General features: G+C 53.7%; 62 protein-coding genes (2 of these 62 cut by a window edge). 2 read left to right on the top strand and 60 right to left on the bottom strand.

Annotated elements, in window-relative coordinates; genetic code table 11:
* Positions 1-579, bottom strand: partial view of a lysylphosphatidylglycerol synthase domain-containing protein gene (locus VMF88_02355; GenBank protein ID HTY09891.1) — the 5' portion only. It extends 480 nt beyond the left edge of the window; the window shows 579 of its 1,059 coding nt (coding positions 1-579); it begins with the start codon at positions 577-579; the stop codon falls past the left edge of the window.
* A 225-nt stretch (positions 580-804) separates the two neighbouring features.
* Between VMF88_02355 and VMF88_02350 the strand changes: the two genes are divergently transcribed.
* Positions 805-1,581 carry a GNAT family N-acyltransferase gene (locus VMF88_02350; GenBank protein ID HTY09890.1) on the top strand — a complete coding sequence of 259 codons (777 nt, stop codon included), beginning with the start codon at positions 805-807 and terminating at the stop codon, positions 1,579-1,581.
* On the top strand, positions 1,578-2,354 hold the full coding sequence (locus tag VMF88_02345; GenBank protein ID HTY09889.1) for a lysophospholipid acyltransferase family protein: 777 nt from the start codon (positions 1,578-1,580) through the stop codon (positions 2,352-2,354). Before VMF88_02350 ends, VMF88_02345 begins: the two co-directional genes overlap by 4 nt.
* On the opposite strand, the gene VMF88_02340 is transcribed toward VMF88_02345, so the two are convergent.
* The 59 genes from VMF88_02340 to VMF88_02050 all read right to left on the bottom strand — a co-directional run.
* Positions 2,344-4,740, bottom strand: coding sequence for a TIM-barrel domain-containing protein (locus VMF88_02340; protein HTY09888.1), 2,397 nt, complete (start codon positions 4,738-4,740; stop codon positions 2,344-2,346). The genes VMF88_02345 and VMF88_02340 overlap by 11 nt on opposite strands.
* An 81-nt stretch (positions 4,741-4,821) precedes the next feature.
* Positions 4,822-8,577 (bottom strand): DUF3857 domain-containing protein, encoded by a 3,756-nt coding sequence (locus VMF88_02335; protein HTY09887.1) that lies wholly within the window; start codon positions 8,575-8,577, stop codon positions 4,822-4,824.
* 182 nt (positions 8,578-8,759) lie between these two features.
* Positions 8,760-9,962 (bottom strand): HD domain-containing phosphohydrolase, encoded by a 1,203-nt coding sequence (locus VMF88_02330; protein ID HTY09886.1) that lies wholly within the window; start codon positions 9,960-9,962, stop codon positions 8,760-8,762.
* Positions 9,949-10,731 (bottom strand): flagellar motor protein MotB, encoded by a 783-nt coding sequence (locus tag VMF88_02325; protein HTY09885.1) that lies wholly within the window; start codon positions 10,729-10,731, stop codon positions 9,949-9,951. The genes VMF88_02330 and VMF88_02325 overlap by 14 nt, the downstream gene beginning before the upstream one ends.
* Positions 10,728-11,618: a flagellar motor stator protein MotA gene (gene motA / locus VMF88_02320; protein ID HTY09884.1), complete on the bottom strand. Its 891-nt coding sequence runs from the start codon at positions 11,616-11,618 to the stop codon at positions 10,728-10,730. Before motA ends, VMF88_02325 begins: the two co-directional genes overlap by 4 nt.
* A gap of 69 nt (positions 11,619-11,687) precedes the next feature.
* Positions 11,688-11,942, bottom strand: a complete 255-nt coding sequence (csrA, locus tag VMF88_02315; protein HTY09883.1) for a carbon storage regulator CsrA — start codon at positions 11,940-11,942, stop codon at positions 11,688-11,690.
* 4 nt (positions 11,943-11,946) lie between these two features.
* Positions 11,947-12,363, bottom strand: a complete 417-nt coding sequence (gene fliW / locus VMF88_02310) for a flagellar assembly protein FliW (GenBank protein ID HTY09882.1) — start codon at positions 12,361-12,363, stop codon at positions 11,947-11,949.
* Entirely contained in the window at positions 12,360-13,115 is a 756-nt protein-coding gene (locus tag VMF88_02305) for a flagellar motor protein MotB (protein ID HTY09881.1), read from the bottom strand. The genes fliW and VMF88_02305 overlap by 4 nt, the downstream gene beginning before the upstream one ends.
* Before the next feature lies 1 nt (position 13,116).
* Positions 13,117-13,893 carry a flagellar motor protein gene (locus VMF88_02300; protein ID HTY09880.1) on the bottom strand — a complete coding sequence of 259 codons (777 nt, stop codon included), beginning with the start codon at positions 13,891-13,893 and terminating at the stop codon, positions 13,117-13,119.
* A 1-nt stretch (position 13,894) separates the two neighbouring features.
* Complete coding sequence (gene flgL / locus VMF88_02295) at positions 13,895-14,785, bottom strand: flagellar hook-associated protein FlgL (GenBank protein HTY09879.1); 891 nt, start codon at positions 14,783-14,785, stop codon at positions 13,895-13,897.
* Positions 14,785-16,155, bottom strand: coding sequence for a flagellar hook-associated protein FlgK (gene flgK, locus VMF88_02290; protein ID HTY09878.1), 1,371 nt, complete (start codon positions 16,153-16,155; stop codon positions 14,785-14,787). Before flgK ends, flgL begins: the two co-directional genes overlap by 1 nt.
* Positions 16,156-16,165: 10 nt before the next feature.
* Entirely contained in the window at positions 16,166-16,615 is a 450-nt protein-coding gene (gene flgN, locus VMF88_02285; protein HTY09877.1) for a flagellar export chaperone FlgN, read from the bottom strand.
* Positions 16,602-17,429 (bottom strand): transglycosylase SLT domain-containing protein, encoded by an 828-nt coding sequence (locus VMF88_02280; protein HTY09876.1) that lies wholly within the window; start codon positions 17,427-17,429, stop codon positions 16,602-16,604. The genes flgN and VMF88_02280 overlap by 14 nt, the downstream gene beginning before the upstream one ends.
* Entirely contained in the window at positions 17,430-18,536 is a 1,107-nt protein-coding gene (locus VMF88_02275) for a flagellar basal body P-ring protein FlgI (protein ID HTY09875.1), read from the bottom strand. It abuts the gene before it with no gap.
* Positions 18,537-18,546: 10 nt separating this feature from the next.
* On the bottom strand, positions 18,547-19,140 hold the full coding sequence (locus tag VMF88_02270) for a flagellar basal body L-ring protein FlgH (GenBank protein HTY09874.1): 594 nt from the start codon (positions 19,138-19,140) through the stop codon (positions 18,547-18,549).
* A 4-nt stretch (positions 19,141-19,144) separates the two neighbouring features.
* On the bottom strand, positions 19,145-19,837 hold the full coding sequence (gene flgA, locus VMF88_02265; protein ID HTY09873.1) for a flagellar basal body P-ring formation chaperone FlgA: 693 nt from the start codon (positions 19,835-19,837) through the stop codon (positions 19,145-19,147).
* Between the two features lie 14 nt (positions 19,838-19,851).
* Positions 19,852-20,640, bottom strand: a complete 789-nt coding sequence (gene flgG / locus VMF88_02260; GenBank protein ID HTY09872.1) for a flagellar basal-body rod protein FlgG — start codon at positions 20,638-20,640, stop codon at positions 19,852-19,854.
* A 65-nt stretch (positions 20,641-20,705) separates the two neighbouring features.
* Positions 20,706-21,449 (bottom strand): flagellar basal-body rod protein FlgF, encoded by a 744-nt coding sequence (gene flgF, locus VMF88_02255; GenBank protein ID HTY09871.1) that lies wholly within the window; start codon positions 21,447-21,449, stop codon positions 20,706-20,708.
* Entirely contained in the window at positions 21,446-22,324 is an 879-nt protein-coding gene (locus tag VMF88_02250) for a hypothetical protein (protein ID HTY09870.1), read from the bottom strand. Before VMF88_02250 ends, flgF begins: the two co-directional genes overlap by 4 nt.
* Positions 22,321-23,670, bottom strand: coding sequence for an ATP-binding protein (locus VMF88_02245; GenBank protein HTY09869.1), 1,350 nt, complete (start codon positions 23,668-23,670; stop codon positions 22,321-22,323). The genes VMF88_02250 and VMF88_02245 overlap by 4 nt, the downstream gene beginning before the upstream one ends.
* Before the next feature lie 24 nt (positions 23,671-23,694).
* Complete coding sequence (locus tag VMF88_02240) at positions 23,695-24,573, bottom strand: HDOD domain-containing protein (GenBank protein HTY09868.1); 879 nt, start codon at positions 24,571-24,573, stop codon at positions 23,695-23,697.
* Positions 24,570-25,643, bottom strand: a complete 1,074-nt coding sequence (locus VMF88_02235) for an HDOD domain-containing protein (protein ID HTY09867.1) — start codon at positions 25,641-25,643, stop codon at positions 24,570-24,572. Before VMF88_02235 ends, VMF88_02240 begins: the two co-directional genes overlap by 4 nt.
* A 17-nt stretch (positions 25,644-25,660) precedes the next feature.
* Entirely contained in the window at positions 25,661-26,404 is a 744-nt protein-coding gene (locus VMF88_02230; GenBank protein ID HTY09866.1) for a FliA/WhiG family RNA polymerase sigma factor, read from the bottom strand.
* Between the two features lie 54 nt (positions 26,405-26,458).
* Entirely contained in the window at positions 26,459-26,713 is a 255-nt protein-coding gene (locus VMF88_02225; GenBank protein HTY09865.1) for a hypothetical protein, read from the bottom strand.
* On the bottom strand, positions 26,710-27,561 hold the full coding sequence (locus tag VMF88_02220) for a MinD/ParA family protein (protein HTY09864.1): 852 nt from the start codon (positions 27,559-27,561) through the stop codon (positions 26,710-26,712). Before VMF88_02220 ends, VMF88_02225 begins: the two co-directional genes overlap by 4 nt.
* Positions 27,554-28,816 (bottom strand): flagellar biosynthesis protein FlhF, encoded by a 1,263-nt coding sequence (flhF, locus tag VMF88_02215; protein HTY09863.1) that lies wholly within the window; start codon positions 28,814-28,816, stop codon positions 27,554-27,556. Before flhF ends, VMF88_02220 begins: the two co-directional genes overlap by 8 nt.
* A complete protein-coding gene (gene flhA, locus VMF88_02210; GenBank protein ID HTY09862.1) occupies positions 28,806-30,899 on the bottom strand; it encodes a flagellar biosynthesis protein FlhA in 2,094 nt (697 codons plus the stop codon). Before flhA ends, flhF begins: the two co-directional genes overlap by 11 nt.
* A 6-nt stretch (positions 30,900-30,905) precedes the next feature.
* The gene (gene flhB, locus VMF88_02205; GenBank protein HTY09861.1) at positions 30,906-31,997 is read right to left on the bottom strand and encodes a flagellar biosynthesis protein FlhB; all 1,092 of its coding nucleotides are present in this window, start codon (positions 31,995-31,997) and stop codon (positions 30,906-30,908) included.
* A 2-nt stretch (positions 31,998-31,999) separates the two neighbouring features.
* On the bottom strand, positions 32,000-32,767 hold the full coding sequence (gene fliR, locus VMF88_02200) for a flagellar biosynthetic protein FliR (protein ID HTY09860.1): 768 nt from the start codon (positions 32,765-32,767) through the stop codon (positions 32,000-32,002).
* 2 nt (positions 32,768-32,769) lie between these two features.
* The gene (gene fliQ, locus VMF88_02195; protein HTY09859.1) at positions 32,770-33,039 is read right to left on the bottom strand and encodes a flagellar biosynthesis protein FliQ; all 270 of its coding nucleotides are present in this window, start codon (positions 33,037-33,039) and stop codon (positions 32,770-32,772) included.
* 10 nt (positions 33,040-33,049) lie between these two features.
* Positions 33,050-33,811, bottom strand: coding sequence for a flagellar type III secretion system pore protein FliP (gene fliP / locus VMF88_02190; GenBank protein HTY09858.1), 762 nt, complete (start codon positions 33,809-33,811; stop codon positions 33,050-33,052).
* A gap of 6 nt (positions 33,812-33,817) precedes the next feature.
* Entirely contained in the window at positions 33,818-34,258 is a 441-nt protein-coding gene (locus VMF88_02185) for a flagellar biosynthetic protein FliO (protein HTY09857.1), read from the bottom strand.
* Between the two features lie 3 nt (positions 34,259-34,261).
* The gene (gene fliN / locus VMF88_02180) at positions 34,262-34,651 is read right to left on the bottom strand and encodes a flagellar motor switch protein FliN (protein HTY09856.1); all 390 of its coding nucleotides are present in this window, start codon (positions 34,649-34,651) and stop codon (positions 34,262-34,264) included.
* A 6-nt stretch (positions 34,652-34,657) separates the two neighbouring features.
* Positions 34,658-35,656: a flagellar motor switch protein FliM gene (gene fliM, locus VMF88_02175; GenBank protein HTY09855.1), complete on the bottom strand. Its 999-nt coding sequence runs from the start codon at positions 35,654-35,656 to the stop codon at positions 34,658-34,660.
* A gap of 11 nt (positions 35,657-35,667) precedes the next feature.
* Positions 35,668-36,201: a flagellar basal body-associated FliL family protein gene (locus VMF88_02170; protein ID HTY09854.1), complete on the bottom strand. Its 534-nt coding sequence runs from the start codon at positions 36,199-36,201 to the stop codon at positions 35,668-35,670.
* Between the two features lie 176 nt (positions 36,202-36,377).
* Complete coding sequence (locus VMF88_02165; protein ID HTY09853.1) at positions 36,378-36,584, bottom strand: flagellar FlbD family protein; 207 nt, start codon at positions 36,582-36,584, stop codon at positions 36,378-36,380.
* A gap of 68 nt (positions 36,585-36,652) precedes the next feature.
* A complete protein-coding gene (locus tag VMF88_02160) occupies positions 36,653-38,272 on the bottom strand; it encodes a flagellar hook protein FlgE (protein ID HTY09852.1) in 1,620 nt (539 codons plus the stop codon).
* Positions 38,273-38,419: 147 nt separating this feature from the next.
* Positions 38,420-38,755: a TIGR02530 family flagellar biosynthesis protein gene (locus VMF88_02155; GenBank protein HTY09851.1), complete on the bottom strand. Its 336-nt coding sequence runs from the start codon at positions 38,753-38,755 to the stop codon at positions 38,420-38,422.
* Between the two features lie 55 nt (positions 38,756-38,810).
* The gene (locus VMF88_02150; GenBank protein HTY09850.1) at positions 38,811-39,503 is read right to left on the bottom strand and encodes a FlgD immunoglobulin-like domain containing protein; all 693 of its coding nucleotides are present in this window, start codon (positions 39,501-39,503) and stop codon (positions 38,811-38,813) included.
* Positions 39,504-39,514: 11 nt separating this feature from the next.
* Entirely contained in the window at positions 39,515-42,247 is a 2,733-nt protein-coding gene (locus VMF88_02145) for a flagellar hook-length control protein FliK (protein HTY09849.1), read from the bottom strand.
* Between the two features lie 1,062 nt (positions 42,248-43,309).
* Entirely contained in the window at positions 43,310-43,846 is a 537-nt protein-coding gene (locus tag VMF88_02140; GenBank protein ID HTY09848.1) for a hypothetical protein, read from the bottom strand.
* Positions 43,847-43,849: 3 nt separating this feature from the next.
* The gene (gene fliJ / locus VMF88_02135; protein HTY09847.1) at positions 43,850-44,284 is read right to left on the bottom strand and encodes a flagellar export protein FliJ; all 435 of its coding nucleotides are present in this window, start codon (positions 44,282-44,284) and stop codon (positions 43,850-43,852) included.
* A gap of 46 nt (positions 44,285-44,330) precedes the next feature.
* Positions 44,331-44,492 carry a hypothetical protein gene (locus tag VMF88_02130; GenBank protein ID HTY09846.1) on the bottom strand — a complete coding sequence of 54 codons (162 nt, stop codon included), beginning with the start codon at positions 44,490-44,492 and terminating at the stop codon, positions 44,331-44,333.
* Positions 44,493-44,519: 27 nt separating this feature from the next.
* Positions 44,520-45,887, bottom strand: coding sequence for a flagellar protein export ATPase FliI (fliI, locus tag VMF88_02125; protein HTY09845.1), 1,368 nt, complete (start codon positions 45,885-45,887; stop codon positions 44,520-44,522).
* 53 nt (positions 45,888-45,940) lie between these two features.
* Entirely contained in the window at positions 45,941-46,678 is a 738-nt protein-coding gene (locus VMF88_02120) for a flagellar assembly protein FliH (protein HTY09844.1), read from the bottom strand.
* Between the two features lies 1 nt (position 46,679).
* Positions 46,680-47,690, bottom strand: coding sequence for a flagellar motor switch protein FliG (gene fliG, locus VMF88_02115; protein ID HTY09843.1), 1,011 nt, complete (start codon positions 47,688-47,690; stop codon positions 46,680-46,682).
* 15 nt (positions 47,691-47,705) lie between these two features.
* Positions 47,706-49,244: a flagellar basal-body MS-ring/collar protein FliF gene (gene fliF / locus VMF88_02110; protein ID HTY09842.1), complete on the bottom strand. Its 1,539-nt coding sequence runs from the start codon at positions 49,242-49,244 to the stop codon at positions 47,706-47,708.
* 3 nt (positions 49,245-49,247) lie between these two features.
* Entirely contained in the window at positions 49,248-49,556 is a 309-nt protein-coding gene (gene fliE / locus VMF88_02105; protein ID HTY09841.1) for a flagellar hook-basal body complex protein FliE, read from the bottom strand.
* 4 nt (positions 49,557-49,560) lie between these two features.
* Positions 49,561-49,848, bottom strand: coding sequence for a hypothetical protein (locus VMF88_02100; protein HTY09840.1), 288 nt, complete (start codon positions 49,846-49,848; stop codon positions 49,561-49,563).
* 2 nt (positions 49,849-49,850) lie between these two features.
* A complete protein-coding gene (gene flgC / locus VMF88_02095; protein ID HTY09839.1) occupies positions 49,851-50,348 on the bottom strand; it encodes a flagellar basal body rod protein FlgC in 498 nt (165 codons plus the stop codon).
* Positions 50,345-50,773: a flagellar basal body rod protein FlgB gene (gene flgB / locus VMF88_02090; GenBank protein HTY09838.1), complete on the bottom strand. Its 429-nt coding sequence runs from the start codon at positions 50,771-50,773 to the stop codon at positions 50,345-50,347. The genes flgC and flgB overlap by 4 nt, the downstream gene beginning before the upstream one ends.
* A 47-nt stretch (positions 50,774-50,820) precedes the next feature.
* Positions 50,821-50,976 carry a hypothetical protein gene (locus tag VMF88_02085; protein ID HTY09837.1) on the bottom strand — a complete coding sequence of 52 codons (156 nt, stop codon included), beginning with the start codon at positions 50,974-50,976 and terminating at the stop codon, positions 50,821-50,823.
* A gap of 158 nt (positions 50,977-51,134) precedes the next feature.
* The gene (locus VMF88_02080) at positions 51,135-51,404 is read right to left on the bottom strand and encodes a hypothetical protein (GenBank protein ID HTY09836.1); all 270 of its coding nucleotides are present in this window, start codon (positions 51,402-51,404) and stop codon (positions 51,135-51,137) included.
* Positions 51,404-52,498 (bottom strand): chemotaxis response regulator protein-glutamate methylesterase, encoded by a 1,095-nt coding sequence (locus VMF88_02075; GenBank protein HTY09835.1) that lies wholly within the window; start codon positions 52,496-52,498, stop codon positions 51,404-51,406. The genes VMF88_02080 and VMF88_02075 overlap by 1 nt, the downstream gene beginning before the upstream one ends.
* On the bottom strand, positions 52,495-54,330 hold the full coding sequence (locus tag VMF88_02070) for a chemotaxis protein CheA (GenBank protein ID HTY09834.1): 1,836 nt from the start codon (positions 54,328-54,330) through the stop codon (positions 52,495-52,497). The genes VMF88_02075 and VMF88_02070 overlap by 4 nt, the downstream gene beginning before the upstream one ends.
* A gap of 73 nt (positions 54,331-54,403) precedes the next feature.
* Positions 54,404-55,147 carry a protein phosphatase CheZ gene (locus VMF88_02065; protein HTY09833.1) on the bottom strand — a complete coding sequence of 248 codons (744 nt, stop codon included), beginning with the start codon at positions 55,145-55,147 and terminating at the stop codon, positions 54,404-54,406.
* Positions 55,148-55,214: 67 nt separating this feature from the next.
* Positions 55,215-55,601, bottom strand: coding sequence for a response regulator (locus VMF88_02060; protein HTY09832.1), 387 nt, complete (start codon positions 55,599-55,601; stop codon positions 55,215-55,217).
* 66 nt (positions 55,602-55,667) lie between these two features.
* The gene (locus VMF88_02055) at positions 55,668-56,042 is read right to left on the bottom strand and encodes a response regulator (GenBank protein HTY09831.1); all 375 of its coding nucleotides are present in this window, start codon (positions 56,040-56,042) and stop codon (positions 55,668-55,670) included.
* 7 nt (positions 56,043-56,049) lie between these two features.
* A protein-coding gene (locus tag VMF88_02050; GenBank protein HTY09830.1) for a protein-glutamate O-methyltransferase CheR crosses the window boundary here: on the bottom strand, positions 56,050-56,131 show its 3' portion. It continues 800 nt past the right edge of the window; the window shows 82 of its 882 coding nt (coding positions 801-882); its start codon lies off the right edge, out of view; its stop codon occupies positions 56,050-56,052.

Below are 56,131 nucleotides of genomic sequence, written 5' to 3'. Positions count from 1 at the left end.
CCGCAGCAGGCGGAAGAGCCAGATAAAAAGCGTTCCTCGGGAGAGTTTCACTCCCATTGCGGCAAACACAAGGAGGACCGATATCGATATGCCGACGGACAGTAATCGAATCATCCCGAAATGCTGAGAAAAAATAATCCCGAGGAAAACGCCGATCGCAATATATATCCCCTGGCTCAACCCCATGAGAAGTTTCCGGAGAACCAGGCTTGAAACAATTTCAGCGCCGTCAAAGCGGCTTTGTTTGTTCAGCAAATAGACCTTTGTGGCTTCCCCCACCACGACTCCCGCCGGAATGAACCGGTACATCGACTCGCCTGCGATGTGAACCTGCAGAAGTCTGAAAAACGAGATCGATTTGGCAGGCGTATCAAGGATGAGTTTCCATGCCGCGGTATCGAAGAGGCAGCCGATTGCATAGATCGCATAGACGGGAATGAGAAGGAGTCCGACATTCATCAGAAGGGAATACATCAAGGAAAGATCGGCATCCCGGAAGAGAAGAATCAAAAGCGCTCCTCCTGCCAGAGCTGAAACGATCCGGAGCAGTATATGCAGTCGCCTTTTATTCTTTTTCACGCCACAAAGGTAATTGTTCTCTTTTACCGCAGGATAACGGAAGGGTTAACAAATCTTTACTGAGCCCCCTCCCGTTAAAATATTATCTGAGAATGATGTAGCGAAAACGACCGTTCCGGTACTTGCACGCAACGATTGATAACACGACCGTTAAACGAGGATAATAATAATGAAACACATCGAGAGTACTTTGGTCAAGAACATTCACTCAACGGGACAATTCGCATGTACCAACACCTTCTGGCATCGACTCCCTTCTTCGAAGTAAAAATCGCCGAGTATTTATACGAGGTTGAAGCAGCCCTCCGGCTCCGTTTCAAGGTCTTCAACTTGGAACTCCACGAAGGGCTCGAATCTTCCTATGAAACCGGGCTAGACTCGGATGTCTACGACACCTTCTGCGACCATTTGATCGTCAAGGATAGAGAAACGGATAATGTTGTCGGTACGTATCGGTTGCTGCGGCAGGAAAAAGCGGAGAAAAGTTTCGGCTTCTACTCGGAGAATGAATTCGAACTCGGGCGCATTAAACAATTGCCGGGGCAGTCGCTGGAGTTGGGACGGTCCTGTGTGGCGAAGGAGTATCGCTCACTTGCTGTCGTTAATTTATTGTGGGCTGGAATCGCCCGGTATATCGAGATCCATAACATCAACGCGATGTTTGGATGCGCAAGCTTTCACAGCATCGAGGAAGGTGAGGTCGCCGGCGCATTTGCCTACCTGAGGGAGCATCATTTCGCGCCAGATCATTACCGGGTGTTTCCAACCCGGCGGTGCGCCATGAGCCTTACTCCCGGACTCGATAGCGGCCGCGAAGTGAATCACATTATCCAAAACTTTTCTCCGCTATTAAAGGGATATCTACGCGCTGGCGCGCTGATCTGTGGGGAACCGGCGCTCGACAGACAATTCGGGACGGTCGATTTCTTCGCCCTGCTGGAAACTGACAAGATCACGGAAAAATACAAAAATCACTATTGGAAAATGGCCGGAGCAACGTGAAACGGCTATGGAAGTTTTGCGCTCTATGCGTCATCTCTTTGTTCTTTAGCCTCATTGCTTTGTTTGGGCGGGCAGCGCTCTTTTTCAGCCCCGCGAGGAAAAATGGGTTCTTAGGAAACGCCTCTCACTGGTGGACAAGATCAGCTGCGGCGGTTCTCGGACTTAGCGTTGTCCGAGATGTCCTTGGAGAGGAGTTGTCGAGGGAGAATTTTCTGCTCGTGGCAAATCATCAGAGTTACCTTGACATGGTCGTCATCGGTTGTGCTTTCGCGGCGATCTTTGTCGCAAAGAAAGATGTCAAACAATGGCCTATTTTAGGGGGTTTCGTGAGCCTTGGCGGGACTTTGTTTGTGGACCGGGATGCTTTCCGCGGGACCGTTGAGTCGGTGAAAGAAATTGAAGAGGCGTTGGTCCAAGGAGTGAATGTACAGATATTTCCGGAAGGGACATCGACAAACGGCGACCAGGTGCTCCCTTTCAAGAGTTCGCTCTTCAACGCCGCCGTGCATGCAAACGCAAAGATCCTCCCGATCACAATCGCTTATCTTGAAATAGACGAAGCTCCGTTCAGTCCGTTAAACAGAGACAGCGTATGCTGGTACGGATCGATGAATTTTGCGGAACACTTTTGGAAACTGCTCGCTCATCGATCGATCGTTGCCTCTCTTACGGTGCATCCTCCGATCCCCCCGGATTATTACCCGGGCGTCAAGCAGCTCGCAGAGCTTGCACACTATCGCATCAGCCGGAACAATCAATCCATCAAAGCTTGACGTCGAGTCTTGTTCCGTTGTAGTCGACGTGCTTGTCGATGTGCTGAGAGATTTCTACGCCTGTTCCATGATCCGGTTGAACGAGCACAACGTCGAACGAGCGTTTGGCCAACATCCCCGGATAACTCCCCTTCTGCCCCTCAATAGTCAGCATCCGGGCAGCGTCATTCCACGTAAATTCGATCGTGGCATATTCCCCTTTCTCGTACTCATAACCGTCGTTAGCATCTTCATACATCACGAATTTTCCGTTCGCCCCGGGATAGATCCTGAGTTCGATCTGATCGGCCTTCTTCTCCGTAGCGTATTCCATGTACGGCCCCATCGGGATGATCGAACCGGCTCTCACATACAAAGGAAGGGTCTCGATCGGAGCCGGCGCATCGATCGTTTCTTTTCCCGAATAGGATCTGCCTGTCCAGAAATCAACCCAAAGAGCTGCTTCCGGAAGATATACTTTTCTCGTTTGACCTGAAAACACAGCGGATACGTCGGGGCGCATCGGTTCCGTCACAGGGCTTACAAGAAATGCGGGGCCGAACATGTATTGATCCTGAATATTGTCAACAGCTCTGTCCCCCCTGAAATCAAAGGCGAGCGAGCGCATCGGTGTGTAACCTTCGCTTGTCACTTTCCACGACAACGAATAGATATACGGGAGCAATCGATACCGCAGGTTGTCGTACTTCAACAAAATTTTCTTTGTCTCGGCATCCCAATTGTTCGAGAAAAGCGCGCGTTCCCCTTTGCCGTGGATCCTGAAGACGGGACAGAAGGAACCGAACTGGAACCATCGCGTGAATAATTCTCTGTTCGCAGCCGCCGACCAATCCGGCGACATCCACCCGAGGTGGTACCCGCCGATGTCCGAAGTCCAGTACGGAATGCCGGAGACGCATGCGTTGATCGCCTGGGGGACCTGATCCTTGTAATCATGGAATGTGCAAGTGATGTCGGATGACCAGAGCGTCGCGGAGTTCCTCTGCTGCCCTGCGAACGCCTGCCGCACGAGAAAGAAGGCGCGTTTCCCGGGGATGTCATGCCTCCAGTTCTTGTATAAGCCTGTCGTGTGAGCCAGAGAAAATGTGTTGAAATAGTCTATTCCTTTGCCGATGGAAAACATCGCCTGCCGCCGGGCATCGAGGAGGTCGCCGTTATCCGGTTCGCACTGGTCAACCCACCATGCGTCCCATCCGTCGCGTCCGATGAGGCTGTCTTTTGCCTCTCTCCAATAGATATCCCGCGCCGACGAATCATGGGCGTCATAATAACTGTCGAACGTATGGGTCATTACGTTGTCCCACGTGATCTCCGTCATCCCTCCTGCTTTCTTCAGTTCATCAAAATTCTGAGTACCCTTTGCAAAGACCGGCCAAATGGAGATCATAGCATGGATATTCGCCTGATGCAGCTCGTCGACCATCGCTTTCGGATCGGGATACCGTGTCGGAGCCATGACATGCGAGCCGATGACGTTCGGCTCCCAGTAGAACCAATCCTGCACGATGCAATCGACCGGGATATGATCATTCCGGTAATGATCCTTCACCGCGAGAACTTCCTTCTGGCTCTGGTATCGATCCTGCGACTGAAAAAGTCCGAATGCCCATTTGGGGAACATCGGCGCTTCGCCGGTTGTCGCTCGGTACGATGCGATGATATGGTCGAATTCCGGTCCATAAAAGAAATAATAGTCGACCATGACACCGCTCTCCGATACGTATTCAAATTTGGAATCCCCTTCCTCGGCGCCGTAAAACTTTGATGCAGAGTAATTGTCCCACATAAGACCGTAACCCCGCGTCGACAGGAGGACGGGGATGGCCCCGGTCATATATTTTATTGCGAGGTCCTGGTCGCGTCCTTTATAGTTCATCGATAATGAATCCTTCGGATGACATCCGAGACCGTACAATGCTTCATCCATGGGAGAGAGAAATCTCGTTGAGCACGCATAGGTGTGGATGCCCGCGACGGTATCGGGCATCATTCTTTTCCCATCCGCACGATCTTCGGCCAGAATCACCGCACCAGTCGGCTCTCTGTAAGTTATGGCATCGGTGCGTTTGCTGATCTCGATCTGCAAAGAAGAGGTAGAGACGACGACCGCTTCAGGATTCTCTGAAACGGAAAACTCCGCAGTCCCTTTCCATGAATCAGGGACAACCAATGATCGTCTGGAGGGAAACGGAACAAGTATGCTGTATTGTATTTCGACGATGTCGCTGCGGCAGATCTTGATCTTCATCGCTCCTTTATCCAGGATGCAAGTAATCCCGTCGGCGTTTTTCGTAAAGGAGGCAACCGATGCCGCCGCAGGATTCATTGCCATCACGGAAATCATGCATGCAAAGAGAATTTTCGTCTTGGTTATTGCTATTTTCATAGATGCGCCTGCGATGGATTCGAGGATTTCAAATGAAGAGGGCTTTCAATAATGTGAAGTAAATCAAAATACTGCTGAAGTCTATTCTGTTTTGGCGAGAAGAAGCTGCCGATTGTCCTCCTTTAAGGCCTGATTATAGAATTTTTTGTATTCCTGATATTCATCCGGGTTGACGATCGACTTGGCGGTTACAAATGTCCTTTTTGCAGCGATGACGCCGTCGGCGTATTTATACTCGACGCTGTACGTTCCCGCCGGACACGACAAAGAAATCGACTTGGGGATCTCCTGGAGCGCGTATCCGGAGGGGAGCTGAACCTCCAGGGTTTCAACCAGCGAATCCATCGGATTTCTCAGCACGTAAGGATACTTTCGCGTTTCGTACGACAGCGCCTCCGATAGAGAGAGTTTATCGGTCCACGGAAGATGAATAAGCTTGAACGAGCCGACATCGGAGATAAATTGGGGGACGGTGAACTCCTGCCTGTCTTCAAGCACCGTATCGAGCCTGTCGAGGTCTTTGATGCTGATATCTTTCACCGCGATATTCGGGTAATCTGTGCTAATGATCTCGGTCAGTTTTTTGATTTGTTCATCCTTGCTCTTCCCTCTGTAGTGATAACGCATGATGGCACTCGGCGTCCCGGTTCGCCGGGTTGTGCACACAAACAGCATGCTGTTATCGTTGTGAAGCACCGCGGTACTCGTTCGCATAATAGTACTCGGATCGAATTGTTTGAGCGCAAGATGCATCGGAGCCCGCGTTGTATCCTCGATGGCAAGGGCGAATGCTCCGTTGACGGCGGGGGGAACGCTGCCGACGGAAAAATAGGCGCCGGTGAGATCGATATATTTCACCCCCCCTTTCAACTCTACGCCGACGATGCAATGGTTGAACTCAACGCCGGGGAGAATATTTCCGATGAATCCGTTATCCCAGGTATTGACGAGGACGAAGTGAGCTTTGACGCCGGCTTCGTTCAACATCGAGATGCAAAGCGTTGCCATGTCCTTGCAGTCGCCGAGGCGCTGAACCAACACATCGCGCGCCCGCTGCGGAACATACGCAGACTGCCTGAATGAGACGCTGCTGTAACGAATGTTCTCCGTAATATAATCGTAGATCGTCTTGACCTTTTCTGCCTCCGATAAGTTCTTTTTCCCGTCGAACAGCGCTGCGACCTGGTCCTGCACCTCGGCCGCCGACCGGGTCTTGGTGCGCGCGAGATCGGAGTACCAGTTGGAGATATAATCCCACGAAGGGACGCTCGAGACGAACAGCATTTTCCCCACATCGCGCAGGACCGGCATTCCGCTTTCATACCGAATGGAAGGTTCATTTTTCGCCTCCCATTCGTAAATGACCGCTTCGTCCGTATGCCGTACGGTGGGGCTGTCGTCGATGAATTGCGTTCGATGGTTGAACTGCGCCTCGTTCGGCACCATGAGCGAATACCGGCTTACGCGGAACGGGAAGAATCCATTGAACGAATGAGTATCCCAGAAATGCTTCGCAAGCATGCCGCTGTAGTAATTTTTTATCTTCCATTTCAGGTACAGACAGTCATTCGGCTCGAGCGACTTGAACACGACGTCCCCGTTGCTGACATCTGCCTTCACTTCCGTCCCGTCCTTTTTAACCGTTACCGCTTTCTCGATCGCTAACGCCTCGTTATAGCTGTTGTAGCTGATGGAGTACTGCTTCCAGGCATCGATCCCTCTCGAATCAAATACTTTTACCAGCATTTCATTCGCCACCATCGACGCTCCGTGTTCGAACACTACCCGCTTCGCGTCGTCCAGAAGGATAACGGCATCGTCGTTTTCGTATTCTTTCTTATCGGGGGCCGCATTGACAAGACTGTCGATATTGAGTGAGGTAAATGCCGCAAAGATCGGCTTCTTTCCTTCCAGCTCCCGCAGCGCTTCGCGGGCATCGAAGTCGCGTGAATCATATTTCAGTGCCGTCCGGTAGGCAGTTCTTGCCTCATCGATCCGGCCGGTGGACTTATAGACCTCCGCAAGTTTTGACCAATAAACACCGCTATTGGGACACAGCGCGAGCGCATGATGGAATGCCTCCTCTGCTTTTGAAAAATTCTTGGAGAGTTGATACTCGAGCCCCATCGAATACACGTATCCCGTTGAGGTCGGAGCAAACTCGAGCGCGTCGTTCATAGCGGACTCCCATTCGTCCAGCTTGCCCGCCTTCAGATAATAATTTGCCATCGTGTATACCTGGGTGAGTCCATAGCTCCTCGAAAGATAATCACCGACCACTTCGGCTGCCTTTCCCGGGTCATGACGGATTTCGGATTCGATCAAGGCCTGCAGGTTCGCGAATTCCCAATTCAGCGGATACTTGGCGCACGCTTCTGCTGCCAGTGAGACGAGCTTGTCGACCTCCTTCTCTTTTCCCAAAAGGCCCATTTCGACCTGGTAGACAAATTCAGGGTCGTAATGATGACTCCTGAGCTGGGCGAGCAGATCTTCCACTTTCTGATACTCCTCGTTGTTGAGCGCTTCCCCGATCTTGAAATTCAGCACTTGAGGAAGCTCGCCGTCGATCGATGAAAGCTTTCCGACCAATTCTTCAACTTCGTCGGTCTTCTTTCCCCGTTGGTATGCTTCCATCAGGAGCGTGTAAAAAAGAGGACAACGGGGCCACCGCGAAAGCGCCGTTCGAAGAACGCGCTCCGCCTGCGGTGCTTTATCATCGCGAAGATAGAGCTGGGCGAGGAGCGCATAATTTTCGCCGCGGTCCGGGTAGAGATCCAACTGCTGCTTAAAATAAGCCTCGAATGGATTCTCCAGGAGAGTCACCGGAGCTGACGGCTTAGGAGTGTAGCTTTTTGCATCGGCCGAGACCCGGAGCCCGCCGATGTTCCCTCCATGTTCATCGGTAATGCGGACAAGGAAGTTACATTTGTCGATTTCAGAGTATCCGCATTTGATGAGTACCCGGTTCCATCCTTCCTGCAGGTCCGTCACGGCAACATACGTGTCAAGGTCGTTATTGTTCTCATCGAAATACTCCAGAATTTTTTCATCGTTGAGGAAGGCCTGAAAAGATCCGGACGTTCCGACGCGGAAGTACACGCTTCTTTTCGTTGGCGAATAGACGAAGGTGTTCGCGTAGAAGATCGAATTTTTGAAACCGAAATGTTTGGTAAAATCAACCCACGTGCTTGGAACGGGAGAGGCGATGGGGAACCATGCCGCGGGAACTCCCCCCTTCCCCTCGTAGACGGTGTCGCGGTTGAAGGCGAGCTCGGGGGGATAGACCTTGTCGTACCCCGAGGCGGAGAGGTTTTCAAACGGACCGAGCAGCAACCAATCGCTGATCGCATGGATCTTATCGTGATATTTATTCGCTGTAGAGAGATCGTGTTTCTCACGGTAAAAATCCTCGAGCGCTTCGTCCGCCTGTGCCCGAAGAGTGCCCCGGTCATCGCCGCCGTCTGAAAGCTTGGCCAGGTATTCGAGGAGATCCGTGTTTCGGAGCTGCCTGTACAGCCTAAACCGGAGAGTCTGCCAGAACGAAAAAATGTACGGGTAGATGTTCGGCTCCTTGCCCGAAAATTTCTCGAGAGCTTCCCAGCATTCCGGATATTGTTCCTGAAAATTTTTGAGGAGCGCAAGCCCCGCATACCCCCTCGAGTTCGCCGGATCAGCCTCGACCGATCCGCGAAATTGCTTCTCGGCAAGCGCATAATCAGGTAGTTGCCATGCTTTCCAGCCTGCGTCTGCAAGGCTATCGGAAGGGGCATTCGCTAATCCGGTCTGAATTCCGAAGGAAAAGATAAGGGGAATGTAAAAGAATTTGCAGGAGGCCATAATCAACCCGATACGATGTGCATGTGGGAATTCACAATCTCTTTGATCGTCATCCGCAGACAACCCTAGGCGCGCAGAAATGTAAAAAAAACAATCACGAATCACAACTGAGCGTCGAGTGCGAACCGATTGGAAGGATGATACGGAAAATGAAATGTGACGAAGATCGCAGGTGAGAAGATCTACTCTGCTTTGTAGACGTAGATGTTGTTGATGATGGGGTCAAAATGATGCTGGGCCAAGATGCGCTCGATGAACGGCCGCGTTATTTTTGTCTCCCTGGGAAGGAGCTTCGTCCCATTCCCGGTGCAAATGTCCGAGGCGATGACCATTCCCTCACGGAGGTCGAGAATTGAAATTTCTTCTTTTCCTTCCAGCCACGATGGCTCGCGCGTCACCTGCAGATACTCGCGGAGAAGCTGAGCAATGTGCGGGTCAAGGCTGGTCCCTTTCGCCTTGGATAAATGGTCAAACTGGTTTTCTGCACTCGTTACGTCGGCGCGGGTTGCATGCTCGAGGTAGTTCACCGCGCGCAAAATTCTGCATGAGAGATGGATCTCATTCCCCATGAGCTTATCCGGAAACCCCGACCCGTCATAATTTTCAAGCTGATGCCTGACGAGCTTCGCGATCTCTTCCATTTCCGGAATTCCATGAAGCAATGTCTCTCCCAGCAGCGGAAACTCGAGGAAACGCCGCCACTCTTCATCCGTCAGCTGGTCGGGATGGCGCTTGAAGAGGGGGTCCGGAATCGTGATCTTGCCGATCTCGTGCAACCGTGCAGCGAGTTCAAGCTCATGCAGATCCCGCTCCTCAAGATGGAGCCGCTCCCCCATCCACCTGGCCATTCGCGCTCCTTTTTCTGCGTTGAGCGACGCATTTGGCACGCGCAGCGTGATGAACTTCGCGAGGAGATCGACGATTCCCGCAAAATGACCCTGGAGGGTCTTGTTCGCTTCCTGCAGCTGATCGCGGTCCTGCTGGAGCTCGTCCTGCAGTTTTTTGATGCGAAGCAGAACCTGCACCCTCGATAGAAATTCACTTTCGTTATACGGCTTGGAAATAAAGTCATCGGCCCCGGTTTCGAGCGCCTTAATCTTCTGATCGAGGTCCGATTGGGCCGTGAGGAGCATGAACATGGTGCTTCTCAACTGCTGGTCCCCTTTGATCTTTTGACACAAGCTGAGCCCGTCGCCGCCGGGGAGGTAAAAATCGCTGATCACAAGTGCGGGCTTTCTTTCTTTGGCTGCCGCGAACGCTTCTGCGGCGTCCCCCGCCGTGATCACATCATACAATCCCTTCTTGCCGAGAAGATGCGACGCGATCTTGAGTTGGATCGGATCGTCTTCGACGAGCAGGACCCTGACCTTCTCACTTAATTCCATGCTGCTTCCCATCCTGCCATGCGATGATGATGCTGATTCTCCGGTTCGTGACATCGTAAGGATCTTTTGCATTTCTCAGCCGTGAATCGGCATAACCGCGCACCTCGTCGATCTGATGCTCTTTGACTCCGTTGACCACGAGAACCCTCCGTGCGCTGTTTGCGCGGTCTGCGCTCAATTCAAAATTCGTATAGCCGTCTGCCCGTGAGTACGGCCGGCTGTCCGTATGCCCTTCTACGATCACCTTATTGGGCAGCTTGCCGACCTCATGCGCGATGATCGTAAGAATCCGGTTGGCCTCCGGCTTGAGGGTTGCCGTTCCCACGTCGAAAAAATACCCTTTTGTCGCGTCAAGGAGTTCGATGCGCATCCCCTCTTCAACCGTATCGATCTTGATCTGGTCGATAAGGTGCGACAGCGATTCGTCTTTCCCGAGATTTTTGAGAATGCTCTCGCCCATCTCCTTCAGTTTTTCCTGATCGCGCTTGAGGTACTCGTCGATCAGTTGTTCCTTACCGACAAGATTTGTCCCCTGGAACATCCCTCCCCCTTTGGTGCTCTCAAAAAAGGCTCCCGGATCTTTGAAGTAGTTCGCAACGTATTGTTTCACTTGCTTGCTCTGTCCAACGATCCAGAGGACGATGAACAGCGACATCATCGCCGTCACAAAGTCCGCGTAGGCGACCTTCCACGCTCCCCCGTGATGGCCTGCGTGTCCTTTTTTCTTCTTGATGATCCTGACAGGAACGTCGGTCACTGAATGGTTCATGCTGCCGCCGCCTGTGCTGGTTGCGATCCTGAGGACCGGACTTCTTTGATCGCGGCCTCAAGTTCGGTGAAGGTGGGGCGGACTTCGCTGAAAATGACCCGCCGGGAAAATTCGACGACGACTGTCGGGGCATTCCCTTTGGCGAATGCCACCACGCCGGTCTTAATGCACTCAAAGTACCGCTCTTCTGACTGATTAAGAATTTCCATGTGCGTCGCCAGAGGCTGGACAAATCCGTACGACATGAGGATTCCGAGGAACGTTCCGACAAGCGCTGCAGCGACTTTTTCTCCGATCTCCGCCGGCGGACCGTCGATGGCCTGCATGGTGATCACAATCCCGAGAACCGCGGCGACAATGCCGAGACCCGGGAGCGCATCCCCCAATTTTTGAATGAGGCTCGGCCCCACGGCGCTCTCTTCATGGTGCGTCTCAAGGTCGGCATCGAGCAGCGACTCGAGGTCGTGCGGTGCGATGCCTCCTCCCAGCATCAGCTTCATCGAATCGCAAAAAAACGAGACCGCATGGTGATTGTGAAGAAAAAATGGATTCTTCGTGAAGATCGAGCTCTCCTCCGGCTTTTCGATATGCGCTTCGATATTGATCAACCCGTCTCTCTGGGCGATGCTGAAAAGTTCAAACTGTGATTTGAGCAGGTTGAGATATTCGGCCTTGGTATACTGATTCCCTTTCAGGAGGGAGACGACATTTCCGAAAACGCGGATGAGAATGGAGAGCGGCGTTCCGACAAGGAGCGATCCGGCCGCAGCTCCGCCGATGATCAAGAATTCGCTCCATTGCAGAAGGACTCCGGGGGGACCTCCGTGCAACATGAATCCTCCGAGCACTCCTGCGATGACGACGGCTATCCCGATAAAAATAAACATGGCTTTCTTTGCTGTCTAAGTGTTGGTGCCTGCATACATGTTTTGTATGCCCACGGCATGGGAAGAAAATTATCTCCCCTGGTTTCCAGGTGATGCCTTTTTCTGCAGTATTTTTGCCGCCTGCATTGCTGCCCCTTTTGAGGCCTTTGCTGCCTGCGAATTCGAACGGTGGATTTCCTCGAAGATTTCCTTCCGAAGAATCCTCACATCCTTGGGCGCCTCGATGCCGACTTTCACCTGACCGTCCTGGATCGCAATAACTTTAACAAGGACGGAGTCGCCGATCATGATTGATTCATCAAATTTTCTGGTGAGAACGAGCATACGTCTATCCTTTCACGGGGGGGTTGGATGCGGCGAAAAGAGGATGCCGAAAATCGTAACGTTCTTCGTCAAGAATGATCTGCTGTGCCGTTCTTTCATTGTTCGCAATGACGATGGGGCTGCGCAAATTGACGGTAGCATCCTCGATCTCCTTCCCCAGCGAAGCGACAACAAGCACCGTCGAACCGTCGTTCTGCCATTTCCCTGCGCTATAGCCGGGAAGGACGATCTGCGGGTTCAGCAGGGGAAACGAGAGGTCTTCATGTTCGATCGACACGAGCCAGCGGAACGGCTGAGAATCCTCATCGTTGATAAGAACGAAGCGCCTGCACGTTTCGAACCCGATGATCCCGTCGGGAAAGGTCAGGACGAGGTCGTCCGTGAATTCAAGCTCTCCGAATTGGCGATTCTTCCATTTCATTGCAGCGTCCTTACTTGGTTGTTGTTGGATTTATGATCGTTGTTGATGCCGAGCGGTTCGTGAGAAACATTGGTAATGATGACGATGTCCACGCGCCGGTTGCGCGCTCTGTTTTCATCCGATGTATTGGGAAGGAGCGGACGGTACTCGGCGTAACCGACCACCGAGACTTTCTCGGCGTCGACGCCGTGCTTTTGAATGAGATAATATCCTGCATTCACTGCACGTGCGACCGAAAGATGCCAATTCGACGGGAATTGGGGGGTGCTGATCGGCACATTATCCGTATGCCCTTCGATACGGATATCGTTGGGTATTTTTTTCAATACGCTCGCCAGGGAATCCAGAACGATAAGCGATGACGCCTTGAACTCTGCGCTCCCTGAACTGAACAGCAGTTCTTCCATGATGTGGATCGTGATGCCCCGTTCGTTTTGAGACACGGACACGAGATCTTTTTTCATCCCCGACCCAAGGGCGTTCTGGATCTCTTTCTCGATCTTCTGGCGCTCGTTTTGAAGCTGGGGTATCGGCGACTGAAGCATCCCGGGCTGCCCTTGAAGGATCCCCGGCTTCTCCTTCCCGAACACCCCCCCCATCGCCGAAACGAGCTGAGCATATTTCCCGGCATCGATCTTCGACATCGCGTAAAGGATGACGAATAGACCGAGCAGCAGGGTAATGAGGTCGGCGTAGGTCAGCAGCCAGCGCTCCTCATTGTCGTGCTCAGCATGTTTTTCACGTTTCTTCATTTCACGCACTCTCCTGCTGACTGGATGGAAGCATGCTGTTGAGTTTCGCTTTAATGATCGAAGGAATTTCTCCGACCTGGATCGATAGAATCCCTTCGACGATAATTTCCATAAAAAGATTTTCTTCCGCGTGCACGTGCTTCAATTTATCCGAGATCGGGAGCCAGACGATGTTCGCCATAAAGACCCCCCACAACGTCGCGATGAACGCGCTGGCGATATGGTGAATGAGTAAATTCGGATCTTCACCGGCTGCCGCAAGCGTTGCGATCAATCCCATGACCGTTCCGATAATGCCCATCGTCGGAGAATAGCCCCCCATTTTCTGAAAGATCGCGCTGCTCTTTGCGTGGCGCTGTGCCGCGTTGCTGACTTCCGTTTCTGCGAGGGACCGCAGAACCTCCGGGTCCGTTCCGTCGATCGCAAAGCGAAGGATCTTTTTCATGAAGGTGTTGTCCACCTTATCGAGTTCCTTTTCCAGCGCTAGAAGCCCGTCTTTGCGCGCCACGGTCGAAAATCTCACGATCAATTCGATCGCTTCTTTCACTTCGTATTTCGGCGGGAAGAGAGCCATGTTGATGAGTTTTCCGATCTTCGTGAAGCTCTTCATCGATGTCCCGATCATCGCCGCTCCGAATGTTCCTCCAAAAACGATAAGCATTGCCGGAATAAGCATCAACGCTCCGATGGAACCTCCCTCCAGAGCAAAAGACCCGAAGATGGCGATGAAGCCGAGCGCCAGGCCGCCTGCCGTTCCTATATCGAGAGACTTCTTCATGTCATTTCAAGAAATTTAAGAGTGTGTCGGGGAGAACGCTTGCCCCCGAGCTGAGAGCCGCCTGAAGGTCCAGCTGATCCTGATTCATTTTCAGCGTCGTCGCCGCAATATCCGAATCCTGCTGATCGGACAACATCTGCTGCAGCTGGGTCTGCTGCCCGGAAAGCATCGTATCGTTGTTGGTAAGGTTCTGCATGATCGCGCCGGCTTTTCCCGTCGCATTGGCGACATCATCGATGTACGTATCGACCGACTGAGCTTCGGCGGTGGTCGGAGCTTGACCCGACTGCAATTCGTTGCGAACCTGGATCATCAGGTTGAAGATGGCCGTTCCCTGAAATGCCTGCTGGCCGTCGAGGTTCACAACCTGCGTGACCCCTTCGTTCACGGGGATCTGAATGGACCCCGTGATGCCGTTCGGGTTCGCCGTGACCGATGCGTTGTTGGCCGCAAGCGTGAAGGGCTGCTGTTTCGTGTTCGTTCCGCCAAAAATGTACACGCCGTTGGATTGCGTATTGGCGATATCGACCCCTTCGCTGAGAAGCTGATCGATCTGGTCGGCGTACGTTTGCATATCGGCGCTTGTGAGCGACCCGTTCGTCGCCTGCGCCAGAATTCCCTTCAAGCTGATCATCGCGTTCGTGAAGCTGTTCATCGCCGATTCCGTCGCCTGCGCCTGTGTCTGCGCGAACGTGGTATTCTGCTGGTATTGCGCATTGTTGCTCAGGAGCGCTTTCAATTGCAGGATCGTGTTCGCCGCCTGCGGATTGTCGGAGACGGTGTTCACGCTTTTTCCGGTCGCAAGCTCCGTTTGCTCGTGCATGATACGGTCTCGCGTTTCGTTGACGTTGTTGAGAAAATTGGACGCGATGCTGCTTTCCGTGACTCTCATTATTGCACCATGGTAATAATTGACTGCATCATTTGATTGACGACGCTGACAACCTCCGACGCCGCCTGGTATGCCTGCTGGTACTGGGTAAGGTTCGTCATTTCCTCGTCGATCGACACCCCGGAGACCGACGATCGCTGGCTTTGGAGTTGATTGACGATCAATTGCTGATTGGTGGAGGTATTCTCTGACGAGTTCACATCCGCCCCGACATTGCTGACGAACGAATTGTAGTATTGAGGAATGGTTTCCGTCCCGCCGTTCATGACCGCGGAATTCTGAAGGTTGGCCAGAGCGAGGGCGACCTGATTATTGCCGGTCGACCCGTCGGACGATGCCGCAATTTTATTCGGATCGTTCACGACATCAGTGCTGACGTCGATATCCGTCGCGGAGGTGCCGGTGAAAAAATTGACTCCGGTCGAAGGCGGAGTATCGACCCCGAACCCGGCAGAGTGAATCGTATTGATTTGCGTGATGAGTGCGTTGGCCGTCGCGTCGAGCTTGGACGAATAATCGGGGAGAATTGTATTGTAACATTCCAGGTCGCCCCCCAATTGCCCCGAAGTGATCTGCGTGGGCGCTGTCGAATTGCCGGCGAAGATCTGAATTTGGTTCCCGTTGATGCTTGAGGTGAGCGCAGCGGAGCCGGCTTTCGAGGCGACTTCGGTTCCCCCGATAGAGACCATCACCGACCCGTCGGTGTCATCCACAACGTTGACGTTGACGAGCCCGGAGAGTGTATCGATCTTGAGATCCCGCTGGTCTTCGAGAGCGCTCGGGTCCATCCCCTGGGTCGTCGCATTGGCGATGCTGACATCGAGAGTGCTGATGTCGCTCGTAAGCTGATTGATGCTGTCGAGTTTGCTCTGTACGTCGGTCACGAGATTGCTTCTGGTCTGTGCGATGTTGGCGTCGATGTTGTGGAATGACTGCGACATGAGCTGCGCCTGCTGGATCACGTTGTTGCGTGCGGCGCTCGATTCCGGCTGTGCGGATAAATTCTGAAACGCGCTGAAGAAACTGTTCATGATCTCGCTCAGGCCGTTGTCGGAAGGCTCGTTCAATGCCGATTCCACCTGCGAAAGAATCGATTGTTCGGTGGTTGCCTTCCCGTTGGAGTCGCTCGCTCCCCACAGCTGCTGGTCGATCATCCGGTCGCGCGCCCTGCCGATATGACTGGCAGTGACCCCCGTTCCAAGAAGCCCTTTGTTGATGGGTGTTGTCTGACTTTGTTCAAAGTCCACACGCTCGCGCGAATATCCGGGCGTGTTCGCATTCGCGACATTGTTCGATGTCACTTCCATCGCAAGCTGCTGCGCGATCAGGGCGCTGCGGGCGGAATTCAGTACGTCGTTCAAGCCTGCCATAGTGTTCTCTCTAGATTGTTGTGTCGACCAATTTTTTCGTGTAGTTATCGGTCATGATGCGCAGGCTTTGCTTCACGAACCGGAGAGAGTGGTCCAGGAGCATCCTGTTCTGGCTGTTGACCGTCATGATCTTTTCAACTTTTCCCTTCAGAATTTTCCCCGCACCGAGAATTTTTGCGGCCTGGTCGTTCGGCAGGGACCGGGCAAGCCCCGAAAGCCTGAATGTCCCGTTTGTTTCGGGATGCATCGTGCTGTCGAACGCCCTGCAGAGCTTTTCGCGCTCACGCTCGAGAGATTCCAGCGGTTCGAGGAGACGCTTCCCTCGCTCTGCGGCATCGACGATCGCCCTGTCGCGGAATTGTATGATCGCCTGCTGCTGTTCGTACAGAGAGTCCAGGATAGCGTCAGCGACGCCGGCTTCGGTTTTAAGAATTTCTTCAAATTGTTCAATTGTCGTCATTGGTATAGAGTTCCTGTTGTTCATATCCCTGAAGGTAATTCAAGACCCGCGCTACATACTCCTTCGTTTCTTTGATCGCAGGGACTCCTCCCTGCTTTTCAACCGCTGACGGTCCGGCATTGTATGATGCCACCGCACTCGGCAAATTTCCCTGGAACTTGTCGATAAGCTCTTTCAGATATTTGGCCCCCCCGAAAATATTCTGCTGGGGATTCCACACATTTTTTACTCCCATATCCGCTGCGGTGGAATCGACCAATTGCATGAGCCCTTTTGCGTTTTTCGCCGATCGCGCGAACGGTTTCCCTCCCGACTCGCTTGCCATCACCGCCTTAATGAGGTTCGCGTCGACCCCGTACTTTTGGGCGGCGGCTTGAATTGTGTCCCCGTAACTTTCGACCCGTTTCTGGACCTGCGCCGGCGGAGTCAGCGGCTGGGCCGGAGGTGCACTTCCCGCTTTATTCGCAGGCACGGTGGAAGCCGGCGGCAAAGTGTACGACTGATGCGCCGCCCCTTTCGGCAGGTCCTCTCCCGTCAGCTGCTTGTAGAGCATTTGGCCTAGACCGAGGTTGCTGTTGCCCGAAATGTATTGTGCAAATTGCATATCGAACATGCTTTCCATCATGTCCCCGCCGAAGTCATCCTTCTCCATTCCTGATTTTTGAACGGTACCCCGCATGCTCTTCAACATATATCCGACCAGCAACGATTCAAAATCCTTCGTTGCCTTCTGAAGTTTAGCTTTGGAGGCTTCATCGGTCGCTCCGATTGCGCGGGCCTTGCCGACGGACGATATGGTATTTGCATCTGCCATCTAAATGATCACTAGTTCTGCCTTCAGAGCCCCGGATTCTTTAAGGGCCTGGAAGATCGCGATGATGTCCCTCGGAGAAACTTTCATCGAGTTTAATGCTTTCGCCACGTCCTGGACCGTCGCCTCGCCGTTGAGCGCATAGACCGCGGACGAATCAGCGCCTGCGCTTACGGTGGTCATTTGCGTCGAGACCGTGGTACCGTTCGACAAGGGGCCCGGCTGCGAGATGACCGGCGTCGATTGAATGTCGATGTTCAAACCGCCGCAGGAGATGGCCACCGGAAGGATGGAAACATTTCCGCCGATGACGATGGTGCCGGTTCGTTCGTTGATGACAACTTTTGCGGCGACGTCCGGAGAAACTTCCAGCAGCTCGACGAGCGACACAAACTCGACCAGCCTGCCGTCTTTGCGGTATTCCTCCGGAACGCTCACGGCGACGGTCGAACCGTCTTTGGGAACGGCAATTTGACTCTTGAATCTTTCGTTCACGGCGCCTGCAATTCTCTCCGCCGTCGTAAAATCGGATTGCATAAGGACAACATACATCGACCAGTCTTTGCTGAACTCGGAAACAACAGCTTTTTCGATCGTCGCGCCTCCGGGGATCCTCCCGGCAGCGGTGTGGTTGCGCCGAATTTCATTCCCGCCGGCGCTTGCGCTGAACCCGCCGACCGAGAGAGGACCTTGCGCGGTGGCATACACTGAACCGTCGAGGCCCGATAGGGGCGTCATCAACAGCGTCCCCCCCTGCAATCCCGTGGCATCGCCGAGCGACGAGACGATCACATCGACGATCCCTCCCTCTTTTGAAAAACCGGGGACCGAGGCAGTCACGATCACCGCAGCAACATTCCGCAGCCGCAGGTCGCTTTGCGGAACCGTGATGCCGAACCTTTTCAGCATACTGGCAACGGATTGCAGCGTGAATGTCGACCGCTGCGAATCCCCGGTGCCATTAAGCCCGACAACGAGCCCGTAACCGATCAATTGCTGATTGCGGATTCCCTGCAGATAGGCGATATCCTTTATCCTCGACCCTGCAAATGATGAAGAGGTGAAAGCAACAAGAGCAGTTGCAACAAAAGCGATCTTCAATGTTTTCATGAGTACTCTCTCAGAAAATCCAGTGGAAAAATTTTGTCAGCCAGCCCGGTTCCTGCACGCGGGAAACGATGCCGCTCCCCTTAAAAATGATCGTTGCGTCGGAAATATTGTATGAGTAGACGCTGTTATCGGTCTGGATATCCGACGGACGGATCACCCCGGAGATCTTGATGATCTGTTCCTCACCATTGATCACGATCGTCCTGTTGCCGACCACATAGAGATTGCCGTTCGGCAGGACTGAATCTACGGTCGCGCTCACTTGAGCTTGGATCGAACCGGCGCTCGACGTCGCCCCCTGCCCTGCGAAAGAATTCTGCGTCCCAGCTGTCGCACTGGCGCCCGAGAGCGGATTGGCATTCGCCGTCGTCATTCCGCCGTTCGCCGTCAAAGAAAAATTGCTGGCCCTTGATGCCGACGTTTGCACGGAATTCGACGCGCTGGATGATTCCACCACGAGGATCGTCACCGCATCTCCGACATGATTCGCTTTCTGGTCGGAGAAAAGCGAGCGCGAGAGATTTTCCCTCAGGTCCTGCGATAATGCTCCGTTTGCGGCAAAAAGACAGGCGATAACCGGCATCAGGATCAATTTCTTTTCCATAAGCTTACTCCGTCGTGACTTGTACTGTGTGGTCGTCAATGACCACCGCTTTTATGCGTTCGTGAGAATCGATCTTTTGCACTTCGATCAGACTCCCGAACACCCCGTCATCTTTGGCGGTCGCCTGCATCGAAACTTTCACCTTTCCGGCGCGGACGAGCAGCGTAACTGATTCTCCACGAAAGACCAGGGGCATTAATTCTAGGGAACTCTCCTTCAGGATCGAGCCCTCTCCAATGATCCTCGATGTTCGCTTTCCGGCCAGCTGCTCTTTGTTCAAAATAATATCATCGGGGAGCGAGGTCAGCTCGGCATAACGGGAAGCAATGTCCCCGTCCGCAATAGACGCATGCCGGTCCAATTGCCGACTGCACACGAGCACCTGGCCGAAAAGCCGTACCTTGAGCGACACCACCATCCTCCGTTCAACTTTTCCGTCGCTGGATATCTCTACGGGAAGACAAAACGCGCCGCGCATCTTAATTTCTTCCTGAGGTTCGATCCGTATGGCATGATCGCTCCCCGAAACCTTTACTGATTCAAGTCCGCTGCGAAATTCAATGACGGCATCTCGCCGCAGCGTCGAATCCAGCCGTGAAATTACGAAGGCGGAGACCGCGTCCTTAATCTCGGTCGCGTCGACAATATTCGTCCATCCGAAAAAGATGAAGCTCGCTATGCCGCAAATGCAGCTCATTGGACCGTCCCTAATTATCGCTGAAGATTATTTGCCATGGTCAGCATGTCTTCAACGGTCTGGATCGTTTTCGAGTTGATCTCGTACGCCCGCTGCGCAACGATCATGCTCACCATTTCCTCGACCACATCGACGTTGGAAGATTCGAGCGATTGGGGAACCAGCGAACCGAACCCTTCCGTCCCGGGAGCTCCTAAGATCGCCTTTCCCGAAGAAGAGGTCTCCGTATACAGGTTTCCCCCGATCGGATTCAATCCGACGGGGTTGACGAACTTTGCGAGCTCAAGCTGGCCGACTTTTGTCGGCGTACTCTGGCCGGCGACTGTGGCATTGATGGTTCCATCCGGCGAAACACTGATGCTGGTCGTGTCGGACGGAATCGTCAGACCGGGCTCGACAATGAATCCTTGGGCGGTGACCAGGGTTCCTTCCCCTGAGACCTGGAACGATCCGTCGCGTGAGTACGCTGTCGTTCCGTCGGTCTGCCGGATCTGGAAAAAGCCGTCTCCCTGAATTGCGATGTCCAGCGGATTCTTTGTCGGCTGAATATCACCCTGGGCAAAGCTCTTCGGCGTCGCCACCGGTACCGTTCCGTTGCCGATCTGGATTTCGGCCGGCTGCTGGAGATTCGGGTTGTCCGAAATTTCATTCGTCTTCAAGGTTTGATACATCAAGTCCTGGAAATCCGGGCGATTTTTCTTAAAGCCGGTGGTGTTCACGTTCGCAAGATTGTTTGCGATAATATCGACGTTCAATTGTTGGCCGTACATTCCCGTCGCCGCCGTTCTCAGTGCTCTGTTCATTGCTATCTCCTATAAATAATGTATTCTTGCCGGTTCATTCCGCACGCGAATGGGCGCGCGCCGCTCTATAATTTCCCGACGTCGTTCGCTTTGTCGAGTGTCCCATCCTGCGAGATCATCGTCTTCTGGGCAGACTCGAAGCTCCTGCTCAATTCGATCATCTGCACCATCTCTTCGATTCCGTTGACATTCGACTCTTCAAGATAACCCTGGCGGATTGAAATATTTTTCCCGTCCGCCGCGCCTAATTGCTCGCCGCTGTCCGCGCTGAAATATGTACCCCCGTCTTTTTTCAAAACGGAAGGATCATCAAAGGTAGCGATCTGCATCCGCCCGATTTTCTTCCCATCGAGAGTGACTTCTCCGGTCTCGTTGATCGAAAGGTCCCCTTGCGACATCTTTTCCAGATCGGGGATCTGAAGCGGTCCGCCGGCTCCCATCACCGGATATCCCTGAGAGGTCACGATCGTCCCGTTGGCGGACAGGGTGAAGCTTCCATTTCTCGTGTAGCGCAGCCCGTTCGGAGTTTGAGCTACGAAGAAGCCGGAACCCTGGATAGCAAGGTCAAGTTTGTTGCTCGTTGGGTTCATCGACCCTTCGGAGAAGTCGGTATATTCCCTGACGTTCAACCCCGATAAGTCTCCGCTCCCTTTTGTCTGAGCCACGCCGGTATCCTTCATGATCTGAACAAAAATATTATCTTTCTTGAAGCCAGCCGTGTTGATGTTCGCAAGGTTGTTCGCGATCACTTCGAGCTTGAGCATTCGGGGCATCATGCCCGAACCGGACGCATAAATTCCTTTGATCATAGCATCCTCTGTGGATGGTTGGTTGAAACGCCGTAGTGTTGAAGACGCGCCAAAAGCTCGGCTTCGCCTTTTCCCACGCCGAGTCTCTTCGTCCCCTTCCTGGTCTTTTCCTTCCCCGCGGTCTGCGGAATGATCTGAAGCAACCGCGCAGCCGGGGCTTCGCCGCTTTCGCGGGCCTGCATATTAAGCAGGAGCTGCATTTCTCCTTGCCCTCGCTGAAAACGCTGAGCAAGTTCAACGGCCGGTTCTTCCGGGACCGGTTCTTCGGCGACGCTGACGTCAACCTGCTCGACGGACTTCCGTTCGGCTCTTGCCGGCATCGGTTCTTTCAGCCGCGCCGCTTCTTTTAGTTCGGCGGAAACAGTCTTTGCTTCCTCCTTTTGATACGACCGCTTTGATATCACATATAATACGACCGTCGTCCCGGCCAGCGCCGAGCACAAGGCAGCCGCCAGCAAAAAGATCTGTGCACTTCCGGCGGTCTCCGCTTCGGCGGAACTACTTTTTTCTGATACAGTTTGATCCTCGCCATTCTGCGAAGGACTCTGCGGACCTTCGCCGGACAATTCTCTCGACCCCGGAAGCGTTTTGCTTTCAAGCGCTGTATACGAGGGCGGCACAGCAGGCGATGTCAAGGAGTTATGTCCGGCGGGGACTGCTCCCTTCGGCAGCATGACGTTCCTTGCGGGCTGCAGTGGAATCTGTGCGTGCTGGACGGCCAGACCATGGAACCCCTGGATGACCGGCGGTTTTTTTAGGACAGCGACATTCACACGTCCGGCCTCTGTTGCACTTGCGATGCTGAGATTGACCGCTGCAAGCAGTGTGATGACGGTAAGAGAATTCCTGACCATCGTATCAAAAACCTTCCTCATTGAATTGTCCTCCGAATTGGAAGTGTAATAATGAACGTTGTCCCCTTGTTCAATTCGCTCTCAACTCTCATCTGCCCCTGATGCTGAGAGATTATGTTGCGGGAGATGGCCAGACCGAGGCCGGTTCCTTTGCCCTCTCCTTTGGTCGTAAAAAAGGGCTGAAAGATCTTGTCCAGGTTTTCCGCCGTGATGCCGCAGCCGGTGTCCGAGAACCGCACCATCACATTGAACCCTTCGAGCATGCTCGAGATAAAGATTTTCCCTCCATGCGGCATGGCATCGCGGGCATTGATCGCCAGGTTAAGAAAGACCTGCTGGAGATAATTCGAATTGCCGACGACCATCGGCAGGTCCGTCGAGAGAGCGAGCTCGATCTCTATTTTGTCGGAACGGTACTCATGCTGCACCATTGCGACAACATCCTCGATGGCTTTGTTGATGTCGGTGGGCTGCGTCAAGACCTCTTCGGAGACATTGCGGGAGAAATTCATGAGCCGTTTCGTGATCATGCTCAATCGCTGTACATGCTGCCGTACCAGGTCGAGGCCGTTCGGGAGCGCGACGCCGCGCTGCATCATATCCATCTGAAGCATGAGCACCTGGACGGGATTCTTGATCTCATGGACGATGCTCGCCGCGAGCTCGCCGATGGCGGCCAGCTTTGCAGCCTGGATCATCTGGGCTTCGGACGCCTTCAATTGCTTGTTGGCGTTGACCAGATCCTCGTACGTCCGCCAGTTTTCCACGCCTGCCGCGGCCTGATTCGCAAGGACCGACAGCAGCTGAATATCCTGATTCGAGAAATCCTGCTGGGGCTTCTCGGTATGGATCAGATAGATGCCGATCGACCGGTTGCGCAGAATGAGCGGAACGATGACGAAATTTTTTGCGGTGCCTGTTGCAACGAGGCTCTCAAGGTCGGGAATGATCACCGTCTTCTTCTCGCTGAACACCCAATCGCAGATCCCCGATTCAAGCTGCTGCTGCGCTTCATCTTTCAACCGCGGGTCCTGTCCGGAAGAAAGCGGAAGCAACGTGTTGGAGGCAGTATCAAGGAGGAAAATGTTCGATTCCAGGACCGGGATGACCTGCTGGGTCAGATCGAACAACGTGGCAAGGATGGTTTCTGGACTGACTGCCGTGCTCACAATGTTCGACAACCGCTGCATTGCAACGAGCTCATCGATCGAGCTCCGGATCGCGAGGTTGTTCTTGTTGAAGCTGGCGTTCTCCTGCCGCAGCGCCTGGATCGTCGTTTCCAGCGCTTTGATATACTTTTCCCTGCTCTCGATGAACGATTCGAATTGCGGGAGCGCCTCGTCGAGAAGTTCGTTTCGGCTTTTCATTTTTTCCGTCGGTTTTTTCATCGCTTAGTACCCTCTGCCTGAAACGAATGCGGTGACTTCCTCAACATCGCTCTGGATCACTTCACCGTATTCCGACATATACTCTTTGAGCACATTCTCATCCGACAGCTGCAGGCGTTCGAGCGCCAGCGGGTCGTACGCCGCCCCTTTATCGAACTCCACCGGCGTATTCGCGTTGAGCTGCAGGGCGATGACATCGGCAACATGGATCAGCGCGACAAGGTCGGGGTTCAGCGTCGCTTTTGACGGCTGATGATGGAGTGCGATCGCTTCGACCAGATGGTCCGGCATGTTCCAGCGTTCTGCCAGCCAGCCGCCGACCTCGGCGTGGGTGACCCCCAAAACGCTCTCTTCCGCTTCAAGCATGGAGAGCTCGGAGTCACGGACGATGTCCATAATGCGCTTGTATTCATTCGAGAAATAGCGGTGGAGCACCGAAATACCCATGTCATGGAGGAGACCTCCCACGAAGACCTCTCCGCTGATGCGGTAATGCAGGTCACGGGCAAGCCTCCGTGCGATGACGCCGGTCGAGATCGCATGATCCCAAAACACGCGGGCGTCGAAGTAATTGTCCGATTTCTTCTGGAGGGAACTCACGAGCGAGATGCTGATGACGATCTCCTTCAACGCGTCAAAACCGAGAACGATGATGGCAAAATCGATCGTCGAGATCTTCTTCGGAAAACCGTAAAACGGCGAATTCGCGATCTTCAGAACTTTGGCCGTAAGCGCCTGGTCCGAAGAGATCACCCGGCCCAGCTTTGATGCGCTCGTCCTCGGGTTGTCGACCAGTTCGACGACTTCAAGCGCGATCGATGGAAGCGCCGGGAGCTGGATAATCGTTTTGACTTTTTCGTGTATTTGTTCTGGTGTCATCATAGCGCTGCTCTCTGTGGCTGAATATTCCAAAGTACGTTTTTTAGCGTCGTCACTGCCCGGTCGTGAAGCTCGGCGACCGCAGGCTCATCGAGTTTGAGGACTCGTCCTATCTCGAGGAAGGAGATATTTTCATAGTAGTACAGAGCAAGAACGACCCTCTCCTTTTCCGCGAGGTTTCCCATCGCGTCCACAAATCTCTCCTTAATCTCGTTGACGATATCGTCCAGCGACTGCCCGCCGTCGATATCTGACCTCATCTGTTTGCAATAGCGTTCAAGCTGATCACGGTCGAGCGATGCTTCGTCAAATTTAATGAGCTCAATCGCAGCCTGATCATAGGACAAGGTCCCGTCATGTGAAAATCTGCCGATCTGAAGATGAGAACAAAGAACGTCGGCGGCGTGCACCACTGCGGTCAATGCCGGATCGATCGTTGCAGCACGGGGAGCATGATGGCACTGTATCGCTTCCGCGATCCGCGGAGGGAGCTGCCACCGTGTGGCGATCCAGAAACCTGCTTCGTTGTGGCTCACCCCCGAGGCCGCTTCTACCGATGTGCGGAGCCGCCCGTTTTTCGTGTAGCGGATCGCCTCCGGGTCTTCGTTCAAATACTGATGGAGAATGACATAACCTATATCATGGAGAAGTCCTGCGATGAATGCGTCGTTCGAGTCGCATTGCTTCGAATTCTCCGCCACGTATCCCGCTATCAGGCCGCACGCAAGGGAGTGGCTCCATGTCTCTTCGTACTCGAACAGGATGTTCACGATCTTGCGGAGCGCATTGTTGACGAGAAGGCTCGAGACCGTCTCCTTCAGGACGTCAAAGCCGAGGAGCACGATTGCGAAATCAAGCGAATTGATCCTGTTGAAAAATCCATAGTACGGGGAATTGGCTTTGCGCAAGATTCCCTTTGTCAGCGACGGGTCCTTCAATAGAATAGAAGAAAGCCGGGCAACGCTCGTTCGCGGGTCGCTTGCCAGATTCATGATCTCGCCGACGACTGTCGGGGCCGGGGCCATTCGCGTTTTAATATCGAGCGGAAATTGGTTGAGTTCTAAAGTTTTCATGTCCGTTGCTCCGTTTACTAAAGCGAGCCCGCAAGGAGCGTGCGCAAATTATTCAGCACCGCTGAATGGATTTGAAATACCCGTGATTCTGAGATCCGCAGCACGGCGGCTATTTCTTTGAACGTAAGGTCTTCATAATAATAGAGCATGACGACGAGCCTGTCCCTTTCCGGAAGCTGTTCCACCGCACCGACGATGGTGCTCTTCAGCTGCTGTTGATGCGTGATCTCCGACGGATCATCTTTTTCATCGGTAGAAAGAGCGTCGAGCCGTGACGCATATTCCGGTTCGTCGGGAAGTATTCCGGATGTCTTATTTATGTGCTGAAGAATCTCAGCATAACGCTCCAGCGAGAGGTTCAAGCGTTGAGCAATATCCGCCGCGGTGGTCGTTCGGCTTTCCGCTTGCCCTGCACGCTGGGCGATGGCCTCCGCGTGGCGCTCGGCCTTGCGGACCGAACGGGGAACCCAATCGAGTTTTCTCAGCTCATCCTGAATTGAGCCTTTGATCCTGCTGACGGCATAGGTTTGAAATTGCACCCCGCGCTCGGGATTGAACCGTTCGATGGCATCTAGCAATCCCATAATGCCGAACTGCACCAGATCCGCCCGTTCCAATGCTGCGGATGACCTGAATGACGCGAAACCGATCTTGTTCACGACAAAATTCACCAGTCCGAGATTATCGAAGAACATCTTCTGGTGAATTGCCTTCTTCCCTTCAGCAACCGGTGGATCAATTATGTGAGAGCCGTTACGCATCGTTCAATGGTCTTGAAGTACACTGTTTCTTCCAAGAGTTCCTTCCGCTATCGGTTATGCTTTTGCCTGCACGGCCGGTCCCCGCCGTTTTGCAGACTGGAGGTCGGCTGCAGCGTCATGCAATTCAGTTTCCCTGTTTCGCGGACGCGGAACGATCATCGCGAGGATCGTCGTCGCAGCAAGTTCGACGCCGATGAAGACGATGAACGCCCGGGAGATCATATCGAACAGGTTCGAGCCTTCGGCTCCGAAGATGACCGCCGATACGAAGAATGCCAGCAAGCCTAATTCAAACACAATTGTTTTCATTGTTGCCTTCCTACGTCAGAAATAAGGGATTGGTTGATAATTGTCTGCGCCGCGGACCGGAGAGAAAGCGATGCCGCGCTCGCCGGATACCTCTTCAGGACAGGTTCCTGCGCCAACACGGCATTCTTCATGTCCACGTCAAAAGGGATCGATCCTAAATATCCGATGTCGCGTTTCAAAAAATGGTCGACGGCCATCCGCAGTTTCTGCACTGTTTCGTCCGCCTGGGCCGGAATCTGCGCCGCGTTCATGAGAACCGAGATCCGTTCATCGGGGCGGGAGACGGTGATGGTTTTGATGACCGCGTACGAATCCATCACCGAGGTCGGCTCGATGCTTGTCACGACCACCGTTTCGTCGGATTCGAGGGCATAGGTGATCGTCTCTCTCGAGAGGCCCGCCGACGTATCGATGAACAGGAGGTCAAAATGTTCTTCGAGCGAAAAGAGGTCCTGAAGGAAGCGCTGTTGGACGATCGCGGTCATTTCGGGATAGTCGAGATCCCCCGAGCTTCCCGGAAGTATCTTGAGGTTCGGAAACGGATTGACCAGCGCATCCTCGATGTCGATCTTCCCATGGAGGATATGCCCCAGGCGGTATCGAGGAGCGATCCCCAGGAGAACGTCGAGGTTTCCGAGGTTTGAATCGGCGTCGACGAGAAGGACCTTTTGCCCGAAGCTCGCCAGCGCGATCGCAAGATTGAGCGCGACGGTGCTTTTGCCGACGCCCCCCTTTCCGCTCGTAACGCAAATGCGGTACGGCATCGCAGCCGCCTGAACGTTGTAGCTGCTGAGGGCAATTTCCCGCAACCGCGCCGCTTGATCGATGATGGCAGATTGTTCACGCATGAGCTAGGGTCCCTGGAAAAATCATTCGAGCGAGCTTCTCGGAATCGGCGAGCATGATGTCGTCGGGCACGCCTTGTCCCGTGGTGACAAAGGAAATCGGCAATCGTGTGTGAAGCGTAATATTCAGCATCGCACCGAGAGCGACCGCTTCATCGACCTTTGAAAGGATTATTCTGTTCGGCTTCAGAGCGCCGAATTTTTCGATCACGTCGAACATTGTCCGCTTGTTTGTCGGCGCACTGAGAACGAGATGAATCTCGTCAGGATCAAGAGACTGGATCAGCTTCTTCAACTCCCCAAGCTCGGTCTTCATCCGCTGGTTGCGTCCGACCGTGTCGACAAAAACAACGTCCTTTGTGCTGAACTTTTTCAATGCGGCGGACATCTCCGACGCCTTGTACACGACCTCCATCGGAATATCGGCAATGCTGGCAAAGGTCCGGAGCTGTTCAATAGCGCCGATGCGGTATGTGTCTGCGGAGATCAGGCCGATGTTGAGATGCTGGACCAGTTTTCCGATCGCAGCGAGTTTTGCGATCGTGGTGGTCTTGCCGACGCCGGTCGCCCCGACAAGCGCGATGATGCGAGGGCGCTTTGATTTCTCTTTGGGCGGCTGAGCCGTAGTCAAAAGCCCGGCGATCTCAGCAAGGAGGCATCGTTCGATCGCCTGCTTGTTATCGCGCTGGGGGGAATCGAGCTTTCCGTAGACTACCTGCACGAGGTCGGCGGCAAGCTGTTCATCCACGTCATTCTGCACCAAGGTTCGATACGCTTGCTGAAGGTTCGGCGGGAGAGCCGGCATTTTTGAATATTTGAAGTGCTCGGCAATGGACTCCAGCGCGCTCTTCATCTCCTCCATTTCGGTCCTTAGATCATTGATTTCAACTCTTTCCGCAGAAAGCAGAGGCTTGTTGTCGTCAACTTTCACTCCCCTTTTCTCAAATCGCTCGGCGATATTCTTCAGCCCTTCCAGTGTGTCGCTGGCCGTGGGTTCTTTCACGCTGGCCACAGCCGCCCGCTGAAGGAGACCGTTGAAACCGTTCTCGTCGCCGCCGACCGGAACCGCAACGGGCCGCTGGGCCGGCTGGTCGTCGATCGCGCCGGTCACCTCCAGCATTTCTTTTCCGAGAAAATTAAAGTGCTTGCCGTTGGATATCTTTTTCGTGTTCAAGATGATCGCCTCCGGACCCAGTTCCTGTTTCATCTGTTCGGTCGCTTCTTTTATTGTTGCTCCAACGAATTTTTTAATTCTCATGGTTTATCTCCAATTTTCCTGTGAATTCAATTTCTGTTTCAGCCGGTAATTCCGTAAACGACAGAACGACAACGGCCGGAAATGCTGTATGAATCAAACGGTATAAATATGTCCGTACGGTAGCTGCGCAGAGCACGATCGGACGAAGCCCCGAAGCGATCGACTGCTCGACTTTTTCCGTTAGTCCTTTGTGAATGGATTCGATCATCGCCGGCGAAAGGCCGAGGCTCGGACTGCTTTCCCGCTGGTTCTGCAGGGCATTGGTGATCAACTGTTCAAGCCTCGGTCCGAGAACGATCGCGCGGATGACGCCTTTTTGATCGCGGTACATGTGGGCGATCGTCTCGGAAAGAGAATGCCGCACATACTCCGTCAGGACGTCGACATTCCTCGTGACACGCGCATAATCGACGAGCGATTCCAGAATGGTCACAAGGTCGCGAATCGGTATCCCTTCCTTGAGAAGATTCTGAAGAACTTTTTGCACGGTGCCGGTCGGCAAAAGCTCCGGGGTCAGGTCTTCGACGACGGCCGGGTAATCTTTCTTCAAATTCTCGATCAGTTTTTTAGTGTCTTGTCTTCCCAAGATCTTATCCGCGTTCCGGCGCAAGATCTCCTGCAGGTGAGTTGAGAGAACCGCTGAAGGCTCGACAACGGTGTAGCCGCTGATCTCGGCATGCTCTCGTTCGTTCGACCGTATCCACAGCGCCGGCAAGCCAAACGCAGGTTCCTTCACCGAGATGCCGTCGATGTGCTCTTCGCCGCCTGCGGCGTTCATCGCAAGGAGGCGGTCCATGACCAGACGGTCGGTCGCAACGACGTTTCCACGGATCTTCACGACATACTGGTTCGGCTCGAGCTGCAGATTGTCGCGCACGCGGACGGGGGGAATCACGATGCCGAGCTCAAGCGCAAGCTGCTTGCGGATGTTGGTTATGCGGTTGAAAAGGTCCCCTCCTTGCGCATTGTCCACGAGAGAGATCAATCCGTACCCGATCTCAAGCTCAAGCGAATCGACCTGCACATAGTCCTCGACGCGCTCTTCCTTCTTTTCAGCGGCGGGAGGGGCGGGAGCGGGTTTCTTTTTGACCGGCTTATTTTTCATGGTGACATAGCCGGCGGATCCGGCCAGCCCCGAAAGAAGAAGGAACGGAATCGTCGGCAGACCCGGAACGACGGCGAACAGAAAAAGAGCGCCGGACGCAATGAGGAGCGCTTTCGGCCGGCCGAACAACTGCTGACGGATCTCTTTGTCCAGCTGGGTCCCGGAACCTCCCCGGGTAACGACCATGCCAGCCGCCGTCGCCACAACAAGAGCAGGGATTTGGGTGACGAGCCCATCGCCGACCGTCAGGAGCGTATAGTTGTGCAGCGAGTCCGTAAACGACAATCCTCGCTGCGCGACGCCGATGATGAACCCGCCGAGAATATTGATCACGTTGATCAGCAGTCCGGCAATCGCATCCCCTTTGACAAATTTGCTCGCGCCGTCCATGGCGCCGAAGAACTCGGCTTCACGGGCGATCTGAGCGCGGCGTTCGCGGGCTTCCACCTCGTTGATCAGCCCGGCATTCATATCGGCATCGATGGCCATCTGCTTTCCGGGCATGGCGTCGAGGGTGAACCGGGCCGCCACTTCAGAAATTCTTCCCGCGCCTTTGACGATGACGATGAACTGGATCAACACGAGGATCAGAAAGATCACGAACCCGACGACATAATTCCCTTTTACCACGAACGATCCGAATGCGTTGATCACTTCTCCCGCATAGCCTTCGCCAAGGATGAGGCGCGTGGAAGCCACGTTCAACGAAAGACGGAAAATCGTCAGCAAAAGGAGCAAGCCCGGGAATACCGAGAGTTCCAGCGGACCATTGATATACATTGAGACAAGAAGGATCAGAATCGCCCCGGTGATGTTGAGAGCCAAGAGAACGTCGAGCAGCATGGCGGGAATCGGAAGGATCATCAACGCAAGGATAAGAATGACGCCGGCTGCAAGGACGATGTCGCTGTTCTTCCGGATCAGATCGAACGGGGATCCGCTTCTGGGTGCGTCAACTGTTTGGGCCGCTGCTTCCATGCTTCGTTAGTACGGTTTATAGGTGTACTTTGAATTCCTCATCCGGAAAATATAGGCAAGCAGCTGCGCCACTGCCTGGAAGAGTTTTTCCGGGATCGCTTCGCCGATATCGACGGATGAATACAGCGCGCGGGCGAGGACCTTGTCCTCTACGATAGGCACCTTATGCTCCCGGGCGATCTCCTTGATCCGCTGGGCGATCAATTCCGCCCCTTTCGCGACGACTCTTGGTGCGTCCATTTTTCCCGCCTCATACTTCAGCGCAACCGCAACGTGTGTCGGGTTCGTCACGACGACATCCGCTTTCGGAACATCATGCATCATCCGTTTGTAGGCGATCTGCTTTTGCACGGACCTGATGCGCCCCCGCACCAGCGGATCTCCTTCGGTCATCTTCGTGTCTTCCTTCACTTCCTGCTTGGTCATTCTGATATCTCTTTCAAACTCGAATCTCTGGAAGAGATAATCGAACAATGCGAGGGCCAAGAAGGCCAGCCCCATCTTGAAACCGGCAGAAAGCGAAGCACTGACGAGGAATGTCAGGATCCCCCGGACATCGCCGTCCATCAGCGAGAGGGTATCGCCCATTGCGCCGGAGACGGAGAAATATCCGACGAGGGCGATAATGACCACCTTCATCAAGTTCTTCAGCATTTCGGCCATCGCGCGCCGTGAAATCATGACTTTCTGCATGCCGGTAAATGGATTCAGCTTGTTCCATTTTACGGCGAGCGCTTCCGGCGAAAAATAGAACCCTACCTGCGCTACACTCGCCGCAAAACCGACGACGAGCAGTCCGATCAGCACCGGAGCAAGCAGATAAAGACATGCAAGAATTCCCTGAACTGAATAATAGTGGACGCTTTCTTTCGATATTGTGATCGTAGCGGAATTCGAGAGGACCGATTGCGTCAACGAGGCAATGCTGGACGCGAGGGCGGCCCCTCCGAAGTAAAGGATGAGCAGGCCAAAGACAAGAATAAACGCCGAGTTCATTTCCAAGCTGCGGGCAACGGAACCCTTCTTTCTGCTCTCTTCGCGCTTGTGCGGAGTCGCTTCTTCTGTCTTTTCCTGTGATGAAACCGCGTCTTCAGCCATGGTTACAGAACTTTCACCAGTTCGAGAATATTGTCTTCAAACCCCAACAACAGCTTCTTAAAAACAAAGAGCATGAACGGCGCCGAAGAAAAGAGGACGATCAATCCGACGCCGATGCTGAGCGGAAAGCTGACGATGAATACGTTTGCCTGCGGCATGACGCGCGCCATGATGGAGAGGCCGACGTTCGTGAGGAATTCAGCGACCATCACCGGGGCGGCGATCTTTACGGCAACGACAAACATCATCGAGCCGAAGCCGACGATATGATCCGCCAGCGGCTTGCTGAATGCGAACGTTCCGATCGGGACCGTGTCATAGGTCAGACGGAGCGCCTGGAGAACAAAATGATGTCCGTTCAAAAGGAGGAACACCAGCATTGCAAAAAGAGACACGAACTCGCTGATAATGGGCGATTGCTGGTTCTCATCGGCGCTGAACATCGTCGCGACGGAAAGCCCGATGTTGAACGAAATCAACTCGCCGGCATACTGGATGCCCGAGAAGAGAATGCCGAGCCCGAATCCCAGCAGGACCCCAACCATCACTTCCTGCAGCACGAGGACGAAGAACGGAAGAAGCTCAAGGTCCACGGGAGCCGGATGCTGGGAGATCATGGGATAGAGGATGAACGACAAGAGGGTGCCGAGGCCGGCTTTCACCTGAACGGGAACGCCCTGGTGGCCGAAAAACGGGGCCACGACGACAAGCGCCGTGATCCGCGCGAAGATGACCAGAAAGAGAAGAAATTGTTGGACGTAGATTTCCATCGTTAGCGGGCCAGATTCGGAATTTGGCTGTACAGGTTTATCGTAAACGCCACAAGAATATCGATGATCCAAGGGAGCGTCAGAACGACGACAATGGCGACGGCGATCAATTTTGGAACAAAGGTCAGCGTAAACTCCTGGATCGACGTTGCTGCTTGAAAGACCGAGATCACCAACCCGATCACCAGGGAGACCAGCAGCACCGGCGCCGAGACGAGCAGCATGGTGTAAAACGATTCGCGAAAAATATGGACGATAAATTCTTCCGACATAGCCGATCCTTTATTGATAACTCGCCATGACCGAGCTGACCACGAGATGCCATCCGTCCACCAGGATAAACAGCAATATCTTGAACGGCATGGAGATCATCGCCGGCGGCAGCATCATCATTCCCATGGACATCAGAATGCTCGATACCACGATGTCGATGATGAGAAAGGGAATGAAAATGATAAACCCGATCTGAAACCCGGTCCGCAATTCGCTGATCGCAAACGCCGGAACGACGACGTACGTCGGCACGTCGTTCTTGCTGTTCGGTTTTTGGAGGCTGGCCATTTTTACAAACATTGCGAGGTCTTCTTCGCGCGTTTGTTTGAACATGAACTCACGAAGCGGATCGACGCCCCGGTCGTACGCTTCGTTGAGGCTGATCTTCTTATCGAGGTACGGCTGCACCGCGGCGGTATTGACCTTGCTCCACACGGGGGCCATAATGAAGAATGTCAGGAACATCGCGAGGCCGACGAGAATCTGAGCCGGGGGCATCTGCGGCGTGCCGAGCGCTTGTTTGACGAAATAGAACACGACGATGATGCGCGTAAAAGCGGTCGTGAGGATCAGGATCGCCGGAGCCAGCGACAAGATCGTCATCAGCAGAAGGATCTGAAGGGTCACGGAGACATCTTCCGGCTTCGTCGCTTTGCCGACCTCGATCGAAAGCTTCGGGAGAGGGAGCGGGGTTTGCTGGGCCGCGGCTTCGCTTCCGATCATGAGGAGAAGAAAAAGGATCATCGCAAAATTTTTAACCGGGAATTTCATCATCGATCAATTTTCTCCCTCAATTTCCGGACGAAGGTTTCCGGCGGCTCCCCGGCGGCTTCTGGGACGAAGGATCCCGATATTGCGGCTGAGATATTCCACGAACGGGACGCCGGTGCCTGCCTTCGCGGAAGAACCGCCGGATCCACTGGCGGTTTCAGCCATCGTTGCATCGACCCAATGGAGAATATCGGCATCGCCGATCTCGCCAAGCATTGTCATTCCCTCTTCGGTCATTCCGATGATCATGATCTTATTCAATACCTTGACGACGACGATCGAACGTTTTGGCTGCAGCATGCGGTGGCCAAGCAGGTCAACGCTGATCAGCGCAGCCTTCGATGTCTGGAAGCCCCCCATAGTTTTTTTCAGCACGATCACGAGTACGAACATCAGTCCGAGAACTGCTGCCAGCGACGCCAATGTTTTTAGAAGAACCCATCCCATACGTTATTTCCCCAGGTTTTTTACCCGTTCGGACGCTTCCACGAGGCTCGTGATACGGATGGCGAAATGCTTCTCGATGACAACGACTTCACCTTCAGCCATCTTCCTGCCATTGATCAGGATGTCCACGGGCTCGCTTGCCAATTTCTCAAACTCGACGACGGATCCGCGCTGAAGGTCGAGAATATCCTTGATGGCAAGGTTCGTTCGTCCGAGTTCAATCGAGACGGGAAGGCTCAGGTCGAGCAGAATATCCATCTTCTTTTCCTTCTCCGCGCTGGAAACGCCCGATTCGAACTGCTGAAATTTTGCGGTCTCTACCTGGACGTTGCCGTTTGCGGCAGGCTCACCGGCCGGATTTACTGCTGCTGACTTTTCGACGAGTTCTTCCATAGTGCGTTATGCTCCTTGATTGCTTTCAAGTTCTGTTCGCGTCACTTTGATCGCGGTTCTGCCGTTCGAGACTCCGGGACGCCCCCACAACCTCGGCCTGTTTCCGATCGTGATCTGCACTTCGCCGCTGATCGGCAGGTTGGTCTTGAGAATATCTCCGGCTTCAAGCTCCAAAAGATCGCGAAGCGTGATGGTCGTCGATCCGAGGACGCCGATCGTCTCGATTGCCGTCGTGCCGATATTCTTAAGGATCTGCCCCGACCAATTCGCCTGGCTCTTTGCCCCCGGCAGCGCGTTGAAATGCTGCACGTTCAGCTTGGCCAGTTCTTCTTCGAGCGCAAATGTCGGGAAGCAAAGTCCCATTAAAAACTTCTGATCGCCGAAGCTCACCTCAAACGAGACGACAAGGACGATCTCGCTGGTCGGGGCGATTTGTGCAAAATCGCCCTCGCTTTCGTACCGGTCGATCTTGAAATTGAGGTCGGCGATGGTCTTCCATGATTTTTGCAGATCGACAAGGGCGCGCTGCGCGATGCCTTTGATCAAGCTCTGTTCGATCTTCGTGACCTGGCGCGCCCGCTTATCTCCGTCTGTTGATCCCCCGAGCAGCCGCGATACCATCGCCATCACCAGCTGCGGGCTGAACTCCAGCAGGGCGAACGCATCCGTGTCGGAAATGCGGAAGATGTACAAGCAGCTCGGGCTCGGTATCGACAGCACGTACTCGGAGTAAAACAGCTGGTCCACGGACGTCACGACAACGCTGACGGTCGTTTGCAGGCGCGCAAGGAGATACGATGCGAACGATTCACTGAAATTCTCATGCACGGCCTGGAGTGTCCGCAGCTGGTTCTTCGAAAGCCTGTGGGGAAGGCGAAAATCGAACGTCACCGCCTCGCGCTCCGTCTTTGCTCCCGGCGCGGGAACCGGTGCGCTCTTCGGCTCGTCGATCGGGATGCCTGACAAAAGGCTGTCTATCTCCTGCTGCGAGAGGATCTCTGCCACTGTGCCGAACCTTATTGGATGATGAACTTGCTGAAATAGACGTTCCGGAGCTTGCCCGCCTTGAGAAGCTCACCGACCTTTTTCGAGATCTCTCCCCGAAGAAGTTCACGCTGATCGATGTTGACCAATTCATTCAATCCTTTGCTCGTCAATATCGAATTGAGAAGATCCCGTACCTGGACCTCCTTTTTTTCAAGTTCCTGCTGCGCCTCCGGTGTGGAGACTTCGATGCCGACGGTCGTCAGAAGGAAACGCGTTCCGTTGGTTCCCGCCGGATTGATGATCACATCTTTGATAAGAAAAATATTCTGCGTCGCGGTTTCCCCTTTTTGCGCCTCTTCTTCCGTTTTCTGCGCAGCCGCGTCGGCATGAGGCGGCGCTGCGATGAATTTCACCATGAGGAAATAGACAATGGCCAATTGCACGACAAAGATCGGGATCCCGATCATAAGGGTCTTTTTTGAGAAGAAAGAGGGGGATGGCGCTGGCGCCGGCGCTGCGTTCTGAGCTGCCGGTTGATTTTGGGGAGTAAATTCTTTAGCCATGGTGTCCGATTGTTTTCTTTTACAATCGGCAAATCATGTGCCATCTGTTTTTACGCAAAATTGACTTAAAAACGAGGAAATACTGAGGTATACGGGAGAGAGCGGTACTGCAGGTAAAGACGATCACACGGCTGGTGGAGAATAGTGTACAGATGGAGAATAATCCTCTCCGTGCTTCACTTTTTCTTCTTCCCCAAATTCATGATCAAACACCGGCGGCGATACGCTACAACCTTTTTGATCACTTCATCCGCAGATTCTTTCACCAGGAATTTCTTTCCGGTGGTCGTCGAGATCATGGTGTCGGGTGTTACTTCCACGAACTCGATAAGGTCGGCGTTTACGACAATTTTTTGATTCTGAAGCCTTGTCACTTCGATCATTGTTGTCCCTTCACTGTAGACATTAAGACGGGCGGGCGATCCCGCGCGGGAACCGCCCGCCCATCACATTACCTCTTCAAGCTGACAACTTCATCGAGGAACTGGTCCGCCACTGTAATCACGCGTGCGCTGGCCTGGAATCCGCGCTGCGCCGTGATCATGTTGGTGAATTCCTGCGCAAGGTCGACATTCGATTCCTCAAGAGAGCCGGAAACGATCGTCGAGTTGGAAGCGCCGCCGGCCGGAGCGATGGTCGCCGAGCCGGAGTTCGGGGAGGCATCGAACATGTTGCCCCCCGCGTTCGTCAGCCCGTTCGGGTTGTTGAACGTTGCAAGCATCACCTGCCCCATCGTGACGTTGGTGCCGTTGGTAAACGTGCCAAGGATCTTTCCGCTTTGGTCGACCGAAACCCCGCTCAGCGTGCCGGAGGCATAGCCGTCCTGCGACTGCGGAGAGATCGTCGACGTTCCGCTGGTCTGCGTTATGCCGCCGAACGCGTTCAGTGTCCCCGCGCTCAAGTCGATCGCCATGGCCGAAGCACCATCGTTCGGGTTGATTTTGAGGGCGGATGAGCCGTCGTCGTAAGTGAACGATTTCAGCGTGCCGTCCGCATTAAAGTCGATCTTTCCGGTTTGTCCGCCGGCGATCGCCGCTGGAACCGGCGCCTCGGCCGACCACGTCCACTCGTTCGATGTGGACGTTTTTGTGAACTTCACCGAAAGCGTGTGCGCGTTTCCCAACGAATCGTACACGGTGATCGAGGCATTCGTCGAATCAGCTTCTTTCGAGAGGTCCGCCGCGAAAGTACTTGCACCGGCGGATTGCGTCAACCCGGTAGAGGTGATGTTGACAGAAATTGACGGAGCGTTGTCTGTCGGCTTGATGGTAATATTTGCAGGAGTAAATGCTGTCAATGCGCCGGTTGCGGGATCGAAGGTCGCTGTCCCGGTTCCGCCGACAATCGTTCCGCTTGGATCTGCCGTTGCCACGCTCCAGGTGTTGGCGGCCGTCTTCGTCAGCGTCAGCGTCACGGCATGCGTTGTTCCGAAATCGTCGGTCACGTTGAATGTCTGGTTGACGGTTCCGCCGACAGCCGTTCCGGAGTCGATATTGCCCGTCAGGTCGGCATTGGCCACCGTTGCCGTCGAATCAAGATTACCGGCAAGCTTGACGCTCGTGGTCGCTTTTGCGGGGGAAATTTCGTGCAAGTCGATCTGCAGATTTTGGAGTGCGCTGCCAGGAGTAATGACACCGCTTGACGACGCCAGCGATCCCTGCAGGATCGCTCCCGACCCGGGATTGACCAGGTCACCGTTCGCATCGAGCTGGAATGTTCCTACCCGTGTGTAATGCGTCTGGCCGTTGAGGCTGACGGCAAAGAACCCGTTGCCCTGAATTGCAAGGTCGGTCGAAACTCCGGTCGATTGCAATGTGCCCTGGGTGAATTCCGTGTCCACGGTGTTCACTGCAACCCCGAGACCGACCTGGATGGCGTTCGTTCCTCCATTGCCGTTTTCCGGCTGCGTCGCGCTTTGGAGCGTCTGCGCGAATGCTTCTCCGAACGTTGCCCTGCTTGCTTTGAATCCGATGGTGTTGATGTTGGCGATGTTGTTCCCGATCACATCCATCATTAATTGATTGTTCTGCAATCCGGAAACGCCGGCGAAGAGAGATCTAAGAAATGCCATAGTATATACCCTCCTAAGGTATGTGTTGCGTTTGTTTGCCGAACCTCTGTCATTCGGTTCGGCAGGAGGGCTTCCTCAGCGTGCCGCCCACGCGGTCTGCTGAAGTCCAGCCCGTTTAGTTGATTAGTGAATTAATATTACAGCAACTCATGACGCAATAATTGCGCTGTCGATGTTCGTGAACACGTTGTCCTTCATGTTCGCGCTGTCCATTGCGGTAATGACCGTCCGATTCTTGACGCTCACGACGAACGCCATTTCCCGCATCAGGACCAAAGAATCCTTCGCTCCTTTCTCATCGGCCTTCGTGACAGCGCTCGAGAGATTGGCCATATCGTCGTCGCTTAACTGGATGTTCCGCGAGTCGAGCCGCTGCTGTGCATGTTTGGAAAATTTCAGCCCGTTCAATTCCTTCGAGAGAACGGTTTCGAATGAACGCTCTTCCGGCACCGCAATTGCCGGACGTTCCTTCAAACCATCCATACCTCCGACAGGAAGGAATGGTACGTTCACTCCATTGATTGTCTCTGCCATAACCTTACTCTTGCATGATTTCAAGAATGTCAGAAAGCGGAACTTGCGTTCCATCGACAACAAACGCTGTGCCGCTTGAATTGAATTGAACGCCGGTCACGGTTCCATAGATGTACGGCGATGCAGTGATCGATGCGCCGTTGCTGTCCGTCGCCTGAACCGAGAAGGTGTAATTTCCAGAACCCAGTTGCTGCCCCGAATCGTCCGTCCCGTCCCATGAGAACGTCTGGTCGCCGCTGCCGGTCGGAGCGCTCTGGATCGTCTTTACGACGTTTCCCGATCCGTCCATAATGCTCACCGTGACCGTATTTGCCGCGGACGGAAGCGTATACCCGAGTTTCATATCTCCGGATCCGCTGTACTGGAACGCATTCGTGGTCGCGCGCACATCTTTGCCGATAAAGGTCGCAGCAAGGTCGTTGTTAATGGACTGCGTCAGAACAGTATTGGCAGTGATGCTCTGCCCTAACTCGGTATTGATGTTCGTCAACTCCTGCACGGAACTGAACTGCGCAAGCTGTGAGGCGAACTCCGTTCCGTTCATCGGATCCATCGGATCCTGATACTGCATCTGCTGCGTCAATAGTTTCAGGAAATCATCTTCTCCCAGCACCGGTGTTGTGCTGCTTTGGGCCGAGGAAGCGGCCGGCGAACCGGATGACAACAACGAGCTGGCGGATTGCACTGATGTAGACATGGCTCTCTCCTTTACATGATTAATTCGATAGTATTGTATCCCATTGTCCGGAGGGATTCGTACTGCTCGACTGCATTGGCTCCCGACGCATTCTTCTCATTCGCCTGCCGCTTCGATTTGCTTTCTTCGGAAGAGCCCCCGAACGCCGTCTGGCCGTCCGCCACAACGTCGATCCGATGCACATCGATCCCCTTCGAAAGAAGCGTGTCCCGCAACTGCGCTACGTTCGTATCGAGCACGGCCTTGACATTCGCGTTGCTGACATCAATTTGTGCCGACACCTTGCCGTCGTCCATTTTCACTTTCATGGTCACTTCCCCCAAAGATTCGGGCTTCATTGTAATGCGAATCTCGGAAGAGTTATTCTTGAAATTTGCTGCAAGGCTTTTCGACACCTGGTCCATGATCGACTGTTCCAAGTTGCCTGGGAGCAGGCCGGCTTGCGGGGAAGAGGCGCTGGATCCTCCTTTGACCGCCGGTTCAGAACGAAAAGCCGCGATCGACGGGCTGTGCAAACCGGAAACTTGGTTCGCCAACTTAGAGAGGAGTTCGGTCTGTGATGCCGGGATGCCGGCGTTCTTGTTCTGGTTATTCGACGCCATAGAAATAACTGGTTCTGTTTTAGATGACACATTCTCCGGAGTCGGAACGGCCTGATCGAATTCGGCCGGCTGTGCGGGAGCGCCGGAAATTTTTCCTTGAGAATGAAGCTGGCCATTCGAGGTTGAATTCCGATCGTTTCCTCCTTGCGTCCCGTTCTTTGCCGGTTCTGTCGATGGGGCCAGTTCGTTCATTGCAGACACGTGCGCCTCCGGTTCTTCTCCCTTATCAATTTTGCCGTTCACATCAGGATGATTGACGGGTGTTGGAGCTCCGTCATGGCGAATCGTGTTCTCAGGTTCGATCTCCTTCTGATTTTTGAAGGGGCTTGAAATTTCCGAGAGGACAGGGGATGCTTCTGTTTTTTTAGGGGCCGGAGCCTGGGAAAGATTCTTCCCCCCCATTTTCCCGACGGCGCCTGCGTTCGGTACCGTACCAGTATCATTCTGCGCCGAATCCGGACGGATGTTTATAGGATCGATCTCGTTTTGAGCAACAGGCAGCGCGGTCGAGGTTGATTGCGTGCCTCCCGATCTCCCTTGGTCCAAATAACCCGCTGTCGGGATTGAAGGTGAATTTTCTCCCTTAGCGGCTTTAATCTCGGGGGGAACAGAAGTGAATGTTGCTGTTGAAGTTTTTAGAGTCGGCATTTCGACCGCCGGGTCTTCACCTTGTCCCTCTTCATTGACGAGTCCAATATCAACCGGCAATTCCGGTGATTGTACTTCTGTTTGCATTTCCTGAACGGCAACACCCCCCTGCTCGGCCATTTCTTTTGGCGAAACCGCAGTCTCCGCATTCTCAGCTGCAGTGGCCACACTGGAAGAGGGATGGAACTCTTCTCTCTGATGCGTTTTAGCCGAGAGTTCGGGCGTTAAAGCTTGCGGTAACTTTTCCCCCAATTCCTGGTCGATCGATCGGCTGGCTGAACTCAACGGCATAGGGGGAAGATCAGCCGCACTTTCAAATTTGCCGGCATTTGAACTTGTCTCCGGATCGAAAATTAGATCATTGGGAAGTTCTGCCGGCTGATGCGGGTTTTCCACCGGGAGAGTATTCATCGCCGGCTTAATTGGTTCAGCCTTCACATTTGGGATGAGCGTGACATTTTCAGTCTGCTGCGGGGACAGCTGCGGCTGGGCGCTCGTTGCTGCTGGAGCCGTATTATATGCCCCCTTCGATCCCACCGATTTGTCATCGACGTTAAATCCCGCGGGCCTTAATGGAATATTTTCGTTCGGCGTTATGGGTTGATCAATTTCCTGAGGGGGAATTTCGGTAGCGATTCGAGGGGTGAAAACATTCCCGTCTCTTTCCACGTCGGATACCCGAACAGGTTCCCGTCCGTATTGAGAATGAAGATTCGTCTGACCTGTAATTCCAAATTGTGCCGGTAATTCTCTTTGGGCTTCCGCATCAATGAACGGAGCCGGTGATCGAAGAATTGGAACAGAGATTTGTTGGTCAGATATCTCTTGCTGAGCACCGTTATCTTCCCCGGCATCCGTAGATGATGGTGATCCAAGGTTTGAAGATGAGTCGACCTGCTGGGCAATTGGTTCCCTGCTTGTGATGCCCTTTGGCTCAGACACATCTTCAACCTGCATATTTTGGGTAAGCGGAGCTGCCGGCGCAATGAAAGGCGCAGATTCAACCCTCTCGTTGCTTGTAACGGGATTTGGTTGAGCATCGCCCCGGATTCCCTTTGACAATGAATCGAAGATATTGTCGGTTCCGTCGGGGATCGATGTGGGAATGTTATTCTGCTCTTGCGACAATGAAATAGCATTCTTCACATTTTCGATTCCGCCGTTTTGCGCTGGCTGCTTTCCAATATTCCCCTGGCCGGTAGAAGTCAGCACGATTGTTCCATCGTCCCTGTTCTTGGTTCCCTGGTTTGTTCCAATAGTAGCGGAAGGTGATGTTGCAACTGTAGGGGTAATATCGGAGAGACCCTCATCCGCAACGCTCTTACTTGTCATCGTTCCATGCGGCATGACATCGGCATTTGGAACTTTTTTCGCCAATGACGGCGAAGGGAGCGTAATTGTTTGAATGTTCTTCCCCTCTTGGGGGGACAAACCAGCAAGCAGGTCAACTGCGGCTCCCTGAATTATCTGTCCTGATGATATTGTAGACGTCAACGTTGAATTCCGAGGAGAGCGTTCAGAAGATTCACTCGTAATGATTGTTCTGATGGACAGGTCCGGACTCCCTGTGCTCCGAGTTGGCTGGGTCGATTCCCCGGGAGTCCATCTGGGCGGGATGATCTCTGCTGCTTCATCAGTTAAAGCTTCCCCCTGCGTCTGTTGAACTATTGAATTTGCTGCTTGGGCGCGGGGCACGTGAAATTCGAGAGGTCTATTCGGAAGACCGGAAGTTCTGGAGGCTGATGCATCAGGATCCAGTGGGATAGAAACTGTCTCTGCTGACAAAACCGAATCCGTTGTCCTGGGCGTTAGCATTTTCGAGGAGGGATTGGAATCGTTCAGCATTTCTCCATGAAGAGGAGCATTTTGAGTAATCTCAAATCCATTAAGAGGAATGCCTCCCTCAACAGAAGCCGGCTTCACCTCTTCCTGTGATGAAAATTGAACAGAATTGGAAAAAAGCGTATTCGTCTCGGGCTGCTCAGTTTTCCCGCTTGATGGAGTTTCAGGGGAAGGTGATCCCGGATACTCATTCAATGCGTACGAAGAAGGCATACCGGTTTTTGTGTCCGGCGTTATTTCTGCTGTAATACTTATTTCTTTCTTCGGTGATTGATCTCCTAAAATCGATTTGGGATTGAACGCATTCTCAATTTCGTTTGATGCCGGAGATCCGTCATGTGGCGGGACGCCGTCGATCTTCTGATACTGAATCGTATTCATCACCGTTCCCAAAGGGAGCATTCCGTTGGCCAGCAATTCTAATCCTGCCACTGAGGTGTCGGAACCAGCGGAGATCCGGTTTGCAGCGGGCTTGGCCGATTGACCGCTGCCTGCAGCTGGCTGTGCTGTTTGAGTCACGGGCTGCGCTGAAACCGCAGGTTGGATCGGCATCGTCGGCGTTTTCGTAAAAAATTGCAGGAGCATCGGCAAAAAGAGCGACTGCTGAGAAGCAACGGGCGCCGGACCTGACTGCGCTTGAACGCCGCCGTTCTTTTGGTTAGGAGAGAGCATTCCGAAAATATTTAAGATAGTCATCCGTTGCCTGTGCAATGATTACCGTATCATTTTAGCCGCCAGTTTCGGCTCCATCGCGCTGAGGATCTTCCCGGCCTGTTTTTTCTTGACCGCCATCAGCACTTGTCTCGCTTCCGACAATTTAAGGTTCTGAAGAATTTTCGCCGCATTTTCCGCGCTCATAGACTCCAGGAGTTTCGCCGTTCCCTTTATTTCTTTCGCGTGTGCGCTGTCGGCGCCGGTCGTTTGGGTGAGCACTTTTTTCTCCAACAATTCCTCCTTTTGGATCTCAGCATTGAGTTTGCTGGAGAGCAGTTTGAGACTGTCGCTAGAGGCCGAGACCACGGTCACTTGTTTGACATCAAAAGAGACCGAATCCTTCGGTTCGGTTCGGAGAGAGTCGACCTTCGCAATGATCGAGTCCGCGGGCTTCGGCGGAGGAGCGGCCTGCGCAGCCGGCGGGCTGTTCAGCACCGTGAACGCCTCCGGTTTGAAATAATAGAGAACCAGAACCACCTGCACTGCAAGCACAAGCGTTACGACCCAGAGCACGACGTATGTGAGCGCTGGCTTCATTACCTAGATCTCCCGAGTTACGCGTTGAGCGAGAACGTCGATAAGTCGTTGTTCCTTCCGGTCCGCCTCACGTATGAATTCCGCCTGCCTCCGCTGGTCGAGATTTTCTACCATTTGTTTTGACTGCGTTCGTTCGACGAGCTCGGAACGCTTATCGTTCTCCTGAAGCTGGATCTCATTGACTTTTTTCTCCTTCTGGCGAATTTCGGTCGAAAGGGTCTTCAAAAAAGCACGGCTCGTTTGCAATTCCAGCGCCCTGGACCTTGAAACGCGCACCGCCTCCGACATGGCATTTTCTCTCCGGTCATTCAGATCGGAGAGCGCCGCCTGTTCGACGTCTTTTGAGCGAAGGAGATGAACGAGTTCTTCGTGCGCCTTCTTTTCCTGATACTTCTTGACTTTGAGTACAGTTGCCAGACCAGTGTCTACAAATTGCATTCTCTTCACCGTAACAATTAAGTTTCGCTGACCAAACTTCTTGTTTTTAGATCCCGACTTCCGAATTTGTCCGGACAGAGATCATTTCCTCAGATGTTCCATGCAACTTTTCCCTTAACTGGCTTTCCTGCTCGCGAAGAACGTGCACAAGACGGGTCAAGCCAAGAATGATAACGCAATACGCGATGCCGATCACTGCAATTGTCATCGTATTCCCTCCTTCCTCTCCGACACGTTACACTTTCATCAAACCGATCAAACGTTGAATGCTTTCTTTCATATCTTCTTTTTCATCCGGGGCCTGGCGCAGGAACGTCCTGATCGCCTCGATCTTTGCAACCGCGGCATCGATGCGGGGATTGCTCCCCTTCACGTACGCCCCGATGTTAATAAGGTCTTCGGCCTCGCGATACGTTGCCATCAGGTCCAACAGGCGCTGTGCGGCTTGCCGGTGCTCGGGCGTCGTTATTGCCGGCATGACCCTGCTGACACTTTCGAGGACATCGACGGCCGGGTAGTGTCCCGCCGAAGCGAGCCGCCTCGAAAGAACGATATGGCCGTCCAGGATCGACCGGACCGCGTCTGCGACAGGCTCGTTCATATCGTCTCCTTCGACGAGCACGGTGTATAATCCCGTGATGCTTCCCTTTTTCGCATTACCGGCGCGCTCCAGAAGCTTGGGCAGGATCGCAAAGACGGAAGGGGTATATCCTTTTGTCGTCGGCGGTTCGCCGATAGCCAGTCCTACCTCGCGCTGGGACATTGCAAGACGGGTGACGGAATCCATGAGGAGCATGACATCTTTTCCCTGGTCGCGAAAATATTCGGCGATGCTCGTCGCCATGAATGCCGCTTTAATTCTGATCAATGCCGCCTGGTCGCTTGTCGCCACGACGACCACGGAACGCTTCAACCCTTCGGCGCCAAGCTCCCTGTCGAGAAATTCCCCTACCTCTCTTCCCCGCTCTCCGACGAGGGCGATCACGTTGACGTCGGCGCTGGTATCCCGTGCGATCATCCCGAGCGTCACGCTTTTGCCGACACCACTTCCTGCAAAGATTCCGATGCGCTGCCCCTTGCCGCAGGAGAGGAGAGAATCGATCGACCGGATCCCGGTGACGATCGGCTCCGTAATGCGCCGGCGTTCGAGCGGGCTCGGCGGCGCATTATAGATCGAACGGATTTCCGAGGTCTGCAGCGGCCCTTTCCCGTCGATCGGCTGTCCGAGACCGTCGATGACTCTACCGAGCAATGCGTCGCCGACGTTCACCGACAAGGTCTTTCCGGTGGCAACTATTTCGCTTCCCGGGCTGACCCTATTCGCCTCGCCGAGCACCATCGAGAGCACGCGGTTATTTCTGAAGCCGACGACTTCCGACAGACAGACATCTTCTCCCCCTTTCGACTTCACGATACACACTTCTCCGAGCGACGAATTCGGCCCGATCGATTCGATCACCAGGCCGATCACCTGGGTGACACGTCCGTTCACTTTGATCAGGTCGAGGTTGCGCAGCTTTGCCAAATAGCCTTCGAAATTATTGAACAGGTCGAACTTCCGCTCATCGATCCCGCCCGTCCCATTCTCATGGGGCGGCGTCATCAGCTCGCTTGCTTGGAGATTTTCTAAAACATCCGGCATGGTGGAAACCCGTTTCATTGGATATTCTCGAGCAGCGCCGCCTCGATTTTCTTCATTTGGGTCGAGATACGGACATCGACATTTCCCGAATCACTTTCGAGAATGCAGCCCCCGCGCTCGACCTTTTCGTCCGCTTCGATCAGCATGTCCCTCAGCGAATCGGAACCCGACGCGATCGCTGCACGGTGTTCCCTCACCATCGCTTCATCGACCGGGTTCACGCGTACTTTGATATTGTCCACGCCGAGGACCCTCCGCAGGCCTTCTTTGATCTGTTGCAGCACCACCGTATTATCGAGGATCACTTCCCGGCGGAGGATCTGTTCTGCCACGGCAAGCGTAAACCTGATGACGATCTCTTCGGACCGTTGCTGCATCTGAGAAAATTCTTTTCTGATATTCTCCATCAGCGACTCGAGCTGGACGATCACCTTGAAGGTTGTCTTTTTTCGCTCATCGCTTACACGCGTTTCAAATTCTTCCCGCAGCCTCTTCTCAACGGACTTGCAGCCGTCGTCGAACCCCCGCTGATATTCGTGGTCGAGGGAGCGCTGGATCATCCCGTCTCCTTCGATAGTTTTACGCTTCATGAGGACCGTTGAGACCATTTCTTCATCCACCAGCGCGGCGGGCGTTTCCACCGAATTCATCGGCTCCGCCTCGGGTCTCGGCGTCAATTCCGGGAATGGAATGTCGGTCACCTCATAGCGGGTCAGCCTGGCGCTCCCGACGAGCCTGCGCAATTTGATCACCTCAGACAAACACTTCCTCCTTGCCGCCTCTTCCGGCGACAACGATTTCTCCCTGGTCCTCAAGCTGTTTGACGATCTCGACGATGCGCGTCTGCGCCATCTCCACATCCTTGAGACGAACCGGACCCATATACTGCAATTCCTCTTTGAGCAGTTCCTGCGCTCGTTCGGACATATTGCTGAAAATCTTCTGCTTCAATTTGTCCTCGGAGACCTTCATCGACATCGCCAGGTCCTTCTTATCCACTTCGCGAAGGATACGCTGAATCCCTTTATCGTCGACGAAGAGGAGGTCTTCGAACAGGAACATCAGACGTTTGATCTCTCCGGCAAGCTGCGGGTTCTTCTGTTCGATGCTTTCAAGAATGATCTTCGCTTCCGCGGTGCTGCAGCGGTTGAGAATGGCCGCCACCGATTTTGTCCCTCCCAGCGAGCTCATGCTCTGGCTGATCTCGGCTTCGGCAATATCTTCAAGGACTGCCTCCATTTCCGAAAGGAGCGCGGGGTTCACTTTGCCCAGGGTCGAGATCCTGAACGTGACATCGTTGCGGAGCTCGTCGGAAAATTCCGAAAGCACCTGGGCGGTCTGTTCCGGGCTCAGGTTGGAAAGGATCAGAGCGATCGTCTGGGGATGCTCCTTTTGGAGAAACCCCGCGAGCTGTTTCGGGTCGGCCTTTTTCAACATATCGAAGCCGGTCACGTGAGAGAGCACCTTGACCTTCTCCAGCACGTCCGCGGCCTTGGCGAAACCGAGCGTATGTTCGAGGAGCTGCTGGGCGTAATCCAATCCCCCCTGAACAACGTACTGCTGCGCAACAATGAGCTGATGGAATTCGTCAGCGACGTTATCGATCACGTGCGACGAGACGCCTTTCACGTTCGTGATCTCGAGCGTCAGGTCTTCGATCTCCTGCTGGCTGAGTTTCCGCATGATGCGCGTCGCCGCTTCGACGTCAAGAGAGAGAACGAGTAACGCCGCTTTTTGTTTGCTGGATAATTGCGCTTCTGGCATGGGTTCCGTTTTCCGTTATTCTTCCGCCAACCACACTTTAAGCAGTCGTGCCGCGTCTTCGGGCTTGTCGTTCACGTACTCCGCGATCCGCTTTCTTTTCTCCGCCCTGAGAAGCGCATCCTCTGAGATCTCCTCTTCAGGAGAAGGAAGACGAATGGACGATTTCTTTGAGACGAGAACGCCTTCAGGGTTTCTCATTTCAAAGGCCGCTTCATCTTCTCTGGAATGCACGACCGTTTTGTTGACAAGCGAACGGATGATAAAGAGCGCCGCGAGCATGAATCCTACAAGAAGAGCTTTCTCGCCGATGTCATACCAATCGGCTCCCGGCTGATCCTTGTACACCAGATCTTCCTGCTGCAAGGCATTGCCAAACTGCAGGTTGACAACCGAAATTTCATCGTTCCGCTGGGGAGCGTATCCGACCGCACGTTTGACGATGTCCGTCAGCTGATTGAGCTCTTCCGTTTGAAGCGGGGTATACTCAACGGTCTTCTGTCCGTTCTTCTCGACCGTCTTTTGTGTCCCGTTGATCATCGCCGCGACGGAGAGGCGTTTGACCGAGCCGACGCTTTCAACAATGTGCTCGACCGTCTTGTTGATCTCATAGTTCGTCACCGAGCTCGTGTGCGTGGACGGCGGAAGAGAGTCGCTCAGCGAATTCTTCTCTTCCGAGGTCTGCTCGCTGCGCACTGCGGTGTTTTCCGGGTCATACTGCTCGAGGTTCTTTTCCGCCTGCGTGAAATCCAGATCTGCATTCACCTGCACCAGGGCGTTTCCCGGGCCGACGACTCCTTCCAAGAGGTTTTGCGCTTTTTGGGCAAGATATGATTCGACTTTTTGCTGGAGCTCATATTGCGTGGATGTCAGCGCGGTCAGCGAGTTCGGTTTTGTGTTCTCGGAGAGTAAAGCGCCGCGCGAATCGACGATGGTCACATTGTTCGCCTCCAGCCCTTCGACGCTGCTCGCGACGAGATGCGCAATGCTCTGGATCGTTTCCTGGCGCAGCGGTTTCCCGGATTTTAGCTTGAGGACCACCGATGCCGTCGCGGTTTTTTCGTCCTCCTTGAACAGGGCTTTCTCCGGCACCACAATGTGGACGCGCGCCCCTTCGACCTCCTCAAGCTCCAGGATCGTCCTTGCAAGCTCCCCCTCAAGCGCCCGCCGGTAGTTGATCTTCTGCACAAAATCCGAAATGCCTAAATTGGTCCGGTCAAAAATTTCATACCCTATCACGCTCGACTGAGGCAGCCCCTCGCCCGCAAGCGACAGACGCAGGTCATAGACCTGCTGCTTGGGGACAAGGATCGACCTTCCGCCGTCCTCGAGCGAGTATGGAACATTCTTCTCCTTCAACTTGTCGACGATCTTCGAAGCATCCTGCGGGCTGACGTTGCTGAAGAGGGTCGCGTAGGAAGGACGGTTCACAACGCTGACGAGGCTCGAGATCGCGACAGCCGCAACAACGGCCACGGTGCCGAACATCACTCGCTGTCGGAAGGTAAGCCTGCGGAAAAATTGGGTGAGTTGATTCACCGATTGAGTTTCTGCCATGCCTTACACCTGAATTCTCATTATTTCCTGGTACATATCGATCGTCTTGTTGCGGATCTCCATGAGGAGATCGAAGCTGGTCCGCGCCTTTTCAACGGCGATCATCACGTCGTGAAGGTCGGTCCCTTCCCCTGCTACCATGCTGTCCACCGCCTTACCCGCTTCGGATTGGAGGTTGTTGACGTCGGTAATCGCCTGGGAGAGCGTTTGACCGAACGAAGCCCCCGATTCCTTCAGGGCGCCGTTGATCTCGTTCCCATTTGAGGGACCGCCGACATTCGGCAGCAGCGTGAGCGCTTGATTGATTTTCATCGAATTATCCTTTACGATCGACCACTGTTCCCAGCGCTGAAGCGGATCGCGATCCGTCCTGCTTGTACAGGGAATACGCCTGAAGCTCCGGCGCAGAGGACGGGAAGAGCTCCTCGAAATACGTCTGTTCCGCGCGCGTCAGCGTGGCACTCGGACTCGTGTATTGCGTCTGCGGTGTTTTTCCGCTCCCGGCACTCTCCAGCGCCTTCTGCCATTGTTCGGGCTGCGCGGAAACGCCGCTCTTTTGCGGGATGATCTGCATTGCGGATGAAGAAATATCGTTCACTTCCATCGTCAAATCTCCAGTGCGTCTTTAGCCATGGTCTTTGCCCCGTCGATCGCCGTCACGTTCGCTTCGTATGAACGCGTCGCCGAAATCATATCCACCATTTCAGTCACAACGTTGACGTTCGGCATCTTCACATAGCCGTCTTTGTTCGCGTCGGGATGCCCGGGATCGTAAACCATCTTAAACGGAGAGCTGTCGACCTCCTCCGACGATTGAACGCTGCCGCTCGCACCGCCTTCCGATGCGGTTCCGTCCGCTGCATCGGAAATATGCCCCTCGTTCGTCGTGGCAAGTTTCATGGTCATCGTACTCAAGGTAGAAGAGAACGACTGATCCGAGGTTCCCTTCACGACGACGATTTTACGGCGGTATGGTCCGCCGTCTTCCGTTTTTGTCGTTTCTGCGTTCGCCATGTTATTGGCGATGGCGTTCATCCTCTTGCGCTGCGCCGTAAGCCCCATTGCGCTGATGTTAAACCCTGAAAAAAGTTTATCTAATTTCATGTTTGTGTGCCCTTAATACTGTCCTGAATATCCCTGAAGGTATCGGTCAAAAGGCGCGCCGCAAATTTGAACCGGATCTGGTTTTTAGCGAGGTTTGCCATTTCGCTGTCGATGTCGACATTGTTGAGGCCGCTTGCAAGAGGATCGCCGCTGAGCGAATTCTCCGTCGGCGCATCGATGATCTGAGGGTCGGCATTAGCAACATTGGCGGGTGTTCCTGAAAGATGCCCTTCATTCGTCACTGCCTGGTTCGTTCCTCCCCGCTGGAGCGACCCGGCCATCTGGTCTTCGAACGTGACGCTTTTGGCGCGATATCCTACCGTGGTGATGTTGGCAATGTTTGAAGCGATTACTTTCTGACGAAGGGTGTAGACATCCAGGGCTTTTCCAAGAAGCGGGACTTTGGTCGTGTCGAAAAGTTTCACTGCACATCCTTAAAAAATTGAGGAGATGGACTGTTCTTGCTCAGAAATCAGATTCCTAGGCTGTCATACCAGCCTTCATACCGGGTCGTGTTGCCCCGCCGTACATGATGCTTGCCGGAAAAAAGAGTCACAACGGCAATGAGAGCGGTAACTACGCTGATGAACAGCCCGAATCCCTTCCTGTAACTTCCTGTCGAAACCATGTCTTTATCCTCCGCTCGGTTCAACTCAATTTTCTATATTAGTCGGCAAGAAGAATGCCAAAGTGGGATAGGGGCGGTTCTTTAGCATTTAGGGGTGTTCTATCTTTTGGACGGGAGGCGATCGAAGACGGTGATGGTTAATATGAGGCAGGTGTCAACTAATCACCATCATACTCAAGTTTGATCTCTGCATGCTTGCCGCAGGTGCAAACGACCTCGATACTCTCGATAAATTCACCGTTGCGGTGGAGAATGATCCCGGGCTGGCCAGATTCGGTGGCTTCAACCTCAATTTTCACGGCTCCGTTTGAGTCTACAGCGTCGGCTTTGAGGACATTGCCCTTCCCCCCTCTTTTCGCGACGCGGACATTCTGAAAGGAGGCAAAATCGACAAACGAAGAAGGTCTTTGCTCTTGACTTTTTCTCATCAATCAGCTCCCTGCACAACCTTGACAATCGTATCGGCCATTGAGTCAAGAGGCACAACCATGTTTGCAACTCCCTCGTCGATGGCAGCCTTCGGCATTCCGTAAACAACGCACGATTCCTGATCCTGCGCGATGACATAGCCCCGTTTTTTTCGTATCAACTTCAGCCCTTCAAGACCATCCTTCCCCATGCCGGTCATGATGACTCCCAGTAAAGGGCTGTCGATAGTTTCGGCTGCAGAAGTCATCATAATATCGGCGGAAGGATGGTACAGAACATTTTTCGGTTCGTCGGAGATCCTTATCCGGACAGCTCTAGCCGATCGCGCAAAGGTCATGTGCCTTCCCCCCGGGGCGATGTAAACAACTCCGGGCTCCAGAGGATCGCCGTCAGCGGCCTCTTTCACGTGAACCCGGCTCAAACCGTTCAGCCTCTCCGCAAGCGAAAACGTAAAACGGGGGGGCATGTGCTGCACAACGGCGATACCCAGGGGAAAGTTCTCCGGAAGCTTCGGAATTGTCTCAAGGAGGGCGAACGGCCCTCCCGTTGAAATTCCAAGCACGACGGCTTTGAATTCTCTATTCTCCGGGGGAGCATAGACGGACGGCCGCACCGAAGGCCTTTTTGCTGCCGGTGCCTGGATATGCTGGCCCACAGCTCTGATTCGCTGCAGGCGAAAGATGATGGAACGGCTGCGGACAATTTCTTTGACCTTTGAAATCAGGTCGTCCTTAATTTTGACGATATCCAAAGAGACATATGAGAGCTCTTTCGAGATGAAATCGACAGCTCCAAGGGCAAGCGCATCGAGGGTCGCCTGAGCTCCTTCGGTCGTCAACGAGCTGACCATCAGAACAGGGAGGGGCATCTCCTTCATGATGGCCGCCAGCGCTTCAAGGCCGGTCATTACCGGCATTTCGATGTCCATCGTGACGATATCCGGCTTGAACTCCCTGATCTTTTCGATCCCTTCCTTCCCATCGCGTGCGGTTGCCACCACCTTTATGCCCGGGTCGGATTCCAGAAGCATCGAAAGAGATTTCCTCATAAAGGCAGAATCGTCGACAACGATGACTCTAATGATTCCGCTCATAGGGTCACCCGCGCTTCCGCATGCATCGCTCTGGGCTGTTCCGAACAAAGCTTCATCAACTCTCCGATATCGATGATCATGATCACCCTGCCATCCCCCAGGATCGTGGACCCCGCAATTCCCCGCACATTCCCGAGGTACTCACCGATCGTCTTGATCACCACTTCCTTTTGACCGAGGAGCGAGTCGACGACAATCCCAAGGTTCTTCTCCCCCACGCCGACGACAACGATGTACATCCATTCCGCGCATCCCTGGTCGCTGCCGGATCCAAGGACGCGTGAAAGATGAGCCAGGGGAAGGACCGAATCGCGAAGCCGGATGACCTCGCTGCCGCTGATGGTTGCTATTTCCTTTTTATTCACCCGGACGACTTCCCGCACCGAATCGAGCGGTATGCTGAAGATCTCTTTCTTCGCTTCCACAAGAAGGGCTTGAATGATCGCCAGCGTCAGCGGGAGCTTGATGATGATCTTGGTTCCGACGTTCAGCTCGGATTGAATCTGGATATTCCCTTTCAACTTTTCGACGTTCGTCCGCACAACGTCCATTCCGACGCCGCGTCCGGAGACATTCGTTACCTTTTGAGCCGTGCTGAAGCCCGGGGCAAAGATAAGGTTGAATGCCTCGGCCTGCGTCATCTCCCGCGCCTGGGTTTCTGTGATCATTCCTTTTTCCACTGCTTTTGCTTTCAGCGTTTCGGGGTCCATGCCGTGGCCGTCATCATGAATCGAGATGACCATATGGTTCCCTTCCTGCTCAGCCCTCACAGTGATCGTCCCTTTTGACACCTTTCCGGCGCGCGCTCTCTCTGATGGAACCTCGATCCCGTGATCCGCCGAATTGCGGAGCAAATGGATCAGCGGGTCGTTCAATTCCTCAATGAGCGATTTATCAAGCTCAGTTTCTTCCCCTTCCAGCTTAAGCTCGATCTCTTTCCCCGTTTCTTTCGATAATTCCCTCACCAAGCGGGGGAGCTTGTTGAACACTTTTGCGATGGGGACCATGCGCGTCTTCATGACGGCCATCTGTAGTTCGGTGGTGATGAAATCGATATGCGCGTTGGTTTCGCCGAGTTCATGCATCAACGACTCCCCCTCGTACTCTTCGTTCAACTGATGCGCGACCTGGGACAAGCGGTTCCGGCCAAGCACCAATTCGCCAACCAGATTCATGAGTGCATCAAGGCGCGCAACGTCGACTCGGATCGTCGAATCCCCCGATTTTGCCTGCATCGACGATGCGGCGATTTGAGCGGAACCTAATTCATGAGTCGATTTCTCTTCATGCTCGCTTGCCGCAGCAGTTTCTGCTTGTTGCTGTTCGCCCCCCGGAATCCGGGTGTCCGCCGATGCCGGTTGCGTCCCTCTCTCCCGCCCGGCGGATATGCCCTCGTCCCTGTTAGCGCTGATTGCATCGAGCCTGAGCATCACGCCGGCAAGATCAAGCGGATCGTTGATGTGGTTCTCTATTCGATGCATTAATTCCTTGAGGAGGTCGTACGCTTCGAACATCACATCCATTTTCTCTGAAGATACCTTGAGCTCTCCTTTGCGAATTTTATTAAGAACATCCTCGAATGAATGGGCCAGCGCGGTTGTTTGTTCGAATCCGAGAAAGGAGGATGTTCCCTTCAGCGTGTGAACCGCCCGGAAGATGACATTGTGCAGTTCTGAATCAGCCGGATTCTTTTCGAGTTCGAGCAGATTCTGCCCGAGTTTTTCAAGGATCTCATTCGATTCAACGATAAAACTCTCGAGAATCTCGGCCATTTCGCCGTCGAATGCGTGAGATGCCTGATTTCCTTCAGAGGATGATTTTTCAGTTGCCATATGAGCGCGTTCCAGTAGATTTGTTCATCGCGTCGGGCGGATTCTTTTTCGGCCGCAGCCGCGATGAGACCGTTTATTTCTTTTCTGAAAATTGTTTCACGATTTCGTCCGCGATATCCTGGCGCTCATCCGTCGGCGAGTACCGGGCATCGACATCGAAGACAGGTGCCGCGGGCAGTTCCTCGGCATTATCGTGAACGATGTCGCTTGTATCTCCATGCTCAAAGCGGCTCAGCGCATGGACAAGTTGGGCTTCGACCGATTCAATGGTATGAGCGACACTGGATATCTGCTGGCTCGCGATGTCCTGAACCTGCAATGCCATGGCAATATTCATCGAATCTTCCTTCGTTCTTCGCAGAACATTCTCTATTGCTGGAAGAGCTTCACTTCCATCGATCCTGCTGACGATCTCATTCACAATCACTGTGACGAGTTCGGTCGACGAGTACGCCCCGGCTTCTGCGTTCCCATTGGTCAGCCCGTCTGCGATCCTCTTCGATGAAATCTTGAAGCCCTGAATGATTTCCTTCAGCTGCGTGACCTGAGCTTCAGCCTCCGAGATTCTCGAGGTCATCGCCTCGAGCACATTGAGAATTTCAACTGCGGCGTCCTCGGTTTCCTGGTTCACCTTTGAAAGCTGTTTGGTTGCCTTGGGAATCCGATGAGAGCTCTCCTCGATGGAGTTCCTGACGTTCTCGAGCAGCGGAACGATCTCATGCAACAAATGAATAAAGTCCTTGAGCGACGCCCCGCCGTTGTCTCTCTGAACTTGTTCCTCGGGGTTCACCGGTGACGCGAAAAATGGGCTATCCATGGAAGTGGCTCCAATGTTATCCTTAAGAGAGTGCGCCGTTGAAAGCCGGCGGCACGGTACAGTGTGGTTACGCAGATTTCAATTCTGCCGTTTTCATGACCTGGTCGATCTTTTCCTTCAAGCCCTGAGGCGTAAAGGGCTTCACGATATAATTATTGACACGAGCCTTCATGGCCTCGATGACATCGTCCTTATTGCCCCGTGTGGTGATCATCAGGATCGGAATGCTTTCGAACTGAGGATTCGATCTGAGCCATTTCGCAAGCTCGAGGCCGTTCATTTCGGGCATGTTCCAATCGGTAATGACAAACTGGGCCCCCTCGCTGAGAATTTTGGCGACGGCGTCTTTTCCATCCCCTGCTTCTATCACGTCGTCGAAACCCTGAGTCTTCAACGCATTGACGACAATGCGCCTCATTGTGAGCGAATCATCTACAACAAGAAACTTTCCCATGCGTCCTTTCCTTTTCCGTTCTTTGTGGTTCCTGTGTTTGCCGAACCTTTGCGACGTTCATTGACGTCAATCGGTCCAGCTCAGATATTTCGAAACTTCGTACTGGACCTTTTCAAGGCTAAACGGCTTGACGACGTATGAATTGACGCCGAGCTTCACTCCTTCTTCCCGCGTCTCCCGGTCCTTCAACGACGTGAGAATAATGACGGGGAGATCTTTGAATTCAGGGTTTTCGCGGAGCGCCCTGATAAATTCAAGCCCGTCCATCGTCGGCATATTCAGGTCGGTGATGACGAGGCTGAATTTCTGCTTGGAGATCTTTTCAAGGGCATCCATCCCGTCGCAGGCCGTGGTAACGGTGAATCCCTGCATGCTGAGGGAGACCGAGACAAACTTCCTTACGGTGGCGGAATCGTCGACGACAAGTACTTCCTTACCCATAGGGAATTCACTCCTTTTGATACGCTACTGTTTTCGGAAAATTCATGACTTTGAATGCTGAGGATATCCCGTGCAGCGATTCGGCATAC

Source organism: Bacteroidota bacterium (genome assembly GCA_035506275.1).
Classification (GTDB): domain Bacteria; phylum Bacteroidota; class Ignavibacteria; order UBA10030; family UBA8401; genus JAGVPT01.
Note: the sequence above shows the minus strand (reverse complement) of the source record. Positions and strands in the feature narration are given on the sequence as shown.

Excerpts from the sequence above, each read along its gene's own strand:
- VMF88_02230 (HTY09866.1), bottom strand. The coding sequence starts at position 26,404 with ATGCGTAACGGCTCTCACATAATTGATCCACCGGTTGCTGAAGGGAAG.
- VMF88_02065 (HTY09833.1), bottom strand. The coding sequence starts at position 55,147 with ATGGATAGCCCATTTTTCGCGTCACCGGTGAACCCCGAGGAACAAGTT.
- VMF88_02185 (HTY09857.1), bottom strand. The coding sequence starts at position 34,258 with ATGGGATGGGTTCTTCTAAAAACATTGGCGTCGCTGGCAGCAGTTCTC.
- VMF88_02280 (HTY09876.1), bottom strand. The coding sequence starts at position 17,429 with ATGGCAGATGCAAATACCATATCGTCCGTCGGCAAGGCCCGCGCAATC.
- flgG (HTY09872.1), bottom strand. The coding sequence starts at position 20,640 with ATGAACAGAGCACTGAGAACGGCGGCGACGGGAATGTACGGCCAACAA.
- VMF88_02160 (HTY09852.1), bottom strand. The coding sequence starts at position 38,272 with ATGGCATTTCTTAGATCTCTCTTCGCCGGCGTTTCCGGATTGCAGAAC.
- VMF88_02335 (HTY09887.1), bottom strand. The coding sequence starts at position 8,577 with ATGGCCTCCTGCAAATTCTTTTACATTCCCCTTATCTTTTCCTTCGGA.
- fliQ (HTY09859.1), bottom strand. The coding sequence starts at position 33,039 with ATGTCGGAAGAATTTATCGTCCATATTTTTCGCGAATCGTTTTACACC.
- fliJ (HTY09847.1), bottom strand. The coding sequence starts at position 44,284 with ATGCAATTTGTAGACACTGGTCTGGCAACTGTACTCAAAGTCAAGAAG.
- VMF88_02220 (HTY09864.1), bottom strand. The coding sequence starts at position 27,561 with ATGCGTGAACAATCTGCCATCATCGATCAAGCGGCGCGGTTGCGGGAA.
- fliI (HTY09845.1), bottom strand. The coding sequence starts at position 45,887 with ATGACGCCGCCCCATGAGAATGGGACGGGCGGGATCGATGAGCGGAAG.
- VMF88_02250 (HTY09870.1), bottom strand. The coding sequence starts at position 22,324 with ATGAGGAAGGTTTTTGATACGATGGTCAGGAATTCTCTTACCGTCATC.
- flhB (HTY09861.1), bottom strand. The coding sequence starts at position 31,997 with ATGGCTGAAGACGCGGTTTCATCACAGGAAAAGACAGAAGAAGCGACT.
- VMF88_02080 (HTY09836.1), bottom strand. The coding sequence starts at position 51,404 with ATGAGAAAAAGTCAAGAGCAAAGACCTTCTTCGTTTGTCGATTTTGCC.
- VMF88_02325 (HTY09885.1), bottom strand. The coding sequence starts at position 10,731 with ATGAACCATTCAGTGACCGACGTTCCTGTCAGGATCATCAAGAAGAAA.
- VMF88_02270 (HTY09874.1), bottom strand. The coding sequence starts at position 19,140 with ATGGAAAAGAAATTGATCCTGATGCCGGTTATCGCCTGTCTTTTTGCC.
- VMF88_02085 (HTY09837.1), bottom strand. The coding sequence starts at position 50,976 with ATGGTTTCGACAGGAAGTTACAGGAAGGGATTCGGGCTGTTCATCAGC.
- fliR (HTY09860.1), bottom strand. The coding sequence starts at position 32,767 with ATGGAAATCTACGTCCAACAATTTCTTCTCTTTCTGGTCATCTTCGCG.
- VMF88_02070 (HTY09834.1), bottom strand. The coding sequence starts at position 54,330 with ATGGCAACTGAAAAATCATCCTCTGAAGGAAATCAGGCATCTCACGCA.
- VMF88_02300 (HTY09880.1), bottom strand. The coding sequence starts at position 13,893 with ATGAAGAAGTCTCTCGATATAGGAACGGCAGGCGGCCTGGCGCTCGGC.
- VMF88_02235 (HTY09867.1), bottom strand. The coding sequence starts at position 25,643 with ATGAAAACTTTAGAACTCAACCAATTTCCGCTCGATATTAAAACGCGA.
- VMF88_02225 (HTY09865.1), bottom strand. The coding sequence starts at position 26,713 with ATGAAAACAATTGTGTTTGAATTAGGCTTGCTGGCATTCTTCGTATCG.
- fliW (HTY09882.1), bottom strand. The coding sequence starts at position 12,363 with ATGAAATGGAAGAATCGCCAATTCGGAGAGCTTGAATTCACGGACGAC.
- VMF88_02130 (HTY09846.1), bottom strand. The coding sequence starts at position 44,492 with ATGACAATTGCAGTGATCGGCATCGCGTATTGCGTTATCATTCTTGGC.
- VMF88_02240 (HTY09868.1), bottom strand. The coding sequence starts at position 24,573 with ATGATGACACCAGAACAAATACACGAAAAAGTCAAAACGATTATCCAG.
- flgN (HTY09877.1), bottom strand. The coding sequence starts at position 16,615 with ATGACGACAATTGAACAATTTGAAGAAATTCTTAAAACCGAAGCCGGC.
- flgL (HTY09879.1), bottom strand. The coding sequence starts at position 14,785 with ATGAGAGTCACGGAAAGCAGCATCGCGTCCAATTTTCTCAACAACGTC.
- VMF88_02330 (HTY09886.1), bottom strand. The coding sequence starts at position 9,962 with ATGGAATTAAGTGAGAAGGTCAGGGTCCTGCTCGTCGAAGACGATCCG.
- VMF88_02170 (HTY09854.1), bottom strand. The coding sequence starts at position 36,201 with ATGGCTAAAGAATTTACTCCCCAAAATCAACCGGCAGCTCAGAACGCA.
- fliE (HTY09841.1), bottom strand. The coding sequence starts at position 49,556 with ATGAAAATCAATCAAGCGCTCACGCTGCTGCCGAATGTCGGCGGTCCC.
- VMF88_02150 (HTY09850.1), bottom strand. The coding sequence starts at position 39,503 with ATGTCTACATCAGTGCAATCCGCCAGCTCGTTGTTGTCATCCGGTTCG.
- flhF (HTY09863.1), bottom strand. The coding sequence starts at position 28,816 with ATGAGAATTAAAAAATTCGTTGGAGCAACAATAAAAGAAGCGACCGAA.
- VMF88_02340 (HTY09888.1), bottom strand. The coding sequence starts at position 4,740 with ATGAAAATAGCAATAACCAAGACGAAAATTCTCTTTGCATGCATGATT.
- fliG (HTY09843.1), bottom strand. The coding sequence starts at position 47,690 with ATGCCAGAAGCGCAATTATCCAGCAAACAAAAAGCGGCGTTACTCGTT.
- motA (HTY09884.1), bottom strand. The coding sequence starts at position 11,618 with ATGTTTATTTTTATCGGGATAGCCGTCGTCATCGCAGGAGTGCTCGGA.
- flgK (HTY09878.1), bottom strand. The coding sequence starts at position 16,155 with ATGGCAGGCTTGAACGACGTACTGAATTCCGCCCGCAGCGCCCTGATC.
- VMF88_02245 (HTY09869.1), bottom strand. The coding sequence starts at position 23,670 with ATGAAAAGCCGAAACGAACTTCTCGACGAGGCGCTCCCGCAATTCGAA.
- VMF88_02165 (HTY09853.1), bottom strand. The coding sequence starts at position 36,584 with ATGATCGAAGTGACAAGGCTTCAGAATCAAAAAATTGTCGTAAACGCC.
- flgA (HTY09873.1), bottom strand. The coding sequence starts at position 19,837 with ATGAGCTGCATTTGCGGCATAGCGAGCTTCATCTTTTTCGGATGGACG.
- VMF88_02060 (HTY09832.1), bottom strand. The coding sequence starts at position 55,601 with ATGGGAAAGTTTCTTGTTGTAGATGATTCGCTCACAATGAGGCGCATT.
- fliF (HTY09842.1), bottom strand. The coding sequence starts at position 49,244 with ATGGCAGAAACTCAATCGGTGAATCAACTCACCCAATTTTTCCGCAGG.
- VMF88_02275 (HTY09875.1), bottom strand. The coding sequence starts at position 18,536 with ATGAAAACATTGAAGATCGCTTTTGTTGCAACTGCTCTTGTTGCTTTC.
- flgC (HTY09839.1), bottom strand. The coding sequence starts at position 50,348 with ATGAAATTAGATAAACTTTTTTCAGGGTTTAACATCAGCGCAATGGGG.
- VMF88_02350 (HTY09890.1), top strand. The coding sequence starts at position 805 with ATGTACCAACACCTTCTGGCATCGACTCCCTTCTTCGAAGTAAAAATC.
- VMF88_02155 (HTY09851.1), bottom strand. The coding sequence starts at position 38,755 with ATGGATGGTTTGAAGGAACGTCCGGCAATTGCGGTGCCGGAAGAGCGT.
- csrA (HTY09883.1), bottom strand. The coding sequence starts at position 11,942 with ATGCTCGTTCTCACCAGAAAATTTGATGAATCAATCATGATCGGCGAC.
- VMF88_02100 (HTY09840.1), bottom strand. The coding sequence starts at position 49,848 with ATGGAAGTGAACGATATTTCTTCATCCGCAATGCAGATCATCCCGCAA.
- flhA (HTY09862.1), bottom strand. The coding sequence starts at position 30,899 with ATGGAAGCAGCGGCCCAAACAGTTGACGCACCCAGAAGCGGATCCCCG.
- VMF88_02305 (HTY09881.1), bottom strand. The coding sequence starts at position 13,115 with ATGAAGAAACGTGAAAAACATGCTGAGCACGACAATGAGGAGCGCTGG.
- fliN (HTY09856.1), bottom strand. The coding sequence starts at position 34,651 with ATGGAAGAACTCGTCGAAAAGTCAGCAGCAGTAAATCCGGCCGGTGAG.
- VMF88_02055 (HTY09831.1), bottom strand. The coding sequence starts at position 56,042 with ATGGGTAAGGAAGTACTTGTCGTCGACGATTCCGCCACCGTAAGGAAG.
- VMF88_02140 (HTY09848.1), bottom strand. The coding sequence starts at position 43,846 with ATGAAGCCAGCGCTCACATACGTCGTGCTCTGGGTCGTAACGCTTGTG.
- flgF (HTY09871.1), bottom strand. The coding sequence starts at position 21,449 with ATGATCAAAGGAATTTATGCGTCCGGTTCGGGCATGATGCCCCGAATG.
- fliP (HTY09858.1), bottom strand. The coding sequence starts at position 33,811 with ATGAAATTCCCGGTTAAAAATTTTGCGATGATCCTTTTTCTTCTCCTC.
- VMF88_02075 (HTY09835.1), bottom strand. The coding sequence starts at position 52,498 with ATGAGCGGAATCATTAGAGTCATCGTTGTCGACGATTCTGCCTTTATG.